A 53833-nucleotide genomic window follows, 5' to 3' on the forward strand; every position below is an offset into this window, starting at 1 on the left:
CGCTGGCCACCTCCACCGGGACGCCGGCGCCGGTCAGCCCACGGCGCAGCGCGGGGATCGACCCCCGCCCCGAACGCACCAGCACCGCCATCTCCGACCACGGGACGTCGTCCTCGAGGTGGGCCCGGCGCAGCAGGTCGGCCACGCGCTCGACCTCGGCCCGCTCGGTGTCGTAGGTGACCACCTCGACCCGGTCCCGCCCGCCGGTCACGGTCGACTCGGGACTGGTGAACGCGGCCCTGGCCTGCGCGTCGATGCCGCCGGTCAGCGGGATCCGCGCGGCGACCCGCTGGCTGGCCAGGAGCATCCGGGGCCCGAAGCGGCGTACGCGAGAGAGCGCGAGCACGTCGCCCGGCCTGCCGTCACGGTGGCGGAACTGTGCCGGGAAGTCGAGGATGCCGCGCACCTCGGCGCCGCGGAACGCGTAGATGGACTGGTGCGGATCGCCGACCACCGTGAGGTCGGCGCCGTCGCCGGCCAGCGCCCGCAGCAGCCTGACCTGGCCGGGGTCGGTGTCCTGGTACTCGTCGACGAACACGTGCTTGAACTGCGCGCGCAGGTCGGCCTGGTGGTCGACCGCCTCGATCACCGCGCGGCGGATCAGGTCGGCGTAGTCCGTGGCGCTCTGGTCGTCGAGGTTCTGGAGGTACTGCTCCAGGAACCAGCCCGCGGCCACGAACTCGGGAAGGTCGTTCTCCTCCCCCAGCCGCCGCAGCGACTCGGGCTCGAGGCCCTTCTCGCGGGCGCGCCCGAGCACCGCGGCGACCTCGTGGGCGAAGCCGCGGGTCCGCGAGGCCCGCTGGAGCGACTCCGGCCACCGCACGGCCTCGGGGTTGTCATCCATCAGCTGGCGCAGCACCACGTCCTGCTCCGGGGCGCTGAGCAGCCGCAGCGGGCCGGCGTAGAGCTCGGGCGGGGAGTACTTGCGAATCAGGCCGTAGGCGAAGGAGTGGAAGGTCGAGCACATCGTCGTCGAGGTGGTCCGGCCCAGTCGCGCGGCGGCCCGGTCGCGCAACTGCTCGGCCGCCTTGCGGCTGAAGGTCAGCGCCAGCACCGACTCCGGGGCGGCGCCGCGGTTCTCGATCCGGTCCACGATCGCCTCGACCAGGGTGGTGGTCTTCCCGGTGCCCGGGCCCGCGAGCACGAGCAGCGGGCCGCCCTCGTGGTCGACGACTGCCTGCTGCGTCTCGTCGAGGATCGGCGCCGGGCCGGGGCCGTGCTCCCGGCGCACCAGCGTGTACGCCGGCTGGGTGGCCGGCTGGGCGGCTGGGTGTCTCACGGGGACAGCCAAACATCCGGGACCGACAACCGCCCATTCCAGGTGTCGGCGCGAGTCCCCTCCCCGGGCCGGGTCACGGCTGCCAGAAGGCCCGGGCCATGTGCACCCGGCCCGACGGCCGCATCGGGGTGCCCTCGTCGAGGTAGCGCGCCCGGGCCTCGTCGTCGTGGCTGGGCGGCAGGGAACCGTCCGCGCGGACCACCCGCCACCACGGCACCGGCCCCCCGAACTGGGACAGCACCCGGCCGACCCGGCGGGGACCGCCACCACCGACGCGGTCGGCGATCGCGCCGTAGGTGGTCACCCGTCCCGAGGGGACCTGTTCCACGACGACGAGCACCTCCTCGACGTACTCCTCGAACTCCACGCGCACATGCTCGCAAACTGCCCCCGGAAGCGGGGTCCACCCACAAATCCAAGTAGTTTGATAGACTAAGTTGAATCAACAGGTGATCCTGTCCACGCACGAGAGGGGCGAGCGCATGACGATCCAGTTCGACGCACACACCGAGCACGTCTCGCCCCCCGCGGCGAGTGGCCCGGTGCGGGTCCGCAAGGTCGGGGGCCGGATCGGCGCGGTCGTGGAGGGTGTCCGCCTCGGCGGCGACCTCGACGGCGCCGACGTCGCCCAGGTCCGGGCCGCCCTGCTGGAGCACAAGGTGCTCTTCTTCCGCGGCCAGCACCACCTCGACGACGACGCCCAGATCGCGTTCGCCGAGCTGCTGGGACCGCTCACCACCGCGCACCCCACGGTGAACACCGGCAGCGCCCGCGTGCTCAGCGTCAAGGCCGACCGGGGCATGGCGGCGAACTCCTGGCACACCGACGTCACCTTCGTCGACCGCGTCCCGGCGATCTCCGTGCTGCGCGGCGTCACCCTCCCGGCGTACGGCGGGACCACGAACTGGGCCAACACCGTCTCCGCCTACGAGAACCTCCCGCGGCCGCTCCAGGCGCTCGTGGAGAACCTGTGGGCCGTGCACACCAACGCCTACGACTACGCGCGCGAGACCGAGACGGGCGAGGAGGACGCCGACTCCGACTTCAAGCGGGAGGAGTTCGAGTCGATCCACTACGAGACCGAGCACCCGGTCGTGCGGGTCCACCCCGAGACCGGCGAGCGCTCACTGGTGCTCGGCCACTTCGTGAAGAAGTTCGTCGGCCTGAACAGCTCCGAGTCCTCCGCCCTGTTCAAGGTGCTCCAGGACCGGATCACCAAGCTGGAGAACACCGTGCGCTGGACCTGGGAGCACGGCGACGTCGCGATGTGGGACAACCGCGCCACCCAGCACTACGCGGTGGCCGACTTCGACGAGCAGCCCCGCGAGATGCGCCGGATCACCGTCGCCGGCGACATCCCCGTCTCCCTCGACGGCCGCCACAGCGTGGTCCGCTCCGGCAACGCCGACCACTTCTCCTCGATCGACCACCTGATCAGCTGAGGCCGGTGGGGCGCGCCGCGACCCCACAAATGTGGGATCGGGACGTCCATGGGCCTCAGACGAACGTCACAACCCGACATTTGTGGGGCCCGGCCGGCGGGCTGCGGGGCCCCCACGACCCCGCGGCCCCCCGGCCCGGCCGGCTCCCGTCCGGCTAGAGCATGGGCCTGAACGGCTCGGTGCCCTTCACCAGCTCCAGTCCGGCGATGCCGGAGTGGGCCTTGGCGAAGGCGAGCTCCTTGGCCAGGTCGCCGATGTTGTTCGAGGCGGGCAGCGGGAGCAGGCCGAGGGTGGACAGGGTGCCCACGGCCTTGCCACCGGCGGAGAGGAAGCCCGAGCCGGAGTCCCCGGGGACGCCGGGGGTCACGGTGTAGAGCGGGTGGCTCCAGCCACCGTCGGCGGCGCTGTCACCCAGGCTGATCCCGGTGTGCGGCGCGAGCACGGTCAGGCCGGCCCGCAGGCTGGAGTTGCCGTAGGTCCACACCCGGTCGCCGAGCTTGGTGCCGTCGGTGTCGATGCCGGTCGGCCCGCCCCAGAAGGGCACCGACGGGTTCACCTTGCCGACGTCGGCGGCGTCCACCTTGACCAGCGCGAAGTCGTTGTAGGCGCAGGTGTTCGCGTCCGTGGTGCCGAGCTTGTTCTCAGTGATCCAGGAGCTGTAGGCCAGCGTGCCGTGCCCGACGGGCGTGCCCTCGGAGAGCAGGTTGCCGTCGTTGGTGAAGGTCACCCTGGTGCCGAGCGGCACCGAGTCCTGGTTGCACCCGTTGGTGTCGGTGGCCTCGCCCTTGCCGGCGCAGTGGGCGGCGTACCCGAGGTAGACCCCGCCAGAGGAGTCGGTGAAGACGAAGTTCCCGGTGCACTGCGCGCCCTCGGTGTACATCATCGTGCCCGGGTGGATCACCGCGGAGCCCGCGGGCGCCCACGTGGGCGCGGCCTGCGCCGAGGTCGTGGTGACGGCCAGGCCGGTGACGGCCAGCACCGTGGCGGCGGCTGCGGCCAGCAGTGGTCGGGAAAGACGCATCGGGTGGGCCCTTCGGTCACGGGAGCGAGGTCACTGTGTCCAACGACACGTTCCCGGACCGGTTACGCCCCGGGCCGGTCCCTTTTCGGACCGACCCGGGGCGCGCGTCCCGAATGCTGGAGGCTCAGTACGTCGGCTGCGAGGGGTCGATCTGGTCGACCCAGGCCACCACGCCGCCACCGACGTGCACCGCGTCTGCGTACCCGGCGCCCTTGAGCACCGCCAGCGCCTCGGCGGACCGCACCCCGGACTTGCAGTGCAGCACGACGGGCTTGTCCTGCGGGAGCTGCTCGAAGGCGTTGCCGTTGAGGAACTCGCCCTTGGGGATCAGCACCGAGCCCGGGATCCGGTTGATCTCGAACTCGTTCTGCTCGCGCACGTCGACGAGGGTGAAGTCGCGGGTGCCCTCGGCACGCTCCTTGAGCATCGACTCCAGCGTGGTCACCGAGATCGTGGAACCGGCGGCGGCCTCGCTGGCCTCCTCCGAGACGGCGCCGCAGAAGGCGTCGTAGTCGATCAGCTCGGTCACGGTGGCGTTCTCGCCGCACAGCGCGCAGTTGGGGTCCTTGCGGACCTTCAGGGTGCGCCACTCCAGCTCGAGGGCGTCGTAGATGACGAGCTTGCCGACGGCGGGCTCACCGATGCCGGCGAGCAGCTTGATCGCCTCGTTGACCTGGATCGAGCCGATGCTGGCGCACAGCACGCCCAGCACGCCGCCCTCGGCGCAGCTCGGCACCATCCCGGGCGGCGGCGGCTCGGGGTAGAGGCAGCGGTAGCACGGCGCGTCCGCGCTGGAGCCGTCCTCCTTGGTCAGCGTCGGCCAGAACACGCTGGCCTGGCCGTCGAAGCGGTAGATCGAGCCCCAGACGTAGGGGATGTTCAGGAAGTACGCCGCGTCGTTGACCATGTAGCGGGTCGCGAAGTTGTCGGTGCCGTCGACGATGAGGTCGTAGCCCTTGAAGATCTCGACCACGTTGTCGTTGTCGAGGCGCTCGTTGTGCACGATCACGTTCACCAGCGGGTTGGTCTCCGCGATGGACTCCTGCGCCGAGATCGCCTTGGGCTTCCCCACGTCGGACTGGCCGTGGATGATCTGGCGCTGCAGGTTGGACTCGTCGACCTCGTCGAACTCCGCGATGCCCAGCGTGCCCACGCCTGCGGCGGCGAGGTAGAGCAGCGCGGGGCTGCCGAGACCACCGGCGCCGATGACCAGGACCTTGGCGTTCTTCAGCCGCTTCTGGCCGGTCATGCCGACGTCGGGGATGATCAGGTGCCGGCTGTAGCGGCGGACCTCGTCGATGGTCAGCTCGGCGGCCGGCTCGACCAGTGCGGGAAGGGACACGACAACGACTCCTCGTCAGAACAAGTGTGGACGAACGACCCGGTGGGTCCCCTGGGGAACACCATCGTTCGCCCCCATGTTCCCAGTCCTCTCCAGCGGCCCTCCCGAGGCCCCGCCATCCGGACAGTGAGACGGAGTCCTGCTTGTAGGCTGCGGACGTGAGTACGTACGAGGAGTCACGCGAGCTCGGGTCCGTGGAACCCGGTGAGGGCACCGGCCGTGCCTCCACCGCCAGGAGCGTCCGTCTCCCCCGCCGAGCGCGACGGGCCCAGCTGCTCACCGCGGCGCTGGAGGTCTTCGTCGCCCAGGGCTACCACGCTGCGGCCATGGACGACATCGCCGAGCGGGCCGGGGTGTCCAAGCCGGTGCTCTACCAGCACTTCCCCGGCAAGCTGGAGCTCTACCTCGCGCTGCTCGACCAGTCCTGCGACACGATCATCTCCAGCTGCGCGAAGGCGCTGGAGTCCACCGAGGACAACAAGCTGCGGGTCAAGGCCGCGATGCACGCGTTCTACGACTACGTCGCGAGCGCCGAGGGAGCCTTCCGGCTGGTCTTCGAGTCCGACCTGACCAACGAGCCCGCCGTGCGCGCCCGCGTCGACCGCGTCACCGTCGAGTGCGCCAAGCTGATCGCCCACGTGATCTCCGACGACACCGGGCTGCCGCCCGAGCAGTCCCAGCTGCTGGCCGTCTCGCTGGTGGGGATGGGCCAGGTGAGCGCCCGCTTCTGGCTGACCGAGCGTGGCTCCATCAGCCAGCAGGACGCCGCCTCGCTGGTGGCCGGCCTCGCCTGGCGGGGCATCGGCGGCTACCCGCGCACCGACGAGCACCGCTGAGCGACCGGTCCATCGACCGACCCGGCGTGCGGCGTACGGCGGTGCCTGACAGAGTTTGTCCCGAGCAAGATCCCCGCCAACTAGGAGGTCCTCCCATGGAGGTCAAGATCGGCGTCCAGAACGTCCCCCGCGAGCTGACCATCGACACCACCCTCGACGCCGACGGGGTCGAGAAGGCCGTGTCCGAGGCCCTGGGTGACGGCGGCGTGCTCTCGCTGACCGACGCCAAGGGACGGCGCGTCGTCGTACCCGGTGCCAAGCTCGCCTACGTGGACATCTCCACCAGCGTCACCGGGCAGGTCGGCTTCCGCTCCTGAACGCGACGAGACGTCGCATCTGAAAGGCCTGGGCCTTTCAGATGCGACGTCTCGGCGGTTTCTGAGCTTTCAGATGCGACGTCTCGGCGGTTAGGCCAGGACGTCCTCCCTGGCGTCCTTGACCGGCTCGTCCTCCTCCTTGTGGATGGTGGTCCGGAGCTCGGTGACGGGCATCAGGGCCACGGCGATCACGGTCACGATCGCGATCAGCCCGGCGATCAGGAAGATGCGGCCGGTCGCGTCGGCGTACGCCGTGCGCACGATCGTTGCGACCGCGGGCGGCATCTGGTCGAGGTCCAGGGAGCCCGCGCCGCCACTGGTGACGGGGATGCCCGCCTTGGCCAGGCCCGCGGCGATCTTGTCGGCCACGTGCGCCGCCAGCACCGCACCCAGGGCCGCGACACCGATGGTGCCGCCCAGGGAGCGGAAGAAGGTGACCACACCGCTTGCCGCGCCGACGTCGGTCACGTCCACGGTGTTCTGCACGACCAGCACCAGGTTCTGCATCAGTACGCCGGTGCCCAGGCCCATCACGACCATGTAGACGCTCAGGTGCCACAGCGGGGTGTGGTGGTCGATCGTGCCCATCAGGCACAGGCCGATCACCAGGAGCACGCCGCCGCCGATCATCAGCCGCTTCCAGCGTCCCGTGCGGGTGATCAGCAGGCCCGACACGGTGGCGCCGACCATGTTGCCCAGGATCAGCGGGAGCATCAGCAGCCCCGCCTCGGTGGGCGTGTGGTTGCGGGCGACCTGGAAGTACTGCGCCAGGAACACCGAGGCGCCGAACTGCGAGATGCCCACGGCCAGGCTGCCGATGATCGAGAGCGTGGTGACCCGGTCGGCGACGATCCGCGGCGGGACCAGCGGGTCGCTGTGCCGGCGCTCGATCACGACGGCGATGACCAGGGCCACGAGGGCGGCACCGAGGAACGCCGCGGTCTCGACGGACCACCAGGCGTAGCTGTCCCCGGCGAAGGAGACCCAGAGCAGGGGCAGGGCGGCGGCGACCGTGATGAACAGGGCGCCCCAGTAGTCCAGGCGCACCGGGCGGCGGACGGTCTCCACGTGCAGGAACTTCTGCAGCATCACCATGCCGGCCAGGGCGAACGGCACCGCGACCCAGAAGCACCAGCGCCAGCCGATCGAGTCCACGATCAGGCCACCGAGCAGCGGTCCGGAGACCGTGGCCACGGCCATGGTGGCCGCCATGTAGCCGCTGTAGCGACCCCGCTGCCGCGGCGGGATGATCGAGCCGAGGATCGACTGGGTCAGCGCGATCAGGCCACCCATGCCGAGGCCCTGGACCGCGCGGGCCCCCAGCAGCTGGGGCACGTTCTGCACCGCGCCCGCGGCCAGGGAGCCGATCAGGAAGATGCCGATCGCGACGAGCACGAGCGTCTTCTTGTTGTAGAGGTCGGAGAGCTTGCTCCAGATCGGGCTGGTGACGGTCATCGCCAGCAGCGACGCCGTGACCACCCAGGTGTACTGCGACTGGGTGCCCTCGAGGTCGCCGATGATCGTGGGCAGCGCCGTGGAGACGATGGTGGTGCTCACCATGGCCACGAAGAGAGCCGACATCAGGCCGATGAGGACCTCGATGATCTCCCGGTGGGTCATCTCGGGCTGGGACTCGACCGGACGGGCCGACGTCGTTGAGTCAGACATGTAGTTCCTGTGCTTCCTGCGCGTTCTGGCTGGTGGTGGTCTCGTTGTCGGTGGGGTCGTTGAGCAGCGCGGCGAGGTCCTCCACGACCGCGACCGCCTGTGAGATCGAGTCGAGGTCCCAGTCGGTCACGCGGTCGGCCAGCACCTCGCACATCGCGGAGCGGTTCTGCGCGAGCCGCTGCCGGCCCGCGGCGGTGATGGTGATCTTCTCGGCGCGCCGGTCCGAGGGGTCGGCGCACCGGGTGACCAGCGCGAGCCGCTCGAGCGCGGCGAGCTGGCGGCTGACCACGGAGGGGTCCACACCGAGCCTCGAGGCGATCTTCCCGGGCCGGGCGCTGCCCTGCCGCTCGAGCACGCCGAGCGTGACGATGTCCCCGCGGCTCAGGTCACCGAGGCCCCGGTTCCACGCCCCCGAGCGGGAGCGCAGCGATCGGGTGAACCGCAGCAGGCCGTCGAACAGGGCCTGCACGGCCTCGGCGCGGGTGGACTCACTGGTGGCTCCGGACATGACGTCCATTCTAGATTAGTTGGTTGATACATGCAACTAGTCTCGGAGAACGCGTGTACGGCGCCGCACGGCCCGAGATCGGCCCGAGATCGGCCCGAGATCGGCCGGGGCGGATCAGCGGGCGGTCAGCGGCGGGTCAGGAGGCGAGACCGAGCTCGGCCATCCGGTGGGTGTGGTTCTCGGTGAGCCGGGCGAACATCCGGGCCAGCGCGGTGAAGTCCATCCCCGGCCGGTCCACCCCGCCGGCGAGCAGGGCCGCCAGGGAGTCGCGCTCCGCGGCCACCCGCTGGGCCTGGGAGAGCGCCTCCCCCATCAGGCGGCGCCCCCACAGCGCGAGCCGGCCGCTGACCCGGTGGTCGAGCTCGATCGCCCGGCGTACCCGGGCCACCACGAAGTCCGCGTGGCCGGCGTCGGCGAGCGAGTCCACGATCAGCTCGCGGGTGCCGGAGTCGAGGAACGCCGCGATCTCCACGTAGAAGTCGGCCGCCAGCCCGTCCCCCACGTAGGCCTTGACCAGGCCCTCGAGCCAGTCGCTGGGCGCGGTGGCGGCGTGGAAGACGTCGAACGGCTTCACGAACGGCGCCATCGCCTCCAGCGGGTCGGCGCCGAGCCAGGCGATCCGCTCCAGGAGCGGCTCCACGTGGCCGAACTGGACGGTGGCCATCTTGGCGAGCGCCAGCTTGTCGGGGAGCTCCACCGCCAGCTTGGCGTCGTCGGCGAGCCGCTCGAAGGCGGAGATCTCCCCGTAGGTGATCGCTCCGAGCAGGTCGACCGCGGCGGCGCGGTAGGCCGGATCCTCGAAGGCGACCGAATCCTGGTGTCCGGAATCACCCTCAGGACCCTGCTCGACGGCAGGGGGTGGCGAGGCGTCCTGAGGTGAGGTTTCGGTCATGTCGGCAGCCTACCGATAGACTGCCGGTGGACCGCGGGCTTGATGCCCCCTTGCAGCGACACTGTGGGCGGCTCGCCAGCGGCGCAGGAATCCCATACTTGAACCCATCGACTCGCCTGTGCGGGTCAACACAGAACAGGCAGAACCCTGACTACCTTCAGAGAGCTCGGAGTACTTCCCGACATCGCAGATGCGCTCGAACGAGCCGGCATCGTCACCCCCTTCCCGATCCAGGAGATGACCCTCTCGGTCGCCCTGATGGGCACCGACCTGATCGGCCAGGCCCGCACCGGCACCGGCAAGACCCTCGCGTTCGGCATCCCGGTGCTGCAGCGCGCAGTGGCCCAGCACGACCCCGACTTCAACGACCTCGCCGCTCCCGGCAAGCCGCAGGCTCTGGTCGTCGCCCCCACCCGTGAGCTCGCGCTCCAGGTGAGCAAGGACCTCACCATGGCCGGCAAGGACCGCGGCATCCGCGTCCTGACCGTCTACGGCGGCGTCCCCTACGAGGGCCAGCTCGACGCCCTCGAGGCCGGGGTCGAGGTGGTCGTCGGTACGCCGGGCCGCCTGATCGACCTGATGAACCGCCGGGCGCTCGACATCTCCCACGTGAAGTCGCTCGTCCTCGACGAGGCCGACGAGATGCTCGACCTCGGGTTCCTTCCCGACGTGGAGCGACTGCTCAAGCAGACCCCCGAGACCCGGCAGACGATGCTGTTCTCGGCGACGATGCCGGCCGCGATCGTGGCCCTGGCCCGCACCCACATGCGCCACCCGATGAACATCCGTGCGGAGTCCGCCGAGGACAACCAGATGGTCCCGGCGACCGCGCAGTTCATCTACCAGGCCCACGACCTCGACAAGCCCGAGATGATCGGCCGCCTGCTCCAGGCCGAGGGCGCCGACCTGATGATCGTGTTCACCCGCACCAAGCGCCAGGCGCAGCGGATCGCCGACGACCTCGAGGAGCGCGGGTTCAGCTCCGCTCCCCTGCACGGCGACATGGCGCAGGCCGCCCGCGAGAAGGCGCTGACCAAGTTCCGCGAGGGCAAGCTCCAGGTGCTCGTGGCCACCGACGTCGCGGCCCGCGGCATCGACGTGTCCGGCGTGACCCACGTGGTCAACTACACCTGCCCCGAGGACGAGAAGACCTACGTCCACCGCATCGGCCGCACCGGCCGCGCGGGCGCCACCGGCATCGCGATCACCTTCGTGGACTGGGCCGACCTGCACCGCTGGAAGATGATCAACAAGGCCCTCGACCTCCCCTTCGAGGACCCGCAGGAGACCTACTCCAGCTCCGAGCACTTCCTGCACGACCAGGGCATCGCGCCGGGCACCAAGGGCCGGGTGATCCCCGAGGGCCAGGTCGTGATCGAGCGCAAGCCCCGCACCGACGGGCGCGGCGGCGGTCGCGACGGCAAGCGTGACGGCCGCGGCGGTCGTGACGGCGGTCGTGACGGGGGCCGTGGCCAGGGTGGCCAGGGCGGCCGCGGACGCAGCAGCAACAACAGCCAGGGCGGTTCCACCGAGCCCGCCGGCGAGGGCAGGCAGGCCGCGTCGTCGGCCGAGGGCTCTGCCGAGCGTCCCGCCAAGAAGCGCAACCGCAGCCGCAGCCGGACCCGTGGCGGCAAGCCCGCCGCGACCTCCGAGGAGACCAGCTGAGCCTCGGCCAGGACCGGGTCGCACCGACCCGGTCCCAGGCCGGCTGGGCCGGCCCGGTCACGCGGTCCGAGACCCTCAGTCCGTGACGACGACCTTCGTGCCAACAGGCGCGAAGCCCCACAGCCGCTGCGCGTCCCGCCTCGCCTGACGGATGCAGCCGTGGCTCTGCGGCGTCCCGAGCTGCTCGGCCTGCTGCAGCGGACGACCGTCCTTGGTCGGGATGGTGTGGAAGCCGATCGCGGCGTTCTCGCCGCGGGTGAACCGCACGAAGTACTCCATCACCCCGGAGTCGTCGATCCCGGTGGCCCGGCGCGAGCGTGAGTACACCGCGAACGTCCCCGGCTCCAGGTTGTCCAGCACGCTGCCGGAGACCAGGTAGGTGCTGAGCACCTTCTCGGACCCTTCGCGAGCGGCGTCGACCAGCCACACCCGCTGGTCGCTGATGTCGAAGACGACCCGCTTGCCGCTGCCGCTGCCCGCGGGCAGGGCCGGGTCGGCGGCGGCTGCGTCGGGATCGGCCGGCGGGACGAGGCGGTCCAGTGAACGGTTCGGGTGCGCGTCGGCGAGCCGGGCCACCGACCCTCCGGACGAGTCCTGACCGTCGCTCTGGCCCCTGGGCTCGACCGCCGAGGAGATCTGCTCGGGAAGCGCGCCGGTCCCCCCGAGCACGCTCACCAGCGTGATCAGGACCGACAGCGCCACAGCGGCGAGCCGTCCGTAGCGGACCCGGGTCCCGGCGTGCGCACCCGAGCGGCGCGGCGGGCGCTGCGCTCGGCTGCGGGTCAAGGTCAGACCCTGCCCAGCAGCCCGGTCGCGACGTCGCGGTAGGCCTGCGCACCCTTGTTGCTGCGCGAGGTCTTGAGGATGGACCGTCCCGCGGCCGGCGCCTCGGCGAACCGGATCGACTTGGGGATCGGCGGCTCGAGGACCTCGAGGCCGTAGGTCTCGGAGATCGTCTCCAGCACGGTGCGGGCGTGGTTGGTGCGGCCGTCGTAGAGCGTGGGCAGCACGCCCCAGACGGTGAGGTCGCGGTTGGTGAACCGCTTGACGTCGTGCACGGTGTCGAGCAGCTGGCCGACGCCCCGGTGGGAGAGCGTCTCGCACTGCAACGGAATCAGGACCCCGGTGGCGGCGGTGAGAGCGGCCACGGTGAGCACCCCCAATGACGGCGGACAGTCGAGCAGTACCCAATCGTAGCCCGGCGTGTCCTCGATGGCCGACCGGATGACGTACTCCCGCCCGGTGCGGGTGAGCAGGTCGGCCTCGGCCCGGGCCAGCTCGATCGTGGCCGGCAGCAGGTCGACGCCGTCATCGGTCTCGATGATCACCTCGCTGGGGCTGACGCCCTTGGTGAGCACGTGGTGGACCGAGATGTCGAGGTCCTCGGGGTCGATGCCGAGGCTGAAGGTGAGGCACGCCTGGGGGTCGAGGTCGACGAGCAGCACCTTCTGGCCCTGCTCCGCGAGCGCGGCTCCGAGCGAGGCGACCGTGGTGGTCTTCGCCACGCCACCCTTCTGGTTGGCGATGGCGAGCACGTGGGTGTTCATCACGCGCCATTGTGCCGCACGACCTGGCATTCGCCGCGTGTCTTCCACCCCCCGGATGACGCGGCGTGGCGTCGTCCGAACTCTGGACCGGTCACCAGGTGGGTCGCGGGCCCCCGAAGGGCATCTCCAGCGCCTCCGGACCGAACCCGGTCACGTCGGCGAGCAGCCACTCGTCGCGCAGCAGCAGTGCCGCGGAGGCGGGCCGCATCACCAGCCACAGCCAGCGACCCTCCGCCTCCCCGACGAACACGGCGCGGACCAGGATGTCGTCCTCCCGGGCCGGCACCTGGATCGGCAGGGTCTCCTCACCGGAGTCCACGACCAGCCACAGCGGGACCGAGCGTCCCCCGGCGCGCACGCGGATCGCGGGCGGGCCGTTGTCGACCTGCTGGCCCGGGTCGTCGTACGGCATCCCGGCGCACCGGGCCCCCAGGCCGACGCCCGGCTCCTCGGAGACGATCGTGACCTCGACCTCGCCGTCGGGCTCGCTGGCGCCCACCGTCGTGGTGACGGTGGCCCGGACCCGGCCCGGCTCGCCCACGCACCCGAAGTCGGCGATCGACCAGCCGGGACTCATCGGCCACGGCAGGTAGGTGGGCAGGTCGTCGCTGCGCCCGACCAGGTCGGCGAAGGACTCGTAGTCCGCGTGCTCGGGGCGCCACAGCGGCTCCACCGGTCCGTGGACCGGGCAGGTGAACTCCGGTTCCTCACCGGTGAGGGGCGAGGTGCAGCGGGGACACGACGCGGCGAGCGGCACGGGACCGAGGGTAGACGAACCGCCGCCCGCCGGTTCAGCTCTCCTGCGGGCCGGACCAGTACTTGTCGGGCTTGGGCACCGGGCGTCCGGGCTGGTCGCCGCCGCGCTCGGCGAGGTAGCTGGCCTTGGGGACCATCACCTTGCGACGGAAGATGCACACGATCTTGCCGTCCTGGTTGTAGCCGATCGTCTCGACGTGGACCACGCCGCGGTCGTCCTTGCTCTTGCTCTCCGTCTTGTCCAGGACGGTGGTCTCGCCGTACAGGGTGTCGCCGTGGAAGGTCGGCGCCACGTGACGCAGCGACTCCACCTCCAGGTTGGCGATCGCCTTGCCGGAGATGTCGGCCACGCTCATCCCGAGCAGGATCGAGTACACGTAGTTGCCGACCACGACGTTCTTGCCGAACTGGGTGGTCTCCTCGGCGTAGTTGGCGTCGAGGTGGAGCGGGTGGTGGTTCATCGTGAGCAGGCAGAACATGTGGTCGTCGAACTCGGTGACCGTCTTGCCTGGCCAGTGCTTGTAGGTGGCTCCGACCTCGAACTCCTCGTAGCTGCGACCGAACTGCATCCTGCGTGCTCCTCGTGTGCCGGCGACCTCGAACCTGCCGAAGTCTGCCACGCCGGGAGCGAGCCGTCGGCTGCTCCCCCCTGTGTGCCGTAGATTCCTCCCAGTCCAGGACCCGACCAGCCGGAGGCACCCGCCAGTGACGTTTTCCGCACGTGTGGACGACACGGGGATCGAGCTGAGCGACGTCGTCGACACTCCGCTCGACGTCAGGTTCGGCGGTGACCGGCTGTGGTCGTTCAACCCCGCACGCGACGCCGTCGTCTCCCGCGACAAGGCGCTGGTGGCCTGGCCCAGGTCGATCAAGGAACGCCTCGCGGGGGTGGCGCACGTCAGCGTCGAGGGGCACCTGGACAAGGTGGCGTGGTTCGAGGGCGACGTGACCTTCGGCTCATCCTCCGCGCCGCTGCGCTTCGTCGACGACGCCGGCAACCCGCTCACCCTCGACAAGGGCGGGCGCCTCCAGCGCACCTTCGACCGGATGGACGACGCGTCGGTCAACGAGCTGGCGGCCGCCTCGCGCCGGGTGCTCGACGACCTGGTGGAGGTGTGCGGCCTGGACGCCTACCTCTGCTACGGCGGGCTGCTGGGCGCCGTGCGCGACGGCAAGATGATCGGTCACGACTCCGACGTCGACCTCGCCTGGCTGAGCCGGCACACCCACCCCTTCGACATCATCCGCGAGAGCCGGCGCGCGGAGCGGCAGATGCGCGAGCGCGGCTGGTCGGTGATGCGGATGTCGGCGGCGAACTTCAAGGTGTGGGCGCCGCTGCCCAACGGCAAACGGGCCGGGGTGGACGTGTTCGGCTCGTTCTACATCAGCGACCACTTCCACCTCACCGGCTCGCTGCGCGGCAGGCTCGACCGCGACCGGATCCTGCCGTTCGGGACCATCGAGCTCGAGGGCGTGGAGTTCCCGGCCCCGCGCGACACCGACGCCTTCCTGGCCTACACCTACGGTCCCGGCTGGAAGGTGCCCGACCCGGCCTTCCACTTCGACCACCCTGCCGAGAACGTCGAGATGATGTCCCAGTGGTGGCGCGGCAGTCGGCTGCGCTACTGGTACTGGTCGGCGTTCTACGAGTCGGACAAGGTCGCGCTGGTGCCCGACACCCCGTCGCTGTTCGCGCAGTGGGTGGCGACCCGGATCGAGCCCGGCGCAACGGTGGTCGAGCTCGGCACGGGCACCGGCCGCGACGCGGCCTGGCTGGCGGGGCAGGGGTTCGACGTCACCGGGAGCGACTACGCCAGGGCGGCCCGTCGCGTTGCCGCGAAGAAGCTCAGGAAGGCCGGGGTCGACGTCCCCCTGAAGATCTACAACCTCGAGTCGACGTACAACTTCCTCACCGAGGCGGCCAAGCTGGCCCACCAGCCCGGGGTCAAGCACGTCTACGCCCGGGGGCTCATCGACGCGCTGGCCGTGAGCGGCCGCGACGGGCTGTGGCGGTTCAGCTCGATGGTGGGCCGCTCCGGGGGCCACACCTTCCTGGAGTTCCGCACGGCGCAGAGCCGCCACGAGCCCACCTTCTTCGGCCGGCACGTGCGGACCTACGCCCGCGTCGCCGCGATCGAGGCCGAGATCGCCGAGCACGGGGGAACGGTGGTGGCCAAGACCGTCGGCCGCGACCTCGCCCCGCTCGACCACGAGAACCCCATCGTCTGCCGACTGGAAGTGAGCTGGACATGAACCCGAAACTGACCCGGGGACTCGATCGGGTCACCGGCCGAGCCGAGATCGCCTCGCTGCGCGCGGAGGTGCGTCAGCTGCGCAGCGCCGTCGAGGAGTGCCGACGGCTCAACGAGCGGCTCTCCGACGTCCTCGACGTCGTCACCGAGCTGCTCGTGCCCGCCGTGGACCGCGACGACGAGCGCCTCGCCGCCGCCCTGGAGAAGCTCTAGCCCTCCAGGGCGACGACCGTCGCTCAGGAGCCGCCGCCGCCGGCCTTGCGGCGGTGCATCTTGGGCGCACCGGCACCCTCGACCTCGGAGCCGTGTGCCTTCTCCTTGACCGGGCGGTCCTTGGGAACGCCGCGGTCGTTGGCCTGCTTGCGGTCCAGGGCCTCACGCATCCTGGCCTTGATGTCCTCGTTGCCTTCTGACTGACCCATGGGAATTCCTCCTGAAGTGTGCGACTCGGACACCTCAAGCCTCGCATGGTCCACCCACCGCGGCGACCGATTAACGCCTGCGGCGCCGCTCAGCCCCTGATCTGCTCGGCCAGCAGGCCGGCCAGCGCCGCGCACGCCGCCTCCGCCACCACGGCGTCCTCGAGGCCCGCAGGATCGACGCCCGCGACCTCGACCGGGGTCAGGTCGCCCCACTCGCCGACGAGCTCGACGTCGAGCCGCTGCAGCGCGGAGACCATCCGCGCGGCGTGCTCGTCCACCCAGGGCTGCAGCGGCAGGCCGATGACCGGCTCGGCCCGGGCGTGCGCCGACATCACCCGCTTCGCGAGCACCGCCTTGCGCAGCGTCTCCCCCTGCGGGAAGGGCAGTCCCATCTCCGCGAGCAGCTCGTTGACCCGGCGCAGCACGACCGCCGAGGCGGCGCCCATGGACTCGTTGGCCGAGGGGGGCGCGACCAGCCCGTCGGGCGGCGTACCGAGCACGGAGAGGAACCGGTCACGCAGCAGGTCTCGCGGGGCACCGGGCGGCGGCACCGTCAGCAGCACGACGCGAGCCCCGGCCGCGGACCAGCTGCGGCACAGCCGCACCAGATTCTGCTGGCGCCAGAAGGTCTTGCTCGCGGGAGTGACGTCCTCGGGCCGCCGCTCGGCGCGCGGCCGCCCCTCGCGTACGTCGTCGACGTACTCGGCGAAGGTCCAGGTCCGGCCGTTGCGCACGGACTCCTGCCACATCGAGGCCAGCTGGCGGTTGAGGTCGCGAGCACTGATCACCACGGTGACCTCGTCCCAGGTGCCGACGAGCCGCTCGGTGAGCTCGCGGCGCACCGGGGCGAGGAACTCCATCGAGATCACCGAGGTGCCGTCGTGGGCGAGGGTCTCCCCCACCATCGCGTCCCAGCAGCCGGTGATGTCGCCGGTGCGCTCCGAGGCACGGCCCAGCAGGTCCTGCACCGCACGCACCTGGTCGCCCCAGCTGCGCCCGGGCACCAGCACCCCCTGACGGCCCAGCACGGCCTTGTTCGCGAACAGCAGCCCCTGGAGGTAGCTGGTCCCCGACTTCATCACCCCGACGTGGAGCACGGCCCGCTGTCCCATGTCGCCACACAGTAGTCAGGGACGCGGGCCGCGGCTCCGCGGCGTCAGCTCTTGAGCTTGTACTCCTTGAGCAGGGCGCGGCCGATGATCATCTTCTGGATCTCGGCGGTGCCCTCACCGATCAGCATGAACGCTGCCTCGCGGTAGAGGCGCTCGATCTCGTACTCCTTGGAGTACCCGTAGCCGCCGTGGATGCGGAAGGACTGCTGGACGACCTCGTTGCAGTACTCCGCGGCGAGGTACTTCGCCATCCCGGACTCGACGTCGTTGCGCTCGCCCCGGTCCTTCATCCGCGCGGCGCGGACCATCATCGAGTGGGCGGTCTCGACCTTGGTCGCCATCTCCGCGATCTGGAACAGCACCGCCTGGTGCTGGGCGATCGGCTTGCCGAAGGTCTCCCGCTGCTGGGCGTAGGCGATGGCAAGCTCGAAGGCGCGGTTGGCGATGCCGCAGGCACGGGCGGCGACGTTCACGCGACCGACCTCGACGCCGTCCATCATCTGGTAGAAGCCCTTGCCCGGCTCGCCGCCGAGGATCTGGTCTGCGGAGACCTCGTGGCCCTCCAGGACCATCTCGGTGGTCTCCACGCCCTTGTAGCCCATCTTGTCGATCTTCCCGGGCACGGTGATGCCCTGGGCGGTCTCGCCGAAGCCGGGCTCCTTCTCGACCAGGAACGTCGTCATGTTCTTGTAGACCGAGTCGGCGCCCTCGTCGGTCTTGACCAGCACGGCGACCAGGTTGGAGGTGCCGCCGTTGGTCAGCCACATCTTCTGGCCGGTGATCGCGTAGCCGCCGTCGTCGTTCTTCACGGCCTTGGTCTTGATCGCGGAGACGTCCGAGCCCAGCGAGGGCTCCGACATCGAGAACGAGCCGCGCACCTCGCCGGTGGCCATCCGCGGCAGGTACTTCTTCTTCTGCTCCTCGGTGCCGTGCCGCATCAGCATGTAGGCCACGATGAAGTGGGTGTTGATCACACCGGAGACGCTCATCCAGCCGCGGGCGATCTCCTCCACGCACAGGGCGTAGGTGAGCAGCGACTCACCGAGGCCGCCGTACTCCTCGGGGATCATCAGGCCGAAGATCCCGAGCTCCTTGAGTCCCTCGACGATCTCGGTCGGGTACTCGTCGGCGTGCTCGAGCTCGGTCGCCACCGGGATGATCTTGGTCTCGACGAACGCTCGGACCGACTTGAGGATCTCTTCCTGGATGTCGGTCAGGCCTTCGGTCTCGCAGAGGCGGCTCATGGCTGTTGGGTCCTTTACAGGTGGTGCCCGAGGGGTCCCGGTGGCACGGTGAGGAACCCCGTCGTACGACGGAGAGCGGTCGGCGCAAACGCTACTGGTGGGTTCTCCACCATGCCATGACCAACCTCACGTCACGGCCGGCGGCGGCGGAGCAGCACGTGGCGCAGCACCGGGAACTTGCGGACCAGGTTCACCCGCAGGCCGGGATCCTCCATGCGCCGGCTCTTCTCCAGCAGCTGCCGCTGACGCCGCAGCTCGCGGCGCAGGTCACGCACGTCGTGCAGCATCCGGGCCGCCAGCTCGACCGCCACCTCGGCCACCTCGGCCTCGGTCACCGACGAGGGCTCCCGGCGCGGCGCGAGCTCGTCAGGGACGAGCAGCGCATCGAGGTCACCGACCACGTGGAAGCCCTGGCCCGCGACGTAGTCCACCGCGGCCTGCCCACGTCGGCGGATCTCCTCGATCCGCTCGGGCTCGGGGAAGAACGGCTCACCACCGCGAGGGACGAGGCGTTCGTCGGCGAGGAACGTGCGGATGTAGGTGCCGCGGTCGATCGCGGAGTTGAACTCCTCGAGGTGGTGGTTCATCCGGCGCAGGGTCTCGGCCTCCGCCACCCCCATGGACGCGTTCGGGAAGCTGCGGCTGAGGTCGACGGAGTCCGGGTCGATCCCGACCAGGCCCGCGAACCGGTCCCAGATCTCACGCCTGGGCGCGCCGGCGCCGGGCAGCGGCAGCACGTGCACCCGCTCGGCCGGGAAGTGCGGCGACCAGCGCTCCAGCACCAGCCGGATGTCCAGGGACCGCCAGTTCCACACGGCGGTCGTGTCCTCGGACTCGGTGCGGCTGTAGTCGGTCATCAGCCAGGTCTCGCGGTTCTTGATGCTCTCCTGCCAGCTCGCGGTGAACAGCCCGAGCGGCTCCCGGCCGGTGACCACGAGGTGGACCTCCGCCGGCTCCAGGTCGCGCACCATCCGGGCGGCCTGCTCGGTGGAGGCCGCGGAGAAGAACTCGTGGCTGATCACGGCCGCGCCCGACCCGGTGCGGGCCTGGTCCGCGACGTCGGCGCGCAGCCGGTCCCACGCCGTACGCCGGTGCTCGCTGAACTTCTCGAACCCGGGGTCCTCGCGGATGATCCGGCTGCTCCACAGGTGCTCCTGCCTGCTCGCGCCGGGCAGGTGGACGTCCTGGGCCGCCAGCGAGGCCCGGTTGTTCCACAAGATGGACTGCAGGTAGGTGGTGGCCGTCTTGGGCAGGCCGATGTGCAGGTAGACCCGGGTCGTCATCAGTCCCCCAGCACGCTCACATGGTCCGCGTGTACTTCTCGACGGCGGCCGCGATCTTGTCCTCGTCGCGGGCGGCCATCGGCAGCAGCAGCTGCTCGACGAGGTCGGTGACCTCGGCCAGCCGGATGTTCAGCTGGCGGTTCTCCTGCACCTCCGCCTCGAGGGCCTCGAGACGCCGCTGGAGCTGGTCGAGACGGTCTCCCGCCACGGCGCGTGCCACGCGCTCCACCGCCCGCGCCCGCAAGGACCGGTTCACCGCTGCCATTCCGCCACCAATCGCGCGACCGGGCGGCCCGGTTTCCCGGAACCGCCTTTGAGTTCCACCTGAGTGCTGAGCACGATATCGGCTCCCCCCTCGACCAGTGCCCGCTCGACCCCGGCCAGGGCCTTGGGCCGCACGATGTCGCGCCGCCCGGTCGGGGTGTACCGCTCCCCGGGGGCCAGCAGGTCGAAGTCGAGGTAGAGCCGCCCGCCGCCGGTCCCGGCCCGGCCGGCCAGCGACATCCGCGCGAGCCGCACGAGCGCGTTGAGCCCGCGGGCGTCGGTGGAGTCGACGAGGTGGTTGGCCATCAGCACCACCCGGCCCTCACGGCGCGCGATCCGGCACCCCTGCGCGAGCACCGAGCGCATCTCGTGCAGGTTCACCCACGAGACGTCCAGGTCGAGCTCTTCCTGCTCGGCCACCCGGCGTACGCCGTTGCTGGCGCCGTGGGCGAAGTCGAGGGTCATCGTCGGGACCCCCTGGCGCGCGAACCACAGCGCGTCGGCGCCGCGGCCGGCTCCCACGTCCACCAGCAGGTCGGGCGTGCCCTCCTCGGCGCGCACGAACTCGGCCAGCGCGCTGGGCCCGCCGCGGGGCACCTTGTTGCGGACGCCGCTGTAGCGGGCGTCCCACTCGTTGCGGAACACGCGGATCCCCCGGAACCAGCCGTTGAGGCGGCGGTGCGTGGAGCGCGGCGTCTCGAAGTGGAACGCGGGGTCGGGCACGCGCCAGCTGGGCCCGTAGGTGGCCTCGAGCAGCTTCTCCGGCCGGGCCGGAGCCGGCAGCGTCCGGCCGGCCAGCGTGCAGGTGCCGAGCGGGAAGATCCACTCCTTCTCGAACGGCGTCCCGATCTCCCCGAGCAGGTAGAGCCGGCCGTCGAGGAAGAACCCGCCGAAGACGTCGAGCCCGCGCACGGTGCCGTCGGCCTCGACGACGTCGACCTTGAACGCCGCGGCGCTGTAGCGGTCGACGGCGTACCCGCGCTCCTTGAGGAACCGCTGCAGCCGGAACGACTCGCGGATCACGTCCAGCGGGTGCGTCTCACGACTGACGTAGCCGAGGTCGACGTCGCTGTCGTGGCCGATGAAGTCCTGCTCGCGGACGGCGCCGAGCAGCGTGCCGTACGCCGGGAACGCCTCCACCCCGGCCTCGCGCAGCGCGGCGAGGAGCTGCTCGGTGGAGTCGAGCAGGGGCGCGGTGTGCTCGGGGTCGCGGGTGTCGAACGTGGTGACGATCCGGTTGGACTTGTCGATGCCGAGCGGTCGGCCCTGCCCGTCGACGACGGAGATCCGGCCCTCCTTCGAGCCGAGCCGCACCTCGGCCTCGAAAGCCACCGTCCCCGAGACGTGCTCCACCACCGAGATGAGCGCGGTGCCCTCGAGGAACTTGCGCAGCATCGGAGGCCACGGCGCGACGCCCTCGACGGTGTCGCGCTGCGTCCAGAACGACCAGATCCGCCGCCCGTCGAAGAGCACGTCGACGACCGTGTCCTCAGTCGAGGACAGGTGCACTCCCTCGTCGTCGACCGCCGAGACGCGCGTCGGCACCAGGTCGGGCACGGCGGCTCAGTCTCCGACGAACTCGTTGGCCCGCGTGAGGTCCTCGTCGAAGTCGACCTCGACGATGTGGAACTGGGAGATGTCCAGGGCCTCGATCCGCAGGCCGTCCTTCTCGATGCCCAGCTCGAGGCCACGCTCGAAGTAGTCCTGGTCGCCGGCCTCCTCGAGCCGCTTGATCAGCGCCGCCTTGTCGTCCGAGGAGATGAAGTTGATGCCGACGGCCTCGCCTAGACCACCCACGACGCCCTTGGACAGCTCCTTGATGTAGCCCTCGTCGTCGAGGGTGTACTTGACCTCCTCGTCGGCGACCGACTCGGTGTTCACGCACACGAAGCTGCGGCCGGACTCGATGTGCTCCTGGATCAGCGGGAGCACATCGGGGTCGAAGACCACGTCGCCGTTGAGCCACAGCACGCCGCCGGGCTGGGAGAGCCGCAGCGCCTTGAGCAGGCTCTTGGAGGTGTTGGTGGAGTCGTAGACCTCGTTGTAGACGAAGGAGATGTCCGGCATCGCCTCGATCACCAGGTCGAGCTTGAACCCGACGACCGCCGTGACGAACACGTCGTCCCGGTAGGCACCCCGCAGGGCGTTGACGGCCCGGCGCATGATGCTCTCGCCGGAGCGCAGCGGCGTGAGCGGCTTGGGGTGCGGCTTGCCGAGGCGGGTGCCAAGACCTGCGGCGAGAATCACGACCTGCTTGACCACTGAGGAACTCCTTGGGTGCACTGCTCGGGGCGAACGATCCCGCTGAACCTACCAATGCCAGCGGCTAGGCTCCGCAACGTGAGCACCACACCTACCCGCGTCTTCGCGGCCCGCCTCGCCGGGTTGCCGGTGTTCGATCCCCAGGGCGACCAGGTCGGCAAGGTGCGCGACGTCGTGGTGGTGCTGCGCTCCGACGTACGGGCCCCGCGGGTGGTGGGCCTGGTGGTGGAGGTGTTCGGCCGCCGCCAGATCTTCGCTCCGATGACCCGGGTGACCAACATCGACGCAGGTCAGGTGATCACCACCGGGCTGCTGAACATGCGCCGCTTCGAGAAGCGCTCCACCGAGACCCTCGTGGTCGGGCAGATGCTCGACCAGAAGGTCCGGGTGCGCAGCACCGGCGTGGAGGGCGTCGTCTTCGACGTCGCGATGGAGCAGGCCCGCACCCGCGACTGGGTGCTGTCCCGGGTCGCGATCACCGAAGGGGCCAAGAGCTTCCGCCGCCGGCCGCAGACCCACGTCGTGGAGTGGGACGACATCGAGGGCCTGCACCAGACCCAGGCCAACCAGGGCGCCGAGCACCTGATCGCCGCCCTGGCCGACCTCCGTCCCGCCGACGCCGCCAACGTGATCCACGAGCTGCCGCCCGAGCGCCGTAGCGAGGTCGTCGCCGGTCTCGACGACGAGCGGCTCGCCCACGTGCTCGAGGAGCTGCCCGAGGAGGACCAGGTCGAGATCCTCGAGCACCTCGACTCCGAGCGCGCCGCGGACATCCTTGAGGAGATGTCGGCCGACGACGCCGCCGACCTGATCGCCGACCTGCCCTACGAGACCGCGCAGATCCTGCTCGGCCTGATGGACACCGAGGACGCCGCCGAGGTCCGGCGACTGATGGTCTACGGCGAGGAGACCGCGGGCGGGATGATGACGCCCGAGCCGGTGATCCTGCCTCCCGACGCCACGGTCGCGGAGGCCCTGGCCCACGTCCGCAACGAGGACCTGACGCCGTCCCTGGCCGCGCTCGTGCACGTGTGCCGCCCGCCGCTGGAGACCCCGACGGGCAAGCTGCTCGGCGTCGCCCACATCCAGCGCCTGCTGCGGGAGCCCCCGTCCACGCTGGTCGCCGGGGTCCTGGACACCGGCATCGACTTCCTGCGCGCCGAGGCCACCCTCGAGGACGTCTCGATGTTCCTGGCCACCTACAACCTGGTGGCCGCGCCCGTCGTCGACGAGGACGGCCGCCTGCTCGGCACCGTCACCGTCGACGACCTGCTCGACCACCTGCTGCCCGACGGGTGGCGCGACCGCAAGCTGGGAAGGGGGTGAGTCGACGTGGAGAAGCCTGAGAAGAAGAGCCGCAGGAACGAGCGGAAGTCCCCCGAGGAGCGCTCCCGGGCCGCTCGCCTGGACACCCCGCGAGAGCTTCGTCACGGTCTCGTACGCCGCCCCACGGTGCGCCAGGACGCCTTCGGCATCTTCGCCGAGCAGTTCGCGCGGTTCATGGGCACCGCCCGCTTCCTGATCTACATGACCCTGTTCGTCATCTTCTGGGTCGGCTGGAACGCGCTCGCGCCGAGGGACCTGCGCTGGGACGACTACCCCTACATCTTCCTGACCCTGATGCTCAGCCTGCAGGCGTCGTACGCCGCACCGCTGATCCTGCTCGCGCAGAACCGCCAGGAGGTGCGCGACCGGGTGATCAACGAGCAGGACCGTCAGGCCAACGCCCGGGCGCACGCCGACATGGAGTTCCTGGCCCGCGAGGTGGCCTCCCTCCGGATGGCTCTCGGGGAGGTCGCGACCCGCGACTTCCTGCGCTCGGAGCTGCGCAACATGGTCGAGGAGCTGACCGAGGCCGAGGACGAGGACTCGCCGGAGGCAAATGCCCCGCCGCCGCGTAGGATCGACACATGACTTCCCCCGACGTCGACAGGATCCAGGCTGCGCTGGCGCGCGTCAACGACCCCGAGATCAAACGCCCGATCACCGACCTGGGCATGGTCGAGAACGTCGAGATCGACGACACCGGCATGGTGCGCGTCACGGTGCTCCTGACCGTGGCCGGCTGCCCGATGAAGGACACGATCACCACCAACGTCACCGCCGAGGTCTCCCGTGTGGAGCACGTCACCGGTGTCGACGTGGTGCTCGGCGTGATGAGCGCGGAGCAGCGTGCCGGTCTCCAGGAGACCCTGCGCGGCGGCCAGGCCCAGCGTGAGATCCCGTTCGCCTCCGCCGACTCCCTCACCAAGGTCTACGCGATCGCCTCCGGCAAGGGCGGCGTCGGCAAGTCCTCGGTCACGGTCAACCTCGGCCTCGCCCTGGCCAAGCAGGGCCTGCGGGTCGGCATCGTCGACGCCGACATCTACGGGCACTCGGTGCCCGCGATGCTGGGCGTCGCCGACACCCGCCCCACCCAGGTCGAGGACCTGATCATGCCCGTCCCCACGCCGAGCGGGGTCTCGGTGATCAGCATCGGGATGCTCAAGCCGCGCCGTGACCAGGTCGTGGCCTGGCGCGGACCCATGCTCGACCGGGCCCTGGTGCAGATGCTCTCCGACGTCTACTGGGGCGCGCTGGACGTGCTGCTGCTCGACCTGCCCCCCGGGACCGGCGACGTCGCGATCTCGCTGGGCCAGCACCTGCCGAACGCGGAGGTGATCGTGGTGACCACCCCCCAGGAGGCCGCCACCGAGGTCGCCGAGCGCGCCGGAACGATGGCCTCGATGATGCACCAGCGCGTCATCGGCGTCGTGGAGAACATGTCGTTCCTCCCCTGCCCGCACTGCACCCCCGAGGGCCGTGAGCACCGGCTCGAGATCTTCGGCAGCGGCGGCGGCGCCCGGGTCGCGGCGACGCTGGGCCAGCGCTTCGGCTACGACGTCCCGGTGCTCGGCGAGATCCCGATCGACGTGAGCCTGCGCGAGGGCGGCGACACCGGCAAGCCGATCGTCGAGTCCGACCCGACGGCGCCCGGAGCCCAGGTCCTGACCCAGATCGCCAAGACGCTGTCCAGCCGTGGCCGTGGCCTCGCCGGCATGCAGCTCGGGCTGAGTCCCACGGCCAAGGGCTGATCTGCCGTGTTCGGGATCGGCCTGCCGGAGCTGATGGTCATCGGGATCGTCGCTGTGGTGGTGTTCGGTCCTGATCGCCTACCCGAGTTCGCCCGGCAGGCCGGCAGGTTCGTGCGCCAGATGCGCAACCTGGCCCAGAGCGCCCAGACGCAGCTGCGCGAGGAGCTCGGGCCCGAGTACGCCGACCTCCGGCTGACCGACCTCGATCCCCGCCAGGCGATCCGCAAGCACATCCTGGAGGCGATGGAGGACGACCTCGCCGACGAGCCGCTGCCGCCCTACCGCGTGCTGGCCCAGGGCGAGCGTCCGCCGTACGACCTCGAGGCGACCTGAGGCACCCAGCGGGGGTTCGGGGCGGGACTCGGCTCAGCCGGTCTTGGAGTCCAGGCCGACCTTGATCTGGAAGGTCCGTGACCCGCGCTCGACCAGCAGGGACACCTGCTCGCCCGGGACGTGGGAGCGCACGGCGACGACGAGGTCGATCGAGCCGGTGACCGGCTTGCCGTCCACCTTGCGGATCACGTCGCCGACCTTCAGGTCGGAGTCGGCGGCCGGAAGCCCATCGGTGATCGACTCGACCGTGGCACCGTCGTTCTTGGTCGTCGGGCTCACGTTGACCCCCATCACGGGGTACTGCGCCTCCCCCGTGCTCAGGATCTGGGTCGTGGTGACCTTCACCTGCTCGATCGGGATCGCGAAGCCCACGCCGATGTTGCCGCCGCGGTCCGAGGCCATCTGGGAGCCCAGGGAGGCGATCGCGGAGTTGACGCCCACGACCTCGCCCTGGAGGTTGACCAGCGGGCCACCCGAGTTGCCCGGGTTGATCGCGGCGTCGGTCTGCACGGCGTTGATGTAGGAGTTGTCGTTGGCGCCGTCGCCGGTGGTCACCGGCCGGTTGATCGCGCTCACGATGCCCGAGGTGACGGTGGCCGAGAGACCGAGCGGCGAGCCGATCGCCACGACCGTCTCCCCCACCCGCATCTGGTCGGCCGAGCCGATCGCGGCCGGCTTGAGCTTCTTGGCCGCCTCCGACTTCAGCACGGCGATGTCGTAGACGGTGCTGCGGCCCACGACGGTGGCCTTGGAGTGGTTGCCGTCCTGGTCGATGATCTCGATCGCGCCCTCGGACTTGTCCGCCTCGGCGACCACGTGGTTGTTGGTGATGATGTGGCCCTGGTCGTCGATCACGAACCCGGACCCGGTCGCGCCCTGCGCGTTGCCCTTGTACTCCGCGGCGATCTGCACGGTGCTCGGCAGCACCTTCTCGGCGACCGCGGCGATGCTCGCGTTGTCGGCGGGCAGGGGCGTCGCCGTACGCCGCTCGACGCGCAGCACCGCCCCGGGGCCGTCGGTGCCGTTGACCACGAGGGCCGCCGCCAGGGCGCCCCCGCTGGCGCCCAGCACGAGCGCCATCACCGCGACGGCCGGCCACAGCCAGCCGGGGACCTTGCTGCGGGCCGGCCGCTCCTGGACGGGGAAGGCCTGCGTCGGGGAGGGGTAGCCGGGATGGGTCGGGGGCTGCTGCTGGCCGTAGTACGCGCCCATCGGGGGCCCGACCGGGCGGCCCGGCTGCTGGCCGGGCGGCGGCGGGTACGGGCTGCTCGAGGGGGGTCCAGAAGGGGCCTGGGAAGGGACCTGGGACGGGGACTGGCCGAAGGGGCGGCCCTGCCACGGGCCGGGGTCCCCGGCCGGGCCTGCCTGGCCGGAGCGCTGCTGCTGCCACTGCCCTGAGTAGGGGGACTGCGGCGTCGTCGGCTCGTCGGGCTCGTTGTGGCTCACGATGCCTATCTTGACCTACGGCTCCATGTGGGCGCCGTGTCGGTCTCGCCACCGGTCGGCGACCCCACCGGGGTGCGGGGCAGGTCCCCGCGGATCATCGCCGGCGAGGGGCGGGCCGGGACGTCGGGTCTCGCGGCGGAACCCCCGGTGACGGTCAGCAGCCCGAGCACGCAAGCACCCACGGCACCGCCGCCCACCACGGCCACGGTGGTACGCCGCCGCCGGGACTGCCGCTCGATCCGGTCCACCGTCGCCCAGGCGTCGACCGCGTAGAGCGAGCCGAGCAGCTCCTCGGGCGGGTCCAGCCTGCCGGGGTGGGACAACGAGCCCACCTGGCGCTTGACCCAGCCCTCGCGCTCCACGAGCCGGCGGCACCCGGGGCAGGTCATCACGTGCGACCAGGCACGCTCCTCCTCGGCAGCCGAGAGCTGGCCGTCGACGAGTGCTGAGGTCTTGGCTCCGAGGTGACCGCTCAACGAGAACATCAGGTGACCCGCCCGGCGAGGTCCTGTCCGATGCGGGGGCCGGCGAACCGGGTGCGGCCGGCACGCGGCGCCCGGTGGGAGAGCGCGGCGCGCAGCTGTGCCCGGCCGCGGTGGATGCGGGAGCGCACGGTGCCGAGCTTGAGGCCGAGCACGTCGGCGATCTCCTCGTAGCTGAGTCCCTCGACGTCGCAGAGCACCACGGCGGCACGGAACTCCGGGGCCAGCGAGGTGAGCGCGCTCTCGATGTCGGCGTCGAACATCCGGTCGAGCTGCGCCACGTCGGGGGTGGGCAGCGCGCTCGGGAGCCGGCCGGCAGCCTCGTCGCTGAGGGCGTCGAAGCGGATCCGCTGCTTGCGCCGGGCGTGGTCGAGGAAGAGGTTCGTGGTGATCCGGTGCAACCAGCCCTCCATCGTCCCCGGCGTGTAGGTGTGCAGCGAGCGGAACACCCGGACGAAGACCTCCTGGGTCAGGTCCTCGGCGTCGTGCCGGTCGCCGGTGAGGCGGTAGGCGAGCCGGTAGACCCGGGCGGAGTGGTCGGTGACGATCTGCTCCCACGTGAGCTGCGGGTCGAGCTCACCGGCTGGCGTCTGGCCGGAGTGGTCGTCTGAGGAAGTCACCATGGATCCACGCTAGGGAGGTTTTCTGAGACGCGGCTGAGCGCAAGCCAGCAGGAGGCCCAAGGTTGTTCCACGTGAGCGAGAACGAACCGCCACTCCCACTTTGTTCCCGTGCCTCGTTCCCTCGCGGTCGTGCGCGGGCCTCCCGGGTCGTGCCTGCGCAGGCTGCACAGCCGCGGAGGGTAAGGTCCGACCCATCCACAACGCACGTCAGGAGATCGTCATCGTCACGCCAATGAAGCCCGCGAGCTGGACCTACGCCGAGGAGTTCGTCGCGGAGGACGAGGTCCTGACCAACGCGCGAGCGCGTTCGCAGGAGGTGGGGGTCGTCCCGATCGGCTCCGGCGGGGGCGCCACGCTGCGCTTCCTCGCCTCCGTGCTCGAGGCGCGGGCCGTCGTCGAGATCGGCACCGGCACCGGCGTCTCGGGGCTCTACCTGCTGCGCGGCATGCGGCCCGACGGCGTACTCACCTCTGTGGACACCCAGGCCGAGCACCAGCGCCTTGCCCGACAGGGCTTCACCGAGGACAAGATCGCCTCCCAGCGCTTCCGGCTGATCCCGGGCGCCGCCCTCGAGGTGATCCCGCGCCTGACCGACGGTCACTACGACCTGGTGTTCTGCGACGGGGACAAGCACGAGTACTCCGACTACCTCACCGAGGCGCTGCGACTGCTGCGTCCCGGCGGCGTGGTGGCCTTCGACAACGCCCTGTGGCACGACCGGGTGGCCGACCCCGCCCAGCGGGACGCCGAGACCGTCGCGATCCGCGAGCTCGGCCGGGCGGTGCAGGAGCACGAAGGGCTGCTGCCGGTGCTGCTCCCCGTGGGCGACGGCCTGCTGGTGGCCAAGAAGGTGTGGACCGCGGAGGTCTAGGCCTCCGGTCGGCCCACCGGGGCCTCCAGCACGTCGCTCAGCAGGTGACTCAGCGGTCGTACGACGCCGTCGAGACGAACCCCTCGGGCCCGCCCGCGATGGCGACGACCTCGCACGCCTCGATCAGGACCGGCCCGGAGCCGATCATCTTCGAGGCCGGCGAGTCGTCCGCGGCCGCGGTGAAGGACTCCTGGAACCCGGCGCGCGCCGCGTCGTCGACGAAGACGTAGCACCCCTCGAACCACTCGCCCGTCCGCATCCGCCAGGTCTTGAACCGCAGGCCCTCGAGTCCCTCGAACCGCGCGTGCGAGGTCTCGGCGACGTAGTCGCGCAGCTCCTGCTCCGCCCCGTCCGGGGCACCGGCGAGTGACCAGCGCACGGTCAGGGCCGACTTCTGCACCGCACTCATGCCGACCCCACCGATCCGAGCGGCTCGGGCTGGGCGAGCCAGTCCAGCAGGAGTCGGGCACCGAACCCGGTCGGACCCTCCGTCCACTCGAACCGGTCCTTGGGGGCGTCCCCGACCGAGGCGATGTCGAGGTGGGCCCAGGGCAGGCCGGCGACGAAGTGCTGGAGGAACAGGGCGGCGGTGATCGCACCCGGTCCCCCGGGCGCATTGTCGGCGTCGGCGATCTTCGAGCTGAGCTTCGACTCGTACTCGGCGCTCAGCGGGAGCCGCCACACCGGCTCCCCGGAGCGGGCCCCGGCGGAGTCCAGCGCACCGGCGAGCCCGTCGTCGTTGCTGAACAGGCCGCCGAGGTGCTCCCCGAGCGCCACCTTGACCGCACCGGTCAGGGTGGCGACGTCGACGAGCACGTCGGGTGCGAGCTTGTCCACGGCGTAGGCGAGGCCGTCGGCGAGCACGAGGCGGCCCTCGGCGTCGGTGTTGGTGACCTCGGTGGTGCGGCCGCCGTAGTGCGTGATCACGTCACCGGGACGCATCGAGTTGCCGCTGACGGCGTTCTCGGCGATCGCGAGCAGGCCGGTGACGCGCACCGGGCAGTCGATCTCCGGCAGCGCCGTCATCACGGCGGCCACGACGGCGGCGCCGGTCATGTCGCGCTTCATGGTGACCATCGACTGGGCCGGCTTGATCGAGAGGCCGCCGCTGTCGAAGGTGATCCCCTTGCCGACGAGCACGACGTGCTTGGCCTTGCGGGCACCGCGGCCCGAGGAGCCGGCCGGCTTGTACTCGAGCTGGACGAAGCGCGGCGGCGCTGCGGCGGCCTGGCCGACGCCGATGATCCCACCGAACCCGCGCTTGGCGAGCTGGGTCTCGTCGAGGACGGTGGCCTTGAGCCCCGCTGCCTCCGCTGCGGTCACGCTCTGGTCCGCGAGCCATGCCGGGGTCTTGATGTTGGCGGGGACGTTGGCCAGCGTGCGCGCCTGCCAGGTGGCGCCGGCGGTGGCCACGGCACGCCGCAGGGCCGTGGTGGAGTCGTCGTCGCCCTCGGTCAGGCACAGGACGATCTGCTTCGCCGGGACGTCCTTGGGCCCGTCGCGACGCATCGAGAACCCGAAGGCGCCCAGGGTGGCGCCCTCGACGAACGCAGCCATCACCTCGCGGCCGCCCACGCAGGCGACCGAGGAGGCCACGTTCTCCGCGTTGAGGGTCTGCCGGGCCAGGGATGCCCCGGCGCGGCGTACGTCCTTGGGGCCGGCGTCGCCGACGCCGACCAGCAGCGCGCGGGAGAAGGCCGGCGCGGCACCGTCCGCGGTGCGCGTGACCGGCAGCTCGGTCACCTCGCCGGGCTCACCGGTGGCACCGTTGGCCGCGAGCAGGTCGAGGAGGTCGACGCCGAGGTCGTCGGCGAGCTCGGCCGCACCGGGCCCGAGCTCGACGCCACCTGCCCGCGCGAGCACCGGCACCGCGACGACGCCGGCCCTTTCCAGACGGGAGGGCGCAAGGCCGGAGAGCGTGAACGTGGGCGGGGAGACCTGGGGTGGCAACGACACGTCTAGACCCTAACGGAACACCGCAGAAGCCCCCGTGGGCCTGCGGGGCAACGGGGGCTTCGGCGGTGTTCGGGAGTCGGCCTCAGCCGACCACGTCCTTGAGTGCATCACCCAGGGCGGTTGCCTCGTCCTTGTTGAGCTCAACCACGAGCCTGCCACCGCCTTCGAGGGGAACCCTCATCACGATGCCTCGACCCTCCTTGGTGACCTCGAGCGGGCCGTCACCCGTTCGGGGCTTCATGGCCGCCATGTGCACACCTCTTCCCATGTCTTCCGTGCGCAGGACGCGCCCAACAAGACGCATTATTCCCCATTGAGCAATCTGCGCGGTCATCCGACTGCACGGGTACCCGAATTGATGCGGCAGACTCGTCCGGACCCACACGACCGGACCCCAGGAGAACCCCCATGAGCGAGCCCGTCGGCTACCACGTCAGCGACAGCGTCGCCACGATCGCGCTGAACCGTCCCGAGGCGATGAACGGCCTCGACGTGGCCACCAAGGAGGCCCTGCTCGAGGCCGTACGCCGGGCGGAACAGGACAATGCGGTGCGTTGCGTCGTGCTGACCGGTAGCGGCCGTGCCTTCTGCGTCGGCCAGGACCTCAAGGAGCACAGCTCGATCCTGCAGAGCTCCGACTCCGAGTTGTTGTTCCGCACCGTCGAGGAGCACTACAACCCGATCGTCACCGCGCTCGCCACGATGCACAAGCCGGTGGTCGCGGCGGTCAACGGCGTGGCAGCGGGCGCCGGTGCGAGCCTCGCGTTCGCGTGCGACTTCCGGATCCTGTCCGAGGCGGCCGGCTTCAACCTGGCCTTCGCCGGGGTGGCGCTGTCCTGCGACACCGGCGCGTCCTGGACGCTCCCCCGGCTGGTCGGGCGCGCCAAGGCCCTCGAGCTGCTCTACTTCCCGCGCACCATCGGCTCGGCCGAGTCGCTCGAGCTGGGGCTCGCCACCAGGGTCGTGGCCGCCGACGAGCTCGAGGCCGAGGTGGCGGCGCTGGCCCGGCGGCTCGCGGACGGGCCGACGGCCTCCTACGGAGCGATCCGGCGCTCGGTGGAGTACTCCGCGGGCCACGGGTTCACCGAGTCGCTGGAGTTCGAGGCCTCGATGATGGCGCTCACCGGCGCCACCGAGGACCACGCCAACGCGGTGACCGCGTTCGTGAACAAGCAGAAGCCGACCTTCACCGGCCGCTGACTACCGGTAGGCGCCGACGGCCCGGAGGACTCCGGTCGGGCCGGTGCGGGTGGCCTGCTTGCGGCTCACCCCGCGGCCGTACTCCACCGTCACGGCGACTCCCGGGAAAGAGGCGTTGAACCACTCCGTCATCGTGCCGCGGCACACCGAGGAGCAGTTGAACGACCGCACCGGCAGCCGCATGCCCCGGTTCAGCCGTTTCACGAAGGCTGCACCCTTGGGCGCGGTGCGCCCGATCCCGCGCAGCGGCTGGTGGAAGCTGACGACGTACGCCGGGCGCACCTTGGTCAGGAACGCCATCACGGCCTTCGTCTCGGGCTCGGAGGCTGGGCCCGCACCGGAGTAGTAGGCGCCGGTGAGCCTTGACCAGTTGCGCGGGAAGTTGCGGTTCAGGTCGACGCCGCGGGCGTTCTGGCGCCGGTTTCGCACGAACCCGTCCGGGTTGAGGACCGGGACCAGCCAGATGTCGGCGCCGCGGACGGGTCGCCCGTCGCGCAGGTTGGCCAGGATGCGGGAGGGGCCGCGCTCGTTGCCGTGCATCGAGGCGAGCATCACCACCTTGCGGGGCGAGCGCGGGTCACCGATCCGGAAGGCCTGGATGTTCCTGCCCTGCACCGACTTGCCGATCACCTGCGTCTGCACCACCGCCGGCCGCTTCGAGGCGGCCTCCGCGACGACGGGGGTTCCGCTCGTCACCAGGAGCATGGCCAGCATCGTCGCGATGCGGAGGCGGCGAGGAGTCTTCGGCCAGCGCATGGCGTCAAGTCTGCACTAGGGGTCCACGGCCCCCGGTGGTCTTTCGTGGTCTCCGTCGAGCTGGGCAGCGAGCCTTTCGAGCAGGGCGTCCACCTCGCTCGCGCGGTAGCCGCGGACGGCGGTGTTGAACGTGAGCGCGCGCAGGTCCTCGCCGGTCAGCGGCCGGTCGGCCGGCACCCGGACGTCGGGCCGGTCGTCGTACACCGGCGCGAGGGAGGCTCCGTGCCCGGCGGCGACCACGGCCACCGCCCCCATCAGCAGCACGATCAGCACGGCGAAGAACCAGGTCATTGGTCCTCGACCCCCTCGAGCATGGCGGCGACCGCCTCGTCCACGTCGTCGGTGACCCTGAGCATGTCCAGGTCGGCCGAGGAGATGTTGCCGTTGGCCAGGACGGTCTCGCGAAGCCAGGACAGCAGCCCCGACCAGTAGTCCGTCCCGATCAGGACCACCGGGAACGAGGTCACCCTCTGGGTCTGGACCAGGGTGAGGGCCTCGAAGAGCTCGTCGAAGGTGCCGAGTCCACCAGGCAGCACCACGAAGCCGCAGGAGTACTTCACGAACATGGTCTTGCGGGCGAAGAAGAACCGGAAGTTCACCCCGAGGTCGACCCACTCGTTGAGGCCTGCCTCGAAGGGCAGCTCGATGCCGAGTCCGACGCTGACTCCGCCCGCCTGCGAGCACCCCTTGTTGGCGGCGGCCATCGCACCCGGTCCCCCGCCGGTGATCACGGCGTAGCCGGCCTCGGCGAGCTTGCGGCCCAGCTCCTCGGCCTTGGCGTAGTCGGGGTGCGCCTCGTCGGTGCGCGCGGAGCCGAAGACCCCGATCGCAGGGCCGAGCTCGGCCAGGGCGCCGAACCCCTCGACGAACTCGGCCTGGATCCGCAGGACGCGCCACGGATCGGTCCTCACCCAGTCGCCAGAGCCGCGCGAGTCGAGCAGCCGCTGGTCGGCGGTCGAGCGGTCCAGCTGGGACCCGCGGAGGAGCTCGGGGCCCCGGGTCTTCTCGGGCCGGTGGTTCTGGGGCCCGTGGTTCTGGGAGTCCATCAGGACGCACCGAGCCAGGTGCGCAGCAGCTCCTCGCACGAGCGGAGCTGTTCGATCGGCACGAACTCCTCCTGCTTGTGCGCGAGCATCGGGTCCCCGGGGCCGAAGTTGACGGCCGGGATGCCCAGGCCGGTGAACCGGGCGACGTCGGTCCACCCGAACTTCGGGTTGACCGTCCCGCCGGCGGTCTCGATGAACGCCCGGGCCGCGGGCACCTCGAGGCCGGGCAGCGCGCCGGGTGCGGAGTCGGTGACCTCCACCTCGAAGCCGTCAAAGAACTCCTTGACGAACACCAGCGCCTCGGCCTCGGAGCGGTCCGGGGCGAATCTGTAGTTCACGGTGACCACGCACTCGTCCGGGATCACGTTGGTGGCGACGCCCCCGCTGACGAGGACCGCGTTGAGCCCCTCGTGGTACTCCAGCCCGTCGATGACCGGCCGGCGTGCGTCGTACTCCCCGAGGCGCCGCAGGATCTCCCCCGCCTTGTGGATCGCGTTGACCCCGCGCCAGGAGCGGGCGGAGTGCGCGCGCTCACCGCGGGCGGTCACCTCGACGCGCAGGGTGCCCTGGCAGCCGGCCTCGACCACGGCGTCGCTCGGCTCCATCAGGATCGCGAAGTCGCCCTCGACGAGGTCGGGCCGTTGCGCGGCGATGATCCCGAGACCGTTGTAGACGTCATCGATCTCCTCGGCCTCGTAGAACACGAAGGTCACGTCCCGGTTGGGCTCGGGCAGGTTCTGCGCGAGCCGCAGTGCGACCGCCACGCCGCCCTTCATGTCGCAGGTGCCGAGGCCGTGCAGCTTGTCGCCGTCGTTGCGCACCGGCAGGTTGCGGTTCACCGGCACCGTGTCGATGTGCCCGGCGATCACGACTCGTTCGCTGTGCCCGAGGTTGGTACGCGCCACGATCGAGTGCCCGATCCGGGTCACCTCGAGGTGCGGCAGCCGCCGCAGCGCCTCCTCGATGGCATCGGCGAGGACCTGCTCGTTGCGGCTCACCGACTCGATGTCCACGAGGGTCTCGGTCAGGGCGACGACGTCAGTGGTGAGGTCCAGGGCCATGCCGCTCATCTTGTCACCCGTACCGAGCCGGATCGCCGACCCATGCGGCCGGCGAGACCTCAGGTCAGGACGCGGATCTCCTCGGAGAGAGTGGCCCCGTCGAGCAGCTCGAGGGCGTCGCCGGACCAGAAGGTGCCCGGGTCGTAGTAGTTCGTGGGCAGGTCCGCGGGCAGCAGGCTCATCGCGGTGTACGTCGCGGCGACCACCTCGGCGCAGTAGGTCACCTCGACCCCCGCCGCGCGGCGTACCCGGCCGCGGGCCCAGCGACCGGCGAGCGCCGCGGTCGCGGGGAACGGGGTGCCGTCGAGCCGGGCGATCGTCTTGAGCAGGGCCGCCTCCCGCTCCGGGGTGATCTCGGCGCTGAGCTGACGCAACCAGGCGCGCTGCTCGTAGCGACCGGTCCACTGCGCGACGGCGTCGCGCAGGTCGTGCAGCTGGACGCCGCGGTGGTGGGTCCCCGTCCACACGTCCAGCAGCCCCTTGCCGAGCTCGGCGTGCCAGATCAGCGGGGGCAGGTCGTCGAGCACCACGGCCATCCCGACGTGGTTCACGGGGGCGTTGGTGAGCGCGCGGATCGCCCGGTCGGCGGCGGAGTCCCCGCGGAAGAGCCACAGGTCGCCGGTACGCGTCAGGTCGACCGCCTCGTCCAGTCCGATCCTGCTCTCCTCGATCACCGTGGGATTCTCTCCTCGTGAAGATCTGGAAGGCACTGGGACTCGCCGGTCTGGCCGGGGTCGCCGCCACGGGAGTCATCGTCGTCCGCGACCAGCGCAAGCGGTCCGACCTGACCCCGGAGGAGATCAGGGACCGGCTGCACCAGCGGCTCGGGAGCGACTCCCCCGACGGCCCACCCGATCCCGAGCAGCACTAGGCCACCGGGGCGGACCGGAGTGGCCGTGAAGGCGGCCGCGGCGCACCGATCCGGGAGTTGGGTCCACCGTGGGGTGCGCGTCAGCGCTGGGCGGCGGCCAGTCGTCCCTTGAGCAGCGCCTTCGCCGGGTGCGCCTGGTCGCCCATCACCGCGAGGCAGACCTCGATCACCTCGGTGTCGTACGGCGCGAGCGCGGTGTAGCCCGCCACGGCCTGCGGCTGCGGGTCGGCCAGCAGGGCCTCGCGCAGCGCGACGGCGACGTAGTCGGCGAGCTCGACGAGGGCCGGCGAGGAGGTCCCGGGCATCAGGTCGCCGCCGTAGGCCGCCACGGCGGCCCGGACCTGCCCGCTGCGCAGCAGCCGGAGCACCTCGTCGACGTCGACGCGCACCGGCATCGAGAGCCGGTAGGGCCGCGAGGCCAGCTGCCCCTGCAGGGCGCTGCGCAGGTGGGAGACCTCGGCCTTGAGGGTGGAGAAGGTGATCGCCTGGTCACCGTAGAGCTGGGCGTGCAGCTGCTCGAGCGAGAGCCCGGCGGGGTTCAGCGCCAGCAACGCGAGGATCTCGGTCTGGCGGCGGTTCAGCAGCAGGCGGGTGCCGTCGAGGCGCGCCTCCGCGGCGCCGAGCAGGGTGAGGTCGAGGCCCGGGGTCTGCCTGCTCGCCGGCTTCGCCAGGGTCGGGTGGTGCTCGGAGGCCGGCATCGCCGTCTCGATCAGGCGCGCGATGACGCGCGCGGTGGCCAGCCCGATCGGGTGGGTGCGGTCCCAGGTGGTGGAGAGGTCGATGACGCCGAGCTGCTCGCCGCTGACGGGGTCGTGCACCGGAGCGGCCCAGCACACCCAGTTGTGCACGATCGGCGCGTAGTGCTCGGCGCTGAACACCATCGCGGGCGCGTCGTGCCGCGTGGCCAGGTCGAGGGCGTTGGTGCCGACGCTGGCGTCGTCCCAGCGGCCGCCCGGCACGAAGTTCACGGTCTCGGCCTTGCGGCGCATCACCCGGCCGCCGTACGTCCAGAGGATCCGCGTCTCGGCGTCGGTCACCGCGACGACGAGGTCGCCGTCCTCCGCCGTACGCCGCAGCTCGGACTGCACCCGGTCCACGGCCACCTGGAGCGGGGAGCCGTTCCAGATCGAGGCGGTGTCGGACTCGTCGGCCATCGGCGCCTCGGTCACGTCCAGGCCGACCAGGGGCGCCGAGCGCTGCCACGATCGCAGGATCTCCGGCCGGACCGGGGTGCCGGCGCCGGTCCCCCGCTCGATGAAGCTCCTCCACGCGCGTACGGCGTCGACCCGCCGCGTCTGCAGCTCCGGACCGGTCATCGTTCCTCCTGTGTGACTCGCGCCACGTTAACCCGTCGACCCAACAGGCGACAGTGCTCCCGGATGGGCCCACTTCCCTGGCGGGTCGAGGCCGTGGTCAGGCGCCGAGCTGGCGACGCAGGAACCGCACGGTCCGCTCCATCGACAGCGGCCACTGCGGGCCGAACGCGTGCTGCTCGCCGGGGTAGATCTCCAGCCGGGAGTCCACGCCGGCACGTTGCAGCAGCCGGTGGGTGCTGCGTGACCAGCGCACCGGGCAGGAGTCGTCCAGCGTGCCGTGGTGGATCAGCACCGGCTCGGTGATCCGGTCGAAGTAGGTGCGTGCCGAGAGGCCGCGATAGAACTCCGGCTGCTCGGCAGGGGTGCCGTGGCGGCGGTAGGTGGCTGCCGCTGCATCGGGCCGCTCGGCCACGGTCCAGCGGTTGAAGTTGTCGACGAAGTCGGAGCTGACCGGCGCGAACACGACGGCGGCCTTGACGAGCCCCGGCTGGGCGACCAGAGCGTTGTAGGTGACGCCACCGCCCATCGAACGACCCAGCATCGCCACCCGGTCGGGGTCGACGAACGGCTCCTTCTTCAGGGCCTGCACGGCGTTGATCGTGTCGCGGGTGTAGCCGAGCCGGTCCTCGCGGTCCCGCTCGGAGGCGGGGTCGGACCCGGCGTGTCCGCGGTAGTCGGTGTGCAGCACCACGAACCCCGCGCGGGCGAGGTAGTCCTGCTCGCGCGAGAGCCCCTGCCCGGTGCGGTAGACCGAGGGCTCGATGTAGCCGTGGTTGAGCACGACCGCGGGGAACGGGCCCTTGCCCCGGGGACGCAGCAGGACGCCGGAGACGGTCACGTCGCCACTGGGGTAGGTGATCTCGTGCCGGACGTAGTCCTCGTTGGCCAGCACCTCGCGCTCACGCCGGATCCGGCCGCCGGGGAAGCTCTCGCGCATCAGCGCCGGGAGCGAGACGCGGTCGGTGACCGCAGGGAGCGCCTCGTCGGCGGGGGTCGGGCTTGCGGGTCGCGGACTCGGGCTGGGGGTCCGGTCCGGCGACGGTACGGCGTCCGAGGTGGCGTCCTTCGCCGGAGCGGCACCGGAGTCCTGCTCGCCGCCGCAAGCGGTGAGCACCAGCAGCACGCCCGCGAGCGCGGCCCGGCGCGTCACCCCCGCGCGTCCACCCACCCGATGCATGCCCCCATCGTGAACCCCAGCGCCAAGCGCGGGAAGCCGCTATCCCCGGGAGTGGGCGCGGGGCTCTCCGGGGTAGCTGCCGACTGACCACTGGTTGCCCTCGGGATCGCGGAAGGTGAACTCCAGCCCGCCGTAGCCGGGGTCGCCGATCTCGCGGGTCACCTCGCCACCGGCACTGACGACACGGTCGTGGACGGCTTGCGGGTCCCGGGTGACCACGTAGAAGCCTGCGCTCCCCGGCTGCAGGCTCCAGCCCTCGTTCTTGACGGTCCCGAACATGACACCGCCGCCCTCGGGCCAGTCGAGCTGGGCGTGGTGCACGATCGAGGAGTCGGCCTCGTCGGCGTACACCGCGGTGGCCTCGAAGCCGACGGCGAGCAGGAAGTCGATCATGGCGCGGGCGTCGTGTGCCTGGAAGGTGCCCCACACGGTGGGGGCGGGGGGCTGGGTGGCGTTGTTCTCAGTCATGTCCTGATGGTGCCCGGTTGCGGTGCCCGCCGTCTTGGAGGTTTCGGCGCTCCTCGGCGAGCCACTGCGTAGGCGTGCACCCGGCCATCTGGCGGAACTCGTGGGTCAGGTGGGCCTGGTCGGCGTACCCGCAGCGAGCCGCGACCTCGGCGAGGGTGTCGTGGCCGTCGGCCAGCCGGGCGATCACCGCGTCGAAGCGGAACACCCGGCCCAGCTGCTTGGGCGAGAGCCCGAGCTCGGCGACCATCAGTGCCCGGAGCTGACGCGGGGACAGCAGCACCTCGCGCGCCAGCTGCTCCACCCCGCACCGGCCACCGGTGGCCTCGAGGACGTCCCACGCGCGGACCAGCTCGGGACGCACCTCGCTGGCCCGGGTGCCGCCGACCCGGGAGCGCAGCCACTGCTGCACCTCGTCGAGGCGTTCCTCCCCGTCGGTGCGCGAGCTGACCCGGTCGTGCAGCTCGGTGGCGATCCGGCCGATCACCTCGTGGCCGTGGTCCCCGTCGCCGCGCAGCTCGGCGGCGCGGCACCCCAGGACGGCGCGGGCCGCGAGCGGGTGCACGGCCACCTGGACACCGCTCTGGGTCGTGGGCTGCTCCACCCGGGTCGCGACGGGCTGCAGGCCCGCGACGCAGACGTCGTACGCCTCCGCGCGGGTGGGGTCGAACCGGTCCCCCTCCGCGACCGTCCCGGACACCCGGACCGGGCCGTCGACGGAGACGATGAACGTGATCGAGGGCGACGGCAGCCCCCGGTGGTCACCCTCGGGCAGGCCGCTGGCGGCGTACGCGCACGCCGAGACCACGGCTCCGGGCAGCAGTCCGTCCCGGCGCCGGAAGTGCGTGGCCCCGGGCACGGGTCACTGCCCGACCGGGGTGGCGGCCAGGGGCATCGACTGCGCGTGGATCCTGCCCTCCGTGGAGCTCAGCGGGTCGCCGCTGCCACCCCACCTGCGGGCCACGATCTCGGCTGCGATGCTCACCGCGGTCTCCTCCGGGGTGCGCGCGCCGAGGTCGAGGCCGATCGGGCTGGAGAGCCGCGCGATCTCCTCCTCGGTGAGCCCCGCCTCGCGCAGCCGCGCCAGCCGGTCCTCGTGGGTACGCCGCGACCCCATCGCCCCCACGTAGGCGACCTCGGGCAGGCGCAGCGCGAGCTCGAGGACGGGCACGTCGAACTTCGGGTCGTGGGTGAGCACGCAGATCACGGTGCGCGCATCGATGCGCCCGGCGTCCATCTCGGCCCGCAGGTACTTGTGCGGCCAGCTGACCACCACCTCGTCGGCCTGCGGGAAGCGGCTGTTGGTCGCGAACACGGGCCGCGCGTCGCACACCGTCACGTGGTAGCCGAGGAACACCCCCATCCGAGCAACGGCCGCAGCGAAGTCGATCGCGCCGAAGACCAGCATCCGCGGGGCCGGCGCGAACGCCCAGACGAAGACCCGCATCCCCTCGCCCCGCCGCTCCCCGTCAGGGCCGTAGGTCAGCGTCGCGTTGTGGCCCGCGACCAGCAGCCCCAGGGCGTCGTCGTGCACGGCCGCGTCCGCCCGGGGTGAGCCCAGGGATCCGGGTAGTCCCGGTCGTTCAGCAGGTGAATCGGGCCCCGGAGCATGCGATTCGGCCGGGACCATCCGGTCCGCAGGCTCAGGGCGTACGACGAGGCGCCGGCCCAGCCAGGCCGGGTCGGGGTGCTCGATCACGGTGGCGAGGGCCACGGGCCGGCCGGACCTGATGTCGTCGGCGATCTCGCCGAGCTCGGGGAAGGTGTGCTGGTTGACCTTCTCGACGTACACGTCGAGGATGCCGCCGCAGGTCAGCCCGACGGCGAACGCGTCGTCGTCGGAGACGCCGTAGCGCTGGAGCACGGGCTCCCCGGCCTCGACGACCGACTGCGCGAGCTCGTAGACCGCGCCCTCGACGCAGCCGCCCGAGACCGACCCGACCGCGGAGCTGTCCGGGCCGACGAGCATCGAGGCGCCGGGGGGTCGCGGGGCGGACTGGAAGGTGGCCACCACGGTGCCCACGCCGACGGTCTCGCCCGCCTCCCACCAGCCCATCAGCTCGTCGAGGACCTCACGCATCTCCGATCACCTCCAGCACCTCGGAGAAGGCCTTCAGGGAGTGGCCCGCGACGAAGTCGTCACAGTGCGGCAAAGCTGCCGCGATGCCCTGCTGCACTGGCTCGTATCCTTCCTTGCCGCGGTGCGGGTTGACCCACACCACCCGGTGGGCGAGCCGGCGCAGCCGGCCCATCTGCTCTCCGAGCTCCGTGGCGTCCCCGCGCTCCCAGCCGTCGCTGAACACAACCACGACGGCTCCCCGAGCCATCCCGCGTGCGCCCCAGCGGTCCAGGAAGGCCTTCAACGTCTCGCCGAGACGGGTGCCACCGGACCAGTCCGGCACCTGCTCCCCCGCCCGGACCAGGGCCAGCTCGGGGTCCCGGGCGCGCAGCGCCAGGGTGACCCGGGTCAGCCGGGTGCCCAGGGTGAACACCTCCACCCGCGAGCGGTGCCCGCCCGCCCCCGTCGAGACGACGAGGTGCGCGAGGCGGAGGATCGCGTCGGCGTAGGGCCGCATCGAGGCGGACACGTCCACCAGCAGCACCACCCGTCGCGGGGTCGTCCCCCGCCGCCGGTACTCGACGCGTCCGGGCTCGCCCATCTGCCGCAGGGTGGTCCGCAGCGTGCGGTGCAGGTCGATCTCGCCCCGGCGCCACGGCGTACGCCGCCCGGCCCGCCGTTGGGGCAGCCGGGGCCTGAGCGCCCGGATCATCGCGTCCAGCAGGGCCTTCTCGTCCGCGGTCAGCCCGGCGACGTCGCGCTGGCGCAGGACCTCGAGGTCGCTCGCGGCCGCCTGCACCACCTCGGGGTCGACGGCACCGCCCTGCTCGCCGGCCTCGCCCGTGGGCAGTGGCGGGCTGATCTCCCGGGGCCGCTCGCGCGCGACCGTGCGGGGAAGCTGCTCGCGGACCCCGAACCACGCCTCGAACACGTGGCCGTACCGCACCAGGTCCTCGGGGCTGGTGCACAGCGTCGCCCGGCCCGCCCGGTAGGTGGCGTGCGGGTCGCCGGCGCCCACGAGGGAGGCCGCCTGGAGGAAGCTGGTGGCGCGGTCATGGGTGACGGGCAGCCCCGCGGACCGCAGGGCGCGGGTGAACCCGAGCAGGATCTCGTCCGCCCCCCGGGGGTCGTGAAGCTCCTGCTGGTCGGGACTCATCCCTGCAGCATCCTGTCCAGCGCCTGCTTCACCCGGTCGGTGTCCTCGCGGTACTTCACCACCGCCCCCAGGGTGCGCGCGGCGGTCTCGAGGTCGAGCTCCTCCACCCCGAGGCGGTGGAGTGCGCGTGCCCAGTCGAGGGTCTCCGCGACCCCCGGCGGCTTGAGCAGCTGCTGGTCGCGCAGCTGCTGGACGACCCGGGTGACCTGCTCGGCGAGACGTTGGCTGACCTCTGGGACGCGGCTGCGGACGATCGCGATCTCGCGCTCGAGCCCGGGGTGGTCGATCCAGTGGTAGAGGCAGCGTCGCTTCAGGGCGTCGTGCAGCTCACGGGTCCGGTTCGAGGTGAGTACGACGGTGGGCGGTGTGGCCGCGGTGATCGTGCCGAGCTCGGGGATGCTCACCGTCCAGCTGGAGAGCACCTCGAGCAGGAACGCCTCGAACTCGTCGTCGGCGCGGTCCACCTCGTCGATCAGCAGCACCGCCGGCGCCTCGCGCAGCGCCCGCAGCACCGGCCGGGCGAGCAGGAACCGCTCGTCGAACAGCGACTTCTCGGCCTCGCTCGGGTCGAGCCCCGCCCCCCGGTGGTCGAGCCCGTCCCCTCGGTGGTCGAGCCCCGCCCCCCGGTGGTCGAGCCCAGTCGAGACCGCGGCCTCAAGCGTGCGCAGGTGCAGGATCTGGCGGGGGAAGTCCCAGTCGTAGAGCGCCTGGGAGACGTCGATCCCCTCGTAGCACTGCAGCCTGATCAGCGGCACGCCCGCCATCTCGGCGAGGGCCTCGGCCAGTGCGGTCTTGCCGGTGCCCGGCTCGCCCTCGAGGAGCAGTGGCCGCTGCATGCCGTGCGCCAGGTAGACCACGGTGGCGAGGTCGTCGTCGGCAAGGTAGCCGGTGTCCCCGAGGGCGACGCGGATCGACTCCGGAGAAGTGAGCTCCATCCGAGCAGGCTACTCAGCATGGGGTTGGCCCGTAGTTGGTCGGTCCCGTTGCAGGTCAGCCCGTTGTTGGTCAGCCCGTTGGTGGTCAGCCCGTGGTTGGTCGGGTGTCCACGTCGCGACCCGTGGCCAGGTCGCCGCACTCGACCAGGTCCACGTGGCGCTGCTCCAGGTAGCCGCGGGCGCCCTGGTCCCCGCGGGCCGACTCGATGACCCCGGCCCAGTGGTCACGGCCGATCAGGACCGGGTGGCCAGGCCTTCCGGCGTACGCCGCCCGCGCGAGCGTCGCGCGCCCGGATCTCCGGTCCACGGAATCTTCGAGCATCCGGCGCACCACCGTGGCGCCGACGTCGGGGAGGTCCACCAGGGTGACCAGTGCCGCCGCGGCGTCGCCGTGCTCCAGGGCCGCGAGCCCCGTGCGCAGCGAGGCACCCATGCCCTCGTCCCAGTCGGCCGCGAGCACGACCTCGAGCTGGTCCCGGTCATGGTCGTGACCCTCCAGCAGCACCCGCGCCTCCTCGGCCGCGGCACCGAGGACGACCGTGACGCCCGCGCAGCCGCCGTCGCGCAGGGCCGAGACCGAGCGCAGCAGCCAGGAGGTGCCGTCGGGATCGTGGACCAGCGCCTTCGGCGTACCCATCCGGCGGCCGGCGCCGGCAGCGAGGAGCAGTCCGTGGGCCATCCGCGCAGCCTTCCACGTCTGCCCGGCCGACGCCCCCGGACCCGGCCCGTCAGCCCCCGCCCGTCAGTCGAACCGGCCCGTCAGTCGAACCCGCCCGGTCTTCCGGACGACGCCGGGAGCAGGTCCCTGGTCCCGTGGTACTCGCCGTTCGGGGTGACGATGGTTCCCGCCTCGCCGCGCAGGATCGCGCCGGCGTCCTGGAGGCGTCCGATCGCGGCCATGTCGCCGGTGCGCTCGACGAACCGGGTCACGGCGTCGACCTTGGGTCCCATGGAGCCGGCCGGGAAGTCCTCGCGCTGCAGGGCCACCGGCGTCGACCGCAGGATCGGCTCCGCCTTCGGGGTGCCGAACCCACGCTGCACGTGGGCGATGTCGGTGAGTACCAGCAGCGCGTCGGCCTCCAGCGCCTCGGCGAGCACCGAGGCGGTGAGGTCCTTGTCGACCACGGCCTCGACCCCCTCGAGCATGCCGACCTCGTTGCGGATCACCGGCACCCCGCCACCGCCCGCACACACGACGATCGCACCGCTGTTCAGCAGCAGCCGGATCAGCCGGGTCTCCACCACCCGCCTGGGCTTCGGCGAGCCGACGACACGACGCCACTTGTCGCCGTCGGGCTTGACCGTCCAGCCGCGCAGCTCGGCGAGCTCCTTGGCCTCCTTCTCGGAGTAGACCTCCCCGACGAACTTGGTCGGGTTCGCAAAGGCCGGGTCGTTCGCCTCCACCAACGTCTGGTTGATGATCGCGGCCACCTGGCGCCCGGGCAGGGAGTTCTGCATCGCCTGGAGCAGCCAGTAGCCGATCATCCCCTGGGTCTGCGCCCCGAGCACGTCGAAGGGGTACGGCGAGGTCAGGTGCGGGTCCGACGCGCTCTGCAGGGCGAGCACACCGACCTGGGGTCCGTTGCCGTGCGTGACGACGAGCTCGTGCTCGTTGGCAAGAGGTGCCAGGGCCATCACCGCCGTGGCGACGTTGCGCTCCTGGACGTCCGCGTCGGGCTTCTGCCCGCGCTCGAGGAGGGCGTTGCCCCCGAGCGCGACCACGATCCGCACCTCAGCCGCCCATCGTTGCGACGAGCACGGCCTTGATGGTGTGCATCCTGTTCTCGGCCTGGTCGAAGACGATCGAGCTCGCGGACTCGAAGACCTCGTCGGTGACCTCCAGGGACTCCATCCCGGTCTTCTGGTACAGCTCCTCACCCACCTTGGTGTGCCGGTCGTGGAAGCCCGGCAGGCAGTGCATGAACTTCACCTGCGGGTTGCCGGTGAGCTCCATCAGCCCCGCGTTCACCTGGTAGGGCTTGAGCAGGTTGATCCGCTCCTCCCAGACCTCGGCGGGCTCACCCATCGAGACCCACACGTCGGTGTAGACGAAGTCGACCCCCTGGACGCCCTCGGCGACGTCCTCGGTGTGCTGGAGCCGCGCACCGGTGCGAGCCGCGATCTCCTTGGCCTGCTGCACGATCGCGTCCTCGTTCCACAGGGCCCTGGGTGCGACCATCCGCACGTCCATCCCCATCATCGCCCCGGTGACGAGCAGCGAGTTGCCCATGTTGTTGCGGGCGTCGCCGAGGTAGGCGAAGGAGATGTCGGAGTCGTGCTTGCCGGCGTGCTCACGCATGGTGAGCATGTCGCAGAGCATCTGTGTCGGGTGCCAGTCGTCGGTGAGCCCGTTCCAGACCGGGACGCCGGCGTACTGCGCCAGCGTCTCGACGTTCGCCTGCGCGGCACCGCGGTACTCGATGCCGTCGAAGAACCGGCCGAGCACCCGCGCGGTGTCCTCCATCGACTCCTTGTGCCCGATCTGCGAGCCCGAGGGGTCCAGGTAGGTCACCCCGGCGCCCTGGTCGAAGGCCGCGACCTCGAAGGCGCAGCGGGTGCGGGTCGAGGTCTTCTCGAAGATGAGCGCGATGTTCTTGCGGGTCAGCCGGGGCTGCTCCGAACCGACGTACTTGGCCAGCTTGAGCTCGGCCGCGAGGTCGAGCAGGAACTTCCACTCCTTGGGGGTGAAGTCCAGCTCCTTGATGAAGCTGCGCTGGTGGAGGTTGAACGCCATCTCAGATCCCTTCCCGTTCGATCGGGCAGCTCATGCAACGCGGGCCGCCGCGTCCTCGTCCCAGCTCGTTTCCCTGGATGGTCACCACTTCGATGCCCTTCTTGCGCAGGTAGGTGTTGGTGGTGACGTTGCGCTCGTAGGCCATCACCAGGCCGGGGCGGACGGCGAGCACGTTGCAACCGTCGTCCCACTGCTCGCGCTCGGCGGACTTCACGTCCTGGGTGGCGGTGAGCACGTTGATCCGGTCCAGACCGAGTGCGTGGGCGATCGCCTGGTCCATCTCGTCGGGCGCGTGCGCGGTGACCTTGAGCTCCTTCTCGCTGTCGCCCGGCTCCAAGGTGTACGCCGGCAGGCCGCCCATCCCGGCGTACCGGGTGAAGGTGTCCTCGCTGAGCATCGTCATCACCGTGTCGAGGTGCATGAAGGCACGGGCCTGCGGCAGTGCCAGGGCGACGATCTTGGTGATGCTGCCGTCGCTGAAGAGCTTCCGCGCGAGCCGCTCCACACCCTGGGGCGTGGTGCGCTCGCTCACCCCGATCAGCAGGGTCCCCCGGCCGATGACCAGGATGTCCCCGCCCTCGGCGGTGGCACGCCCGTTGACCGATCCCTCGGACCAGACGTTGAACTTCGACTTCGCGAACAGCGGGTGCCAGCGGTAGATCGCCTCGTAGTGGATGGTCTCGCGCATCCGCGCCTTCATCCGCATGGCGTTGATCGAGACGCCGTTGTAGATCCAGGCGGAGGTGTCGCGGGTGAACAGGTGGTTGGGCAGCGGAGGCAGGAACAGGTCGTCGAGCTCCATCGCCGAGATCACCAGCGACTTCGGCTCCTCGATGTGCTCGAGCAGCTCCCGCTTGGTCATGCCTCCGATCAGGTGCCGGACCAGCAGGTCGTCGTCGAGCCCGGAGAACAGGTTGTAGAGGTCGTCGGTCGCCATCGGACCGTAGATGCGTTCGTCGAAGGACGCGTCCAGGATGTGCTTGCGCCCCTCTGGCAGCGCCACCGTCTCCCGGAGCAGCTGGTCGAGGTAGTGCACCTTCACGTCGAGGTCGCGCAGTGACTCCGCGAACGCGTCGTGCTCCTGCTTGGCTCGCTTGACCCACAGCACCTCGTCGAAGAGGTAGGAGTCCTTGTTTGTCGGGGTGAGGCGCATCAGCTCAAGGTTCGGTCGATGCAAGATCACCTGTCGGAGGTCCCCCACCTCCGAGTCCACGTGCAAGGTCATCGGTGTCTCCCAGCGTCGTCGGTGGCAGGCGTTGTGAAGCCGCCCACCTTCAACGGTCCCCCTGTGGGACAAGCCGCATGAGGGCCGAAGGTCCCACGATGAGGGGGACTTCGCCTGCGTCAGCGGGCGGGATCCGCTGCTTGTCTGGAATAGCCCATGCCCCTGCCGGATGAGGTACCACCATGAACGTGGAGAAAACCGCCGAAGCACCCGCAGGCCCGCCAGAGAAGAAGCGAAAATTCAGTTTCCCGAGCGCCTTCACGGTGCTCTTCGCCGTCACGGTCCTCGTCTGGCTGCTGGCGTTCATCATCCCCACCGGCGCCTACAAGGTGAGCGAGGAGACCGGGGGCCCGATCCCCGGCAGCTACCAGGGCGTCGATGCCGACCTGTCGTTCGGCGATCGCCTGATGCAGCTCTTCCTGGCGCCGGTCAACGGCCTATACGGCATCCAGTCCACCGACACCGGGTTCATCAGCCCCAACGAGACCGGGGAGCTCTTCGGTGCCGCGGGGGTGTTCCTGTTCGTGCTGGCCATCGGCATCTTCATCACGATGTCGATGCAGACCGGGGCGATCGACAACGGCATCGCCCGGGTGGCCAACCGGTTCGGCACCCGTGGTGCCGTGCTGATCGTGATCCTGATGCTGCTGTTCTCCATCGGCGGCACCACCGAGGGGATGGCCGAGGAGACCCTGGGCTTCTACGCCCTCGTCGTGCCACTCATCCTGAGCCTGGGCTATGACCGGATGGTGGCGGTGGGCACGATCATGGTCGGAGCCGGCGTCGGCGTACTCGCCTCCACGGTCAACCCGTTCGCCACCGGTGTCGCCTCCGACGCCGCCGGGATCTCGATCGGTGACGGGATCGGGTTCCGGTTCCTGATGTACGTCGTCCTGGTGCCCGTCGGCATGCTCTACGTGCTCCGGTACGCCAGCAAGGTGAAGAAGGACCCCTCGAAGTCCATGACCACGGGGCAGCCCGACGACGCCAGGATCGCGGCGAGCGGGATTGGCAGCCCGCCGGTGCTCACCGGCCGGCAGAAGGCCGTGCTCACGATCGTCGGGCTCACCTTCGTGTTCATGATCTTCGCGATCGTGCCGTGGGCGCAGGTGATCAACGGGCCCGACGCCGAGAGCTTCGGCTGGCAGCTGGACTGGTACTTCCCCGAGCTCGCCGCCCTGTTCATCGTGATGTCCATCGTGGTGGGCCTGATCGGCGGCCTCGGCGAGAAGGGGATGACCGACACCCTGGTCCGCGGCGCCGGCGAGTTCATCGGGGTCGGCCTGATCATCGTGCTCGCCCGTGGCGTCACCGTGATCATGAACAACTCGCAGATCACCGACACCGTGCTGCACTCGATGGAGAACGCGGTCGACAACACCTCCTCGGGTGTCTTCGGTGCCGTGATGTTCCTGATCAACGTGCCCCTGGCGTTCCTGGTGCCGTCGACCTCGGGCCATGCCGCGCTCGCGATGCCGATCCTGGCGCCGCTGGCGGACTTCGCCAACGTGCCGCGGGCCATGGTGATCACCGCCTTCCAGTCCGCCTCCGGCGTGGTCAACCTGGTCACGCCCACGTCTGCGGTGGTGATGGGTGGACTCGCGCTGGCCAAGGTGCGCTACGACGAGTACGTGCGGTTCGTGGCCCCCCTGCTGCTGATCCTGCTGGTGGCATGCACCGCGTTCGTGGCCGTCGGGGCCGCGCTCACCTGATTCGTCCAGGCAAACTTTTTCGCACACCTGTTCGAAGACTTGCTAGAGTGAGTCGATGACCATGGAGTTCCAACCTTCCCTCCTCGAGCTCACCGAAGACGTCCACCTCGGCGTCGGGCCGCTCGCAGGGCGGGTGCAGCGGACCCATCTGTCCCGCGGAGCCTGGGTGGACGTGCTCCCGGGATGGTTCGGCGGTGCCGACGAGGTCTTCGCCGGACTGGTGGAGACGGTCCCGTGGCGCGCCGAGCGTCGGGCGATGTACGACAACGTGGTCGACGTACCCCGCCTGCTGCACCAGTACGGCATCGGCGACCCGCTCCCCCACCCGGCGCTCACCGAGGCGCGCGAGGTGCTCAACGAGCACTACGGGCCCGAACTGGGCGAACCGTTCGTCACGGCGGGGTGCTGCTACTACCGCGACGGGCACGACTCCGTCACCTGGCACGGCGACAACATCGGCCGCGGCCGCTCGCAGGACACGATGGTCGCCATCGTGTCCTTCGGCTCACCGCGCAAGCTCCAGCTGCGGCCGCGCGGCGGTCACACCGAGGTGACCCACGCCCTCGGCCACGGCGACCTGATCGTGATGGGCGGGTCCTGCCAGCGCACCTGGGAGCACGCCGTACCGAAGACCTCCCGCCCGGTGGGCCCGCGGATCAGCGTGCAGTTCCGTCCGCGCAACGTGTTCTGAGCTCACGGCTGCCCCTGGGGGCAGACTGAGTGGCGTGAGCACGGAATCTCCCGGATCCGCGACCGATCGCGAGCTCGAGCGCACGATCCTGCAGCTGCTGGACCAGCGCGCCCCGACCTCGACGATCTGCCCTTCCGACGCAGCGCGTGCCGTGGGGACCGCGGCGGACTGGCGGGACCTGATGCAACCTGCCCGCGACGCGGCCGCTCGCCTGGTGAGCGCAGGGAAGGTGGAGATCACCCAGGGCGGGGAGGTGGTCGACTTGACCACGGCCACGGGGCCGATCCGGATTCGCCGCGTCCTGCGGGACTGGCAGTGAGATGGTGCCAGAGCACCAGCAGAGCCGAGGTCGCGAGCAGAACAAGAGTGCGGCGCTCAGTCACCCCGGAATGCCAGCAGCATGCCACTGACAGCGGCGGTCACCACGCCCGCCAGCTGCACGACCTGGCCGATCGCGATCGCTGCGCCGTTCTCGCCCAGCAGGTTGTCGAAGCCGTCACCATAGATGCCGCTGAGGACGAAGCCGACGACCACGAACAGCCCCAGCAGGGCTCCGACCCCGTCGGACCACCGGCGCCGGACGCCAGCGACGAGAGCCGCGCCGGCCAGCAGGATCACCAGCCCCGGCGGAAATGCCACGGGGAACTCGACGCCGGCCGCCCACAGGACTGCGATCCCGACGGCACCCACCAGCAGACCACCGACCAGGGTGGTGCGCCTCCTCACGCATCCTCCTTCGTCCAGGCGACCAGCTTCTCCGGGTTGAGCACCGACCACATGCGAACGATGCGGTCCTCGGCGACCTCGAAGGCCATCACTGCGACGGTGACGTCGCCCGCCCGGGCGATGAGACCCGGCTGCCCGTTGACCAGGCTCTCCGTCATCGTCACCCCGGCCAGCGCGGTGGCGCGGCCGACAAGGAACTCCGCGATCCTCAAGGCGCCACGCACCGGCCGCCGCTCCGCGCTGACCCGCCCGCCACCGTCGCCGACAGCGACGGCCGCAGGGTCGAGCAGACCGACCAACGCTTCGATGTCACGGGCCTCCCACGCCTGCTTGAAGCGGCGCACGACCGCCGTGCGCTGAGTCGTGGACGTGACTGGTGGGGGCGACCCGGCGATTCGACGGCGGGCCGAGGACGCCAGTTGCCGGGTGGCCGCAGGGCTGCGGCCGACGATCTCCGCGATCTCCGGGAACGGGTAGCCGAAGACATCGTGCAGGACGAACGCAACCCGTTCGGCCGGAGTCATGGTCTCCAGCAGAACCAGGAATGCCATGTGGACCGACTCGTCCAGAGTGATCTGGTCCACCGGGTCGAGGGGGGTGCTGCCGTCCTCCGCCCACATCGTTCGCGCCGGCAGCGGCTCCGGTACCCACTCGCCGACGTACCGTTCGCGTCGGAGGCGAGCCGATCCCAGCAGGTCGAGACAGATACGCCCGGCGACCGTGGTCAACCACGCACCCGGGACCCGGACGGCCGTTCGCTGCTCCTCAGGCATGGCGTACCACCGGACATAGGTCTCCTGGACAACGTCCTCGGCCTCGACCAACGACCCCAACAGGCGGTAGGCGAGGTTTCGCAGGTGCCCGCGCTCGGCCATGACAGCGGCCAGGTCGGGATCGCCCCTCTCAGGGACGAGGTGGGGCGGGCACTCATGGGACGAAGTGTCCCTCGGTTCGGCGTCATTCCCCTACGACGAAGCCGACCGGTGTCGTGTGAGGTCACAGGCCGACCTCACACCGGCACGGCCGGCTCCGTCGGACACACATGCACACAACTCTGTGGATCATCGCCGGACTGCTGGCGGCCATCTTCTGCGCCAGCGGCGCAGCCAAGCTCGTGCAACCCAAGGACAAGCTGGTCGCCTCCAGCGCCGGGGCGGCGCTCGAGGGCTTCAGCCCCGGCGCGATCAAGGTCATCGGCCTTCTCGAAGTCCTCGCCGCGGTCGGCCTCGTGCTTCCCGACATCGTCGGTGTCGCGACATTCCTCGTCGCAACGGCCGCCATCGGCCTGGTGCTCCTGATGATCGGCGCCGCATTCACCCATGCGCGCCGGTACGAGGTGCAGCCGATCATCGTGAACGCGATGCTGCTGGCGTCCGCGGCCGTCGTGGCCTACGGCCGACTGGGTCCCTGCGCCTTCGTCGACTGACCCGATTTGAGAGCCAGTTGAATCCTCCCTCTTGCGCCCGCCTCTCGGAAACTATAGAATCGAACACAGGTTCGATCCAATAGTGATGCTGAGGGATCGGCCCGGACTCTCCCGTAGCGGAGGTCCGCCTGCTCACGGGCGTGCTGCATCGACGTGTGAGACCAGTCAGTCATGGTCACGAGTCGGTGCGGGAGGTGCTCAGATGAGCTCGACGTTCGATCGGCCCGCGCTGCACCCGGTGCTGGCCTGCGCGGACACCGTGGAAGGGGCGTTGAAGTCCGCTGCCGATGTGGCGGTGGAGTTCTTGGCTCCCGCCGAGAAGCGGGCTGCGTTGGTGCAGCTGACCCGGGTGGAGGCACAGCTCGCTTCCCTGCGGATGCGGGTGCTGGCCGCCTCCGACGACCTCGCAGTGGTCGAGGGCGCCCGGGACACGGCCGCGCTGGTCACCCACCACACGCGTTCAGATGCCGGGACCAATCGGCGTGACCTGGCACTGGGCCTGGCCCTGGACCGCCGCTGGCAGCACCTGGGAACCGCCTTCGCTTCGGGCGAGGTGAACGTCGCACAGGCGCGGGTGATCGCGCACGCGCTGGACGAGCTGCCCGCCAACGAGCTCGGCACCGAGATCATGGCCGCCGCCGAGACCCACCTGGTCGCGCAGGCGGCGTACTTCGGGCCACGCGAGCTGCGGCACCTGGGCCGGCGGATCCTGGACCACGTGGCACCCGAGGTTGCGGAGGAGCAGGAGGCCAAGGCGCTCGCCGCCGAGGAGTCCCGCGCCTGGCGCCGCACCTCGCTGGCGACCACCCGACTGGGCGACGGCAGCACCCGGATCACGATCCACGTCCCCGACAGCGTCGCTGCCCGGCTGCACACCTACCTGGAGGCATTCCCTCACCTCGCCAGGTCGGCGTGGGCGAGGGGGACCGGGTCCCGGCCGACGTACGCCGCGGTCAGGCGTTCTGCGCGCTGCTGGAGGCGGTCGACCCGAAGCGGCTGCCGGTCCACGGTGGCGACGCCACCACGGTGATCGTCACGATCCCGCTGGCGGACCTGCGCCGTGACCTCGGCGTCGGCGAGCTCGGACCCACCGACCGGCTCACCGCCGGGGAGGTCCGGCGCCTGGCCTGCACCGGCAAGATCGTCCCCGCCGTGCTCGGCACGAACTCCGAGGTGCTCGACCTCGGCCGGTCCTCGCGGCTGTTCAAGCCCGCACAGCGCAAGGCGATGATCATCCGCGACCGTGAGTGCCGCGCCGAAGGGTGCACCATCCCCGCCGCCTGGTGCGAGGCACACCACTGGGGCAGACCCTGGGCCAGAGGCGGCCTCACCGATCTCAAGGACGGGGTCCTGCTGTGTTCCTGGCACCACCACCGCGCCCACGACGACGGCTACGACGCCAGCCGGCTACCCAACGGCGACATCCGATTCGGCAGGCGAACACGAGGGTCGTAAACTGGCGGCTGCACAGGGGTACAGCGCGTCAGTGGTGGGGTGGCGAGCACGTCGTTGAGCGCACCCGGAGAAACCGATGTCCACCCCTGTCACCCCTGTCCCCACTGCCGTCCGTCCTGCCACGTCGACGCGCACCTCCTTCCCCACGCTGCTGCGCCAGGTGGAGCCGTACTACGTGGTGCTCGACGCCGCGGTCCGGCTGCCGACGGCGATGCTGCCGCTCGGGATCCTGCTCTACGTGGCGGACCGCAGCGGGTCCTTCGCGACAGGTGGGCTCGCAGTCGCTGCGCTCAGTGTGGGCGGGGGCCTGGGCGGCGCCTTCGTCGGCGTCTTCGCCGACCGGTTCGGCCAGCGGGTCGTCGGCGTGCTGGCCACGGTGGTGCAGGTCCTCGCGCTGGGCGCCTTCCTGCTGCTCGCCCCCCGGGACGTGCTGCCGGTGACGATGGGGCTGGCCGCGCTGATCGGGATGTCCAACCCGCAGGCGGGCGCGATGGCCCGCAGCCGGTGGGCCGCACTGGGCCGCTCGCGCGCCGACCGTCGCTCGTTCACCTCCACGGCGATGGCCTGGGAGGGCGCCCTCGACGAGTGCGGGTTCGTGGTCGGACCGGTCCTGGTGAGCACCGTCGCCGGCCTCGCCTCACCCACACTCGGGCTGGTGCTGGCCCTGGCGCTGGCCGTGGTGACCCAGACCGGATTCGCGCTGCACCACACCGCGCTGCCCGGCCACGGTGCCGGCCGCTCCACCGGTCACCGCGAGCGTGGGGCACTTCCCCTCGCCCACGTCGGCAGCCTCCTGGTCGCGATGGCCGGCGTCGGACTGGTCTTCGGCGCGACCCAGACCGGCGTCGCGGCGCGGATGGCGGCTGCGGGCACCGACGAGCTCACCGGCCCCGTGTACGCCGCCATGGGGGTCGGCGCCGGGATC

At 70.9% G+C, this 53833-nt stretch carries 62 protein-coding genes (2 of these 62 cut by a window edge); 20 read left to right on the forward strand and 42 right to left on the reverse strand.

Annotation, left to right across the window (positions count from 1 at the left end; all coding sequences use genetic code 11):
* Together AC4BGC_RS14355 and AC4BGC_RS14360 are read right to left on the reverse strand one after the other, a co-directional pair.
* Positions 1 to 1279: the start of an ATP-dependent helicase gene (locus tag AC4BGC_RS14355; RefSeq protein WP_490556368.1), read on the reverse strand. The gene continues 2009 nt to the left of window position 1, outside the view; only the first 1279 of its 3288 coding nucleotides appear in the window; its start codon is at positions 1277 to 1279; the stop codon falls past the left edge of the window.
* A 73-nt stretch (positions 1280 to 1352) separates the two neighbouring features.
* Complete coding sequence (locus AC4BGC_RS14360; protein WP_490556369.1) at positions 1353 to 1646, reverse strand: MGMT family protein; 294 nt, start codon at positions 1644 to 1646, stop codon at positions 1353 to 1355.
* A gap of 115 nt (positions 1647 to 1761) precedes the next feature.
* Here AC4BGC_RS14360 and AC4BGC_RS14365 point away from each other — a divergent pair, with 115 nt between their 5' ends.
* Complete coding sequence (locus AC4BGC_RS14365) at positions 1762 to 2721, forward strand: TauD/TfdA dioxygenase family protein (protein ID WP_490556370.1); 960 nt, start codon at positions 1762 to 1764, stop codon at positions 2719 to 2721.
* 154 nt (positions 2722 to 2875) lie between these two features.
* On the opposite strand, the gene AC4BGC_RS14370 is transcribed toward AC4BGC_RS14365, so the two are convergent.
* Together AC4BGC_RS14370 and moeZ are read right to left on the reverse strand one after the other, a co-directional pair.
* Positions 2876 to 3742, reverse strand: a complete 867-nt coding sequence (locus AC4BGC_RS14370) for a hypothetical protein (RefSeq protein ID WP_490556371.1) — start codon at positions 3740 to 3742, stop codon at positions 2876 to 2878.
* Between the two features lie 124 nt (positions 3743 to 3866).
* Positions 3867 to 5084 carry an adenylyltransferase/sulfurtransferase MoeZ gene (gene moeZ, locus AC4BGC_RS14375; RefSeq protein ID WP_490556372.1) on the reverse strand — a complete coding sequence of 406 codons (1218 nt, stop codon included), beginning with the start codon at positions 5082 to 5084 and terminating at the stop codon, positions 3867 to 3869.
* Positions 5085 to 5242: 158 nt separating this feature from the next.
* Here moeZ and AC4BGC_RS14380 point away from each other — a divergent pair, with 158 nt between their 5' ends.
* Positions 5243 to 5920: a TetR/AcrR family transcriptional regulator gene (locus tag AC4BGC_RS14380; protein ID WP_490547739.1), complete on the forward strand. Its 678-nt coding sequence runs from the start codon at positions 5243 to 5245 to the stop codon at positions 5918 to 5920.
* Between the two features lie 95 nt (positions 5921 to 6015).
* Positions 6016 to 6237, forward strand: coding sequence for a DUF3107 domain-containing protein (locus AC4BGC_RS14385; RefSeq protein WP_490556373.1), 222 nt, complete (start codon positions 6016 to 6018; stop codon positions 6235 to 6237).
* Between the two features lie 90 nt (positions 6238 to 6327).
* Here the strand turns inward: AC4BGC_RS14385 and AC4BGC_RS14390 are convergent, their stop codons facing one another.
* The 3 genes from AC4BGC_RS14390 to AC4BGC_RS14400 all read right to left on the reverse strand — a co-directional run bounded on the left by AC4BGC_RS14390 (position 6328) and on the right by AC4BGC_RS14400 (position 9305).
* Positions 6328 to 7905, reverse strand: coding sequence for an MDR family MFS transporter (locus tag AC4BGC_RS14390; protein ID WP_490556374.1), 1578 nt, complete (start codon positions 7903 to 7905; stop codon positions 6328 to 6330).
* Positions 7898 to 8413 carry a MarR family winged helix-turn-helix transcriptional regulator gene (locus AC4BGC_RS14395; RefSeq protein ID WP_490556375.1) on the reverse strand — a complete coding sequence of 172 codons (516 nt, stop codon included), beginning with the start codon at positions 8411 to 8413 and terminating at the stop codon, positions 7898 to 7900. Before AC4BGC_RS14395 ends, AC4BGC_RS14390 begins: the two co-directional genes overlap by 8 nt.
* A 136-nt stretch (positions 8414 to 8549) precedes the next feature.
* Positions 8550 to 9305 (reverse strand): ferritin-like fold-containing protein, encoded by a 756-nt coding sequence (locus AC4BGC_RS14400; RefSeq protein ID WP_490556376.1) that lies wholly within the window; start codon positions 9303 to 9305, stop codon positions 8550 to 8552.
* A gap of 237 nt (positions 9306 to 9542) precedes the next feature.
* Between AC4BGC_RS14400 and AC4BGC_RS14405 the strand changes: the two genes are divergently transcribed.
* On the forward strand, positions 9543 to 10970 hold the full coding sequence (locus AC4BGC_RS14405; protein WP_490556377.1) for a DEAD/DEAH box helicase: 1428 nt from the start codon (positions 9543 to 9545) through the stop codon (positions 10968 to 10970).
* A 75-nt stretch (positions 10971 to 11045) separates the two neighbouring features.
* Here AC4BGC_RS14405 and AC4BGC_RS14410 read toward each other — a convergent pair whose 3' ends face one another.
* The 4 genes from AC4BGC_RS14410 to AC4BGC_RS14425 all read right to left on the reverse strand — a co-directional run bounded on the left by AC4BGC_RS14410 (position 11046) and on the right by AC4BGC_RS14425 (position 13842).
* A complete protein-coding gene (locus tag AC4BGC_RS14410) occupies positions 11046 to 11756 on the reverse strand; it encodes a L,D-transpeptidase (RefSeq protein WP_490556378.1) in 711 nt (236 codons plus the stop codon).
* Between the two features lie 2 nt (positions 11757 to 11758).
* Positions 11759 to 12517: a ParA family protein gene (locus tag AC4BGC_RS14415; protein ID WP_490547732.1), complete on the reverse strand. Its 759-nt coding sequence runs from the start codon at positions 12515 to 12517 to the stop codon at positions 11759 to 11761.
* Between the two features lie 91 nt (positions 12518 to 12608).
* On the reverse strand, positions 12609 to 13274 hold the full coding sequence (locus AC4BGC_RS14420; protein ID WP_490547731.1) for a DUF6758 family protein: 666 nt from the start codon (positions 13272 to 13274) through the stop codon (positions 12609 to 12611).
* A gap of 34 nt (positions 13275 to 13308) precedes the next feature.
* Entirely contained in the window at positions 13309 to 13842 is a 534-nt protein-coding gene (locus AC4BGC_RS14425; RefSeq protein WP_490547730.1) for a MaoC family dehydratase, read from the reverse strand.
* 136 nt (positions 13843 to 13978) lie between these two features.
* Between AC4BGC_RS14425 and AC4BGC_RS14430 the strand changes: the two genes are divergently transcribed.
* Entirely contained in the window at positions 13979 to 15526 is a 1548-nt protein-coding gene (locus AC4BGC_RS14430; RefSeq protein ID WP_490547729.1) for a LicD family protein, read from the forward strand.
* Positions 15523 to 15738: a DUF6752 domain-containing protein gene (locus AC4BGC_RS14435; RefSeq protein WP_490547728.1), complete on the forward strand. Its 216-nt coding sequence runs from the start codon at positions 15523 to 15525 to the stop codon at positions 15736 to 15738. Before AC4BGC_RS14430 ends, AC4BGC_RS14435 begins: the two co-directional genes overlap by 4 nt.
* A gap of 23 nt (positions 15739 to 15761) precedes the next feature.
* On the opposite strand, the gene AC4BGC_RS14440 is transcribed toward AC4BGC_RS14435, so the two are convergent.
* The 7 genes from AC4BGC_RS14440 to AC4BGC_RS14470 form a co-directional block, all read right to left on the reverse strand.
* The gene (locus AC4BGC_RS14440) at positions 15762 to 15947 is read right to left on the reverse strand and encodes a DUF5302 domain-containing protein (RefSeq protein WP_490556379.1); all 186 of its coding nucleotides are present in this window, start codon (positions 15945 to 15947) and stop codon (positions 15762 to 15764) included.
* Positions 15948 to 16036: 89 nt separating this feature from the next.
* Positions 16037 to 17059, reverse strand: coding sequence for a hypothetical protein (locus tag AC4BGC_RS14445; RefSeq protein WP_490556380.1), 1023 nt, complete (start codon positions 17057 to 17059; stop codon positions 16037 to 16039).
* A gap of 44 nt (positions 17060 to 17103) precedes the next feature.
* Positions 17104 to 18303, reverse strand: a complete 1200-nt coding sequence (locus AC4BGC_RS14450) for an acyl-CoA dehydrogenase family protein (RefSeq protein ID WP_490547725.1) — start codon at positions 18301 to 18303, stop codon at positions 17104 to 17106.
* Between the two features lie 131 nt (positions 18304 to 18434).
* On the reverse strand, positions 18435 to 19586 hold the full coding sequence (locus AC4BGC_RS14455; protein WP_490556381.1) for a hypothetical protein: 1152 nt from the start codon (positions 19584 to 19586) through the stop codon (positions 18435 to 18437).
* Positions 19587 to 19602: 16 nt separating this feature from the next.
* A complete protein-coding gene (locus tag AC4BGC_RS14460; protein ID WP_490556382.1) occupies positions 19603 to 19851 on the reverse strand; it encodes a DUF6752 domain-containing protein in 249 nt (82 codons plus the stop codon).
* Complete coding sequence (locus tag AC4BGC_RS14465; RefSeq protein ID WP_490556383.1) at positions 19839 to 21407, reverse strand: LicD family protein; 1569 nt, start codon at positions 21405 to 21407, stop codon at positions 19839 to 19841. Before AC4BGC_RS14465 ends, AC4BGC_RS14460 begins: the two co-directional genes overlap by 13 nt.
* A 6-nt stretch (positions 21408 to 21413) precedes the next feature.
* Complete coding sequence (locus AC4BGC_RS14470) at positions 21414 to 22112, reverse strand: phosphocholine cytidylyltransferase family protein (RefSeq protein ID WP_490556384.1); 699 nt, start codon at positions 22110 to 22112, stop codon at positions 21414 to 21416.
* 78 nt (positions 22113 to 22190) lie between these two features.
* Between AC4BGC_RS14470 and AC4BGC_RS14475 the strand changes: the two genes are divergently transcribed.
* The 4 genes from AC4BGC_RS14475 (at position 22191) to AC4BGC_RS14490 (ending at position 25519) form a co-directional block, all read left to right on the forward strand.
* Positions 22191 to 23438, forward strand: a complete 1248-nt coding sequence (locus tag AC4BGC_RS14475) for a magnesium transporter MgtE N-terminal domain-containing protein (protein WP_490547720.1) — start codon at positions 22191 to 22193, stop codon at positions 23436 to 23438.
* 78 nt (positions 23439 to 23516) lie between these two features.
* Complete coding sequence (locus AC4BGC_RS14480) at positions 23517 to 24026, forward strand: DUF1003 domain-containing protein (protein ID WP_490548451.1); 510 nt, start codon at positions 23517 to 23519, stop codon at positions 24024 to 24026.
* Entirely contained in the window at positions 24023 to 25186 is a 1164-nt protein-coding gene (locus AC4BGC_RS14485; RefSeq protein WP_490547719.1) for an Mrp/NBP35 family ATP-binding protein, read from the forward strand. Before AC4BGC_RS14480 ends, AC4BGC_RS14485 begins: the two co-directional genes overlap by 4 nt.
* 6 nt (positions 25187 to 25192) lie before the next feature.
* A complete protein-coding gene (locus tag AC4BGC_RS14490; protein WP_490547718.1) occupies positions 25193 to 25519 on the forward strand; it encodes a sec-independent translocase in 327 nt (108 codons plus the stop codon).
* Positions 25520 to 25552: 33 nt separating this feature from the next.
* Here the strand turns inward: AC4BGC_RS14490 and AC4BGC_RS14495 are convergent, their stop codons facing one another.
* From AC4BGC_RS14495 to sigE, 3 genes are read right to left on the reverse strand one after another with little or no spacing between them, the layout of a single operon-like run.
* Positions 25553 to 26965, reverse strand: a complete 1413-nt coding sequence (locus tag AC4BGC_RS14495; RefSeq protein ID WP_490556385.1) for a S1C family serine protease — start codon at positions 26963 to 26965, stop codon at positions 25553 to 25555.
* Positions 26966 to 26970: 5 nt separating this feature from the next.
* Positions 26971 to 27450, reverse strand: a complete 480-nt coding sequence (locus AC4BGC_RS14500; RefSeq protein ID WP_490547716.1) for a hypothetical protein — start codon at positions 27448 to 27450, stop codon at positions 26971 to 26973.
* The gene (sigE, locus tag AC4BGC_RS14505; protein ID WP_490556386.1) at positions 27450 to 28070 is read right to left on the reverse strand and encodes an RNA polymerase sigma factor SigE; all 621 of its coding nucleotides are present in this window, start codon (positions 28068 to 28070) and stop codon (positions 27450 to 27452) included. The genes AC4BGC_RS14500 and sigE overlap by 1 nt, the downstream gene beginning before the upstream one ends.
* A 232-nt stretch (positions 28071 to 28302) precedes the next feature.
* On the opposite strand from sigE, the gene AC4BGC_RS14510 reads away from it, so the two are divergent.
* Positions 28303 to 28941 carry an O-methyltransferase gene (locus AC4BGC_RS14510; protein WP_490547714.1) on the forward strand — a complete coding sequence of 213 codons (639 nt, stop codon included), beginning with the start codon at positions 28303 to 28305 and terminating at the stop codon, positions 28939 to 28941.
* A gap of 49 nt (positions 28942 to 28990) precedes the next feature.
* On the opposite strand, the gene AC4BGC_RS14515 is transcribed toward AC4BGC_RS14510, so the two are convergent.
* The 3 genes from AC4BGC_RS14515 to AC4BGC_RS14525 form a co-directional block, all read right to left on the reverse strand.
* Positions 28991 to 29350 (reverse strand): hypothetical protein, encoded by a 360-nt coding sequence (locus AC4BGC_RS14515; protein ID WP_490556387.1) that lies wholly within the window; start codon positions 29348 to 29350, stop codon positions 28991 to 28993.
* Positions 29347 to 30897 (reverse strand): leucyl aminopeptidase family protein, encoded by a 1551-nt coding sequence (locus AC4BGC_RS14520; RefSeq protein WP_490556388.1) that lies wholly within the window; start codon positions 30895 to 30897, stop codon positions 29347 to 29349. The genes AC4BGC_RS14515 and AC4BGC_RS14520 overlap by 4 nt, the downstream gene beginning before the upstream one ends.
* An 82-nt stretch (positions 30898 to 30979) precedes the next feature.
* Positions 30980 to 31147: a DUF3117 domain-containing protein gene (locus AC4BGC_RS14525; protein WP_297606155.1), complete on the reverse strand. Its 168-nt coding sequence runs from the start codon at positions 31145 to 31147 to the stop codon at positions 30980 to 30982.
* Positions 31148 to 31305: 158 nt separating this feature from the next.
* On the opposite strand from AC4BGC_RS14525, the gene AC4BGC_RS14530 reads away from it, so the two are divergent.
* A complete protein-coding gene (locus AC4BGC_RS14530; protein ID WP_490547711.1) occupies positions 31306 to 32097 on the forward strand; it encodes an enoyl-CoA hydratase/isomerase family protein in 792 nt (263 codons plus the stop codon).
* On the opposite strand, the gene AC4BGC_RS14535 is transcribed toward AC4BGC_RS14530, so the two are convergent.
* Genes AC4BGC_RS14535 through AC4BGC_RS14555 form a run of 5 tightly spaced genes read right to left on the reverse strand, consistent with a single transcriptional unit; the run spans position 32098 to position 35634 of the window.
* On the reverse strand, positions 32098 to 32853 hold the full coding sequence (locus AC4BGC_RS14535) for a DUF2817 domain-containing protein (RefSeq protein ID WP_490547710.1): 756 nt from the start codon (positions 32851 to 32853) through the stop codon (positions 32098 to 32100).
* 15 nt (positions 32854 to 32868) lie between these two features.
* Positions 32869 to 33144, reverse strand: coding sequence for a DivIVA domain-containing protein (locus tag AC4BGC_RS14540; protein ID WP_490556389.1), 276 nt, complete (start codon positions 33142 to 33144; stop codon positions 32869 to 32871).
* A complete protein-coding gene (locus tag AC4BGC_RS14545; RefSeq protein WP_490556390.1) occupies positions 33141 to 33899 on the reverse strand; it encodes an LOG family protein in 759 nt (252 codons plus the stop codon). Before AC4BGC_RS14545 ends, AC4BGC_RS14540 begins: the two co-directional genes overlap by 4 nt.
* Entirely contained in the window at positions 33899 to 34960 is a 1062-nt protein-coding gene (gene dapE / locus AC4BGC_RS14550; RefSeq protein WP_490557188.1) for a succinyl-diaminopimelate desuccinylase, read from the reverse strand. Before dapE ends, AC4BGC_RS14545 begins: the two co-directional genes overlap by 1 nt.
* Before the next feature lie 59 nt (positions 34961 to 35019).
* Positions 35020 to 35634, reverse strand: a complete 615-nt coding sequence (locus tag AC4BGC_RS14555; protein ID WP_490547707.1) for a hypothetical protein — start codon at positions 35632 to 35634, stop codon at positions 35020 to 35022.
* A 17-nt stretch (positions 35635 to 35651) separates the two neighbouring features.
* Between AC4BGC_RS14555 and AC4BGC_RS14560 the strand changes: the two genes are divergently transcribed.
* Entirely contained in the window at positions 35652 to 35831 is a 180-nt protein-coding gene (locus tag AC4BGC_RS14560) for a hypothetical protein (RefSeq protein WP_490556391.1), read from the forward strand.
* Between the two features lie 80 nt (positions 35832 to 35911).
* Here the strand turns inward: AC4BGC_RS14560 and AC4BGC_RS14565 are convergent, their stop codons facing one another.
* The 11 genes from AC4BGC_RS14565 to AC4BGC_RS14615 all read right to left on the reverse strand — a co-directional run bounded on the left by AC4BGC_RS14565 (position 35912) and on the right by AC4BGC_RS14615 (position 46898).
* Positions 35912 to 37147 carry a sigma-54-dependent transcriptional regulator family protein gene (locus AC4BGC_RS14565; RefSeq protein WP_490556392.1) on the reverse strand — a complete coding sequence of 412 codons (1236 nt, stop codon included), beginning with the start codon at positions 37145 to 37147 and terminating at the stop codon, positions 35912 to 35914.
* Between the two features lie 97 nt (positions 37148 to 37244).
* Entirely contained in the window at positions 37245 to 38324 is a 1080-nt protein-coding gene (locus AC4BGC_RS14570; protein ID WP_490556393.1) for an alpha/beta hydrolase family protein, read from the reverse strand.
* A gap of 39 nt (positions 38325 to 38363) precedes the next feature.
* Positions 38364 to 38792: a VOC family protein gene (locus AC4BGC_RS14575; RefSeq protein WP_490556394.1), complete on the reverse strand. Its 429-nt coding sequence runs from the start codon at positions 38790 to 38792 to the stop codon at positions 38364 to 38366.
* On the reverse strand, positions 38785 to 39648 hold the full coding sequence (locus AC4BGC_RS14580) for a helix-turn-helix domain-containing protein (protein ID WP_490556395.1): 864 nt from the start codon (positions 39646 to 39648) through the stop codon (positions 38785 to 38787). The genes AC4BGC_RS14575 and AC4BGC_RS14580 overlap by 8 nt, the downstream gene beginning before the upstream one ends.
* A gap of 3 nt (positions 39649 to 39651) precedes the next feature.
* Positions 39652 to 40869 (reverse strand): XdhC family protein, encoded by a 1218-nt coding sequence (locus AC4BGC_RS14585; protein ID WP_490556396.1) that lies wholly within the window; start codon positions 40867 to 40869, stop codon positions 39652 to 39654.
* Positions 40862 to 42004 carry a vWA domain-containing protein gene (locus AC4BGC_RS14590; protein WP_490556397.1) on the reverse strand — a complete coding sequence of 381 codons (1143 nt, stop codon included), beginning with the start codon at positions 42002 to 42004 and terminating at the stop codon, positions 40862 to 40864. Before AC4BGC_RS14590 ends, AC4BGC_RS14585 begins: the two co-directional genes overlap by 8 nt.
* Positions 42001 to 42939 carry an AAA family ATPase gene (locus tag AC4BGC_RS14595; RefSeq protein WP_490556398.1) on the reverse strand — a complete coding sequence of 313 codons (939 nt, stop codon included), beginning with the start codon at positions 42937 to 42939 and terminating at the stop codon, positions 42001 to 42003. The genes AC4BGC_RS14590 and AC4BGC_RS14595 overlap by 4 nt, the downstream gene beginning before the upstream one ends.
* An 85-nt stretch (positions 42940 to 43024) precedes the next feature.
* A complete protein-coding gene (locus AC4BGC_RS14600) occupies positions 43025 to 43618 on the reverse strand; it encodes a nucleotidyltransferase family protein (protein ID WP_490556399.1) in 594 nt (197 codons plus the stop codon).
* A gap of 80 nt (positions 43619 to 43698) precedes the next feature.
* Positions 43699 to 44661, reverse strand: a complete 963-nt coding sequence (locus AC4BGC_RS14605; protein WP_490556400.1) for a carbamate kinase — start codon at positions 44659 to 44661, stop codon at positions 43699 to 43701.
* 10 nt (positions 44662 to 44671) lie between these two features.
* Positions 44672 to 45673: an ornithine carbamoyltransferase gene (argF, locus tag AC4BGC_RS14610; RefSeq protein WP_490547696.1), complete on the reverse strand. Its 1002-nt coding sequence runs from the start codon at positions 45671 to 45673 to the stop codon at positions 44672 to 44674.
* A 1-nt stretch (position 45674) separates the two neighbouring features.
* Complete coding sequence (locus tag AC4BGC_RS14615; RefSeq protein WP_490547695.1) at positions 45675 to 46898, reverse strand: arginine deiminase; 1224 nt, start codon at positions 46896 to 46898, stop codon at positions 45675 to 45677.
* Between the two features lie 182 nt (positions 46899 to 47080).
* Here AC4BGC_RS14615 and AC4BGC_RS14620 point away from each other — a divergent pair, with 182 nt between their 5' ends.
* Genes AC4BGC_RS14620 through AC4BGC_RS14630 form a run of 3 tightly spaced genes read left to right on the forward strand, consistent with a single transcriptional unit; the run spans position 47081 to position 49620 of the window.
* Entirely contained in the window at positions 47081 to 48610 is a 1530-nt protein-coding gene (locus AC4BGC_RS14620) for a YfcC family protein (RefSeq protein ID WP_490547694.1), read from the forward strand.
* A gap of 55 nt (positions 48611 to 48665) precedes the next feature.
* Entirely contained in the window at positions 48666 to 49301 is a 636-nt protein-coding gene (locus AC4BGC_RS14625) for an alpha-ketoglutarate-dependent dioxygenase AlkB (RefSeq protein WP_490556401.1), read from the forward strand.
* Positions 49302 to 49335: 34 nt separating this feature from the next.
* Complete coding sequence (locus AC4BGC_RS14630) at positions 49336 to 49620, forward strand: DUF3253 domain-containing protein (RefSeq protein ID WP_490556402.1); 285 nt, start codon at positions 49336 to 49338, stop codon at positions 49618 to 49620.
* Positions 49621 to 49676: 56 nt separating this feature from the next.
* Here the strand turns inward: AC4BGC_RS14630 and AC4BGC_RS14635 are convergent, their stop codons facing one another.
* Both AC4BGC_RS14635 and sigJ read right to left on the reverse strand, forming a co-directional pair.
* Positions 49677 to 50027 (reverse strand): hypothetical protein, encoded by a 351-nt coding sequence (locus AC4BGC_RS14635; RefSeq protein ID WP_490556403.1) that lies wholly within the window; start codon positions 50025 to 50027, stop codon positions 49677 to 49679.
* Complete coding sequence (sigJ, locus tag AC4BGC_RS14640) at positions 50024 to 50902, reverse strand: RNA polymerase sigma factor SigJ (RefSeq protein ID WP_490556404.1); 879 nt, start codon at positions 50900 to 50902, stop codon at positions 50024 to 50026. Before sigJ ends, AC4BGC_RS14635 begins: the two co-directional genes overlap by 4 nt.
* 167 nt (positions 50903 to 51069) lie before the next feature.
* Between sigJ and AC4BGC_RS14645 the strand changes: the two genes are divergently transcribed.
* The 4 genes from AC4BGC_RS14645 to AC4BGC_RS14660 form a co-directional block, all read left to right on the forward strand.
* A complete protein-coding gene (locus tag AC4BGC_RS14645; RefSeq protein ID WP_490556405.1) occupies positions 51070 to 51453 on the forward strand; it encodes a DoxX family protein in 384 nt (127 codons plus the stop codon).
* Positions 51454 to 51655: 202 nt separating this feature from the next.
* Entirely contained in the window at positions 51656 to 52483 is an 828-nt protein-coding gene (locus AC4BGC_RS14650) for a DUF222 domain-containing protein (RefSeq protein ID WP_490556406.1), read from the forward strand.
* On the forward strand, positions 52366 to 52908 hold the full coding sequence (locus AC4BGC_RS14655; RefSeq protein WP_490556407.1) for an HNH endonuclease signature motif containing protein: 543 nt from the start codon (positions 52366 to 52368) through the stop codon (positions 52906 to 52908). The genes AC4BGC_RS14650 and AC4BGC_RS14655 overlap by 118 nt, the downstream gene beginning before the upstream one ends.
* 76 nt (positions 52909 to 52984) lie before the next feature.
* Positions 52985 to 53833 carry the 5' portion of an MFS transporter gene (locus AC4BGC_RS14660; protein WP_490556408.1) on the forward strand. 423 nt of this gene lie beyond the right edge of the window, so 849 of the gene's 1272 nt are visible here — the first part of the coding sequence; its start codon is at positions 52985 to 52987; its stop codon lies off the right edge, out of view.

The organism is Nocardioides sp. Z38_18, assembly GCF_058215695.1.

What these genes read in the sequence shown, in the direction of transcription:
- AC4BGC_RS14485 (WP_490547719.1), top strand. Translation starts at nt 24,023, where the DNA reads ATGACTTCCCCCGACGTCGACAGGATCCAGGCTGCGCTGGCGCGCGTC.
- AC4BGC_RS14575 (WP_490556394.1), bottom strand. Translation starts at nt 38,792, where the DNA reads ATGACTGAGAACAACGCCACCCAGCCCCCCGCCCCCACCGTGTGGGGC.
- AC4BGC_RS14510 (WP_490547714.1), top strand. Translation starts at nt 28,303, where the DNA reads ATGAAGCCCGCGAGCTGGACCTACGCCGAGGAGTTCGTCGCGGAGGAC.
- AC4BGC_RS14525 (WP_297606155.1), bottom strand. Translation starts at nt 31,147, where the DNA reads ATGGCGGCCATGAAGCCCCGAACGGGTGACGGCCCGCTCGAGGTCACC.
- AC4BGC_RS14535 (WP_490547710.1), bottom strand. Translation starts at nt 32,853, where the DNA reads ATGCGCTGGCCGAAGACTCCTCGCCGCCTCCGCATCGCGACGATGCTG.
- AC4BGC_RS14615 (WP_490547695.1), bottom strand. Translation starts at nt 46,898, where the DNA reads ATGACCTTGCACGTGGACTCGGAGGTGGGGGACCTCCGACAGGTGATC.
- AC4BGC_RS14395 (WP_490556375.1), bottom strand. Translation starts at nt 8,413, where the DNA reads ATGTCCGGAGCCACCAGTGAGTCCACCCGCGCCGAGGCCGTGCAGGCC.
- AC4BGC_RS14385 (WP_490556373.1), top strand. Translation starts at nt 6,016, where the DNA reads ATGGAGGTCAAGATCGGCGTCCAGAACGTCCCCCGCGAGCTGACCATC.
- AC4BGC_RS14625 (WP_490556401.1), top strand. Translation starts at nt 48,666, where the DNA reads ATGACCATGGAGTTCCAACCTTCCCTCCTCGAGCTCACCGAAGACGTC.
- AC4BGC_RS14455 (WP_490556381.1), bottom strand. Translation starts at nt 19,586, where the DNA reads ATGACGACCCGGGTCTACCTGCACATCGGCCTGCCCAAGACGGCCACC.
- AC4BGC_RS14540 (WP_490556389.1), bottom strand. Translation starts at nt 33,144, where the DNA reads ATGACCTGGTTCTTCGCCGTGCTGATCGTGCTGCTGATGGGGGCGGTG.
- AC4BGC_RS14585 (WP_490556396.1), bottom strand. Translation starts at nt 40,869, where the DNA reads ATGCGTGAGGTCCTCGACGAGCTGATGGGCTGGTGGGAGGCGGGCGAG.
- AC4BGC_RS14595 (WP_490556398.1), bottom strand. Translation starts at nt 42,939, where the DNA reads ATGGAGCTCACTTCTCCGGAGTCGATCCGCGTCGCCCTCGGGGACACC.
- AC4BGC_RS14545 (WP_490556390.1), bottom strand. Translation starts at nt 33,899, where the DNA reads ATGGACTCCCAGAACCACGGGCCCCAGAACCACCGGCCCGAGAAGACC.
- AC4BGC_RS14400 (WP_490556376.1), bottom strand. Translation starts at nt 9,305, where the DNA reads ATGACCGAAACCTCACCTCAGGACGCCTCGCCACCCCCTGCCGTCGAG.
- AC4BGC_RS14445 (WP_490556380.1), bottom strand. Translation starts at nt 17,059, where the DNA reads ATGGGACAGCGGGCCGTGCTCCACGTCGGGGTGATGAAGTCGGGGACC.
- sigJ (WP_490556404.1), bottom strand. Translation starts at nt 50,902, where the DNA reads ATGGCCGAGCGCGGGCACCTGCGAAACCTCGCCTACCGCCTGTTGGGG.
- AC4BGC_RS14620 (WP_490547694.1), top strand. Translation starts at nt 47,081, where the DNA reads ATGAACGTGGAGAAAACCGCCGAAGCACCCGCAGGCCCGCCAGAGAAG.
- sigE (WP_490556386.1), bottom strand. Translation starts at nt 28,070, where the DNA reads ATGGTGACTTCCTCAGACGACCACTCCGGCCAGACGCCAGCCGGTGAG.
- AC4BGC_RS14450 (WP_490547725.1), bottom strand. Translation starts at nt 18,303, where the DNA reads ATGAGCCGCCTCTGCGAGACCGAAGGCCTGACCGACATCCAGGAAGAG.
- AC4BGC_RS14460 (WP_490556382.1), bottom strand. Translation starts at nt 19,851, where the DNA reads ATGGCAGCGGTGAACCGGTCCTTGCGGGCGCGGGCGGTGGAGCGCGTG.
- AC4BGC_RS14600 (WP_490556399.1), bottom strand. Translation starts at nt 43,618, where the DNA reads ATGGCCCACGGACTGCTCCTCGCTGCCGGCGCCGGCCGCCGGATGGGT.
- AC4BGC_RS14570 (WP_490556393.1), bottom strand. Translation starts at nt 38,324, where the DNA reads ATGCATCGGGTGGGTGGACGCGCGGGGGTGACGCGCCGGGCCGCGCTC.
- AC4BGC_RS14390 (WP_490556374.1), bottom strand. Translation starts at nt 7,905, where the DNA reads ATGTCTGACTCAACGACGTCGGCCCGTCCGGTCGAGTCCCAGCCCGAG.
- argF (WP_490547696.1), bottom strand. Translation starts at nt 45,673, where the DNA reads ATGGCGTTCAACCTCCACCAGCGCAGCTTCATCAAGGAGCTGGACTTC.
- AC4BGC_RS14645 (WP_490556405.1), top strand. Translation starts at nt 51,070, where the DNA reads ATGCACACAACTCTGTGGATCATCGCCGGACTGCTGGCGGCCATCTTC.
- AC4BGC_RS14530 (WP_490547711.1), top strand. Translation starts at nt 31,306, where the DNA reads ATGAGCGAGCCCGTCGGCTACCACGTCAGCGACAGCGTCGCCACGATC.
- AC4BGC_RS14435 (WP_490547728.1), top strand. Translation starts at nt 15,523, where the DNA reads ATGAACCCGAAACTGACCCGGGGACTCGATCGGGTCACCGGCCGAGCC.
- AC4BGC_RS14565 (WP_490556392.1), bottom strand. Translation starts at nt 37,147, where the DNA reads ATGACCGGTCCGGAGCTGCAGACGCGGCGGGTCGACGCCGTACGCGCG.
- AC4BGC_RS14500 (WP_490547716.1), bottom strand. Translation starts at nt 27,450, where the DNA reads ATGTTCTCGTTGAGCGGTCACCTCGGAGCCAAGACCTCAGCACTCGTC.
- AC4BGC_RS14650 (WP_490556406.1), top strand. Translation starts at nt 51,656, where the DNA reads ATGAGCTCGACGTTCGATCGGCCCGCGCTGCACCCGGTGCTGGCCTGC.
- AC4BGC_RS14365 (WP_490556370.1), top strand. Translation starts at nt 1,762, where the DNA reads ATGACGATCCAGTTCGACGCACACACCGAGCACGTCTCGCCCCCCGCG.
- AC4BGC_RS14590 (WP_490556397.1), bottom strand. Translation starts at nt 42,004, where the DNA reads ATGAGTCCCGACCAGCAGGAGCTTCACGACCCCCGGGGGGCGGACGAG.
- AC4BGC_RS14425 (WP_490547730.1), bottom strand. Translation starts at nt 13,842, where the DNA reads ATGCAGTTCGGTCGCAGCTACGAGGAGTTCGAGGTCGGAGCCACCTAC.
- AC4BGC_RS14440 (WP_490556379.1), bottom strand. Translation starts at nt 15,947, where the DNA reads ATGGGTCAGTCAGAAGGCAACGAGGACATCAAGGCCAGGATGCGTGAG.
- AC4BGC_RS14370 (WP_490556371.1), bottom strand. Translation starts at nt 3,742, where the DNA reads ATGCGTCTTTCCCGACCACTGCTGGCCGCAGCCGCCGCCACGGTGCTG.
- AC4BGC_RS14405 (WP_490556377.1), top strand. Translation starts at nt 9,543, where the DNA reads ATGACCCTCTCGGTCGCCCTGATGGGCACCGACCTGATCGGCCAGGCC.
- dapE (WP_490557188.1), bottom strand. Translation starts at nt 34,960, where the DNA reads ATGGCCCTGGACCTCACCACTGACGTCGTCGCCCTGACCGAGACCCTC.
- AC4BGC_RS14515 (WP_490556387.1), bottom strand. Translation starts at nt 29,350, where the DNA reads ATGAGTGCGGTGCAGAAGTCGGCCCTGACCGTGCGCTGGTCACTCGCC.
- AC4BGC_RS14415 (WP_490547732.1), bottom strand. Translation starts at nt 12,517, where the DNA reads ATGAACACCCACGTGCTCGCCATCGCCAACCAGAAGGGTGGCGTGGCG.